The sequence below is a fragment of the Ralstonia sp. A12 genome (assembly GCF_000801955.1).
Taxonomy (GTDB): Bacteria; Pseudomonadota; Gammaproteobacteria; order Burkholderiales; family Burkholderiaceae; genus Ralstonia.
Map to the genome: position 1 here is coordinate 1 of NZ_JSZO01000006.1, position 57671 is coordinate 57671.

The window sequence follows — 57671 nt, forward strand, 5'->3', positions numbered from 1 at the left end:
CAAAAAAGCTGACAAGCCCGGAGCGCCGCGACCCCAGGGCCATATCGCGAGTACAGAGCCTTCGTTGGTAAGCTCAAATGCTGCTCACCATGCAGCACGGGCGCGATGCAGAGCCGCTACGCGGTCCAATTGCTCAAGAAGGTCTCGCGGGGCGGCCACACCCGTCGCAATTGCCGCCGCCTGAAGTAACTGGGCTAGCTGCTGCGGAGGGTTTCCGTCGTCATGAATCGCCTCATTCAGTAGGCCAACGGACATGCGAGGTGAGAGTAGTAGCGCGGGCGTTCTAATGTGCTCCCGCCACATTGTTGAGAACGCCTTCGCCAACGATGCTAGTGCTCCATCGAAACACACTACGCTCGACATCTTCGGCAACCATGCCAGAGCGATAGCTTGACAAGTCGCAGTCACTCTTGGCTTGCGGTGCTTCTCCAAAAGAAGCCGGAAAACTGCACCCAACCGGTCAATTGAAGGCACATTGACATCATTGAAGATCCCTGGAGCGTTACTTGCATTGACGGAAACGACACGCAAGGCAGTCCGCACGTCTTCAATCAAATAGGAGCTATAGGCTCGCACCTCGAAATCTCCAATCCAATCATCTGCAAGTGCATCCATTGAACCGCCAGAGAGCGCGCGGAGGAGTAGTGCCAGGGAAAATGCCGGCGCCATACCCATCGGAGCAGATCGATCAGCGTCTTCAATTTCGGCGTCGTAGAGCGACGCCGGATCCAAGGAACTCCTCTCTTGAGCCCGCCTTCGCCAAAAATACTCGTTTAGGCGATAGACGCAGCTAGACAAGCCTTCCAATTGGCCACTCGCAACTACTTCGTCACATCGAAGCGACCAGAACTGATAGCCAGCAGCTACCACTCTGGAGTCGCCTAGCAGTGAACGTAGGCGATCAATGCCGCTGATATTGACATTGAGAAGCGAGGCGATCTCCACCAAGAAGGCGGTCGCCATATCTGAAGGGAGTTTCGGCAGTTCAGCGATTTGCTTGTCTCGGCCTGGATTGCTGCATTGTCCAAGGATAGGTTCGTGAGCAGGCTCCGCTCCAAATTTTCCACGAAGTTGCTCCAGCATCCAGAGGAGCACATGACCACCAAGCTTCTTGGCTGCAAAAAGATCAAACTGCTTACTCGGATCGAAGTCTTGTTCAAAGGCTGACAGTCCTTCGAGTAGAAGCGAGATGACCCACGTCCTAGCTCCATCTTTGAAAGCACAGTACGCAGCATCAAATAAAGCACCTCCTGCTGTTGCGGGCATTGAGCTCTCGCTCGCGCTTCGAGCCGCGCTTTCAAACCACTCGGAAGCAGAGCCAAAGTCTCGAAGCGTGCCAGCCGCGATTCCAGCTTTGCGAAGAGTTAAAGGATCACGTACGAGCCGGTCTCCGTTGGAAGATATCCGCCATAGAGAGTCTTTCCACAGGTCCAAAGACTGCTTGAATTGTTGTCGACCAAAATAGACTGCTGCCTCCTGAGCAATCAACACGGGAGATTCCCCGAATTGCCCAGCCGCTTCACGCAGGCACGTGATGGCCTCCACGTTGCGAGACAGGTGGTCCTCGTATAGGATCGAAAGCACTCGGGCCACAGCGCCACCCATCGACGCTGCGCCCCACTCCTTCGCGCGGCGCAGCATTCGACGCATGGTTTGCTCAATAAGCTGCCAACGTGGCATCTCCCGATTGATCTCACTCCTCCAAGGCCCCTCAACGAAGAAATTGCTGTTGCAGAACAAAGGGATAGCAAATGCCTTCAACATGCGCTCGCGGGCCGCTGGCACTGATGATTCGAGCGCGTCTAGTAGGTCCCGTAGTAGGTCAATACTGTCGCAGCGAACAAAGTTGAAACCGAATAGCACCGCGATCCAATCTGCATCTTTTACCTCGCCGTAGGGACAAAGGTCAGCGCACAACTGCTTGTCGAAGGGCGCCTTGGTGAGCACGCCCTCTAAGCGATGCAACTCTTCGAGGGCGTGAATCAAGTTGTGTGCCCCAAAGGATTGTTCGGTCGAGTCGGCAATCGATATTGCCCACATGAACTGGATCACATCCCGCTGTTCTGTGTCCTCAATCCGACCGATTGCATCCTTCCACTCCATAGCCAAAGCCGGAAGCAGCGAAGGCTGTTGCTTCTTGGCTATTCGGAATTGCATCAATCTCAGAAGCGCAATGCTGCGCGCACTGAATCGCCCTACCCCCTTGTCATCATCGCGCCCAACAAACACCATGGGTAAGAGAAGCTCCGCCGCGGCACCTTCCAAGATCCGCCTTTCGGCTGAGAAGGAAACCATAAGCATGGCCAAACGCGCGTCGTCGCCACTTTCCCATGCGTGCATAAATAGCGGGAATGCTTTGTCTACTGAGACAGAATGCTCTCCCGTGATTGCGTCAAAGATGCAGGCATGTACGCGTGCCACCTTGGTCGAGGTCCACGCTTTCGTTGCCTGCTGAAAGAGCAATGCGGTGATTCTGTACTCCTTCGACCTGTGGCTTTCGACCCAGCGACCAACCAAGCGATCAAGAGCGTCCCCTGCTGCAGGTAGCCCCAAAAGAGACTCTCCCATCGATACGATTACTTGTCGGCCCAGAGGACAAAAAGCCAAGCTAAGGGAATAAAGCAGTTCGAGGTCTTGCTGTTGAAGCGTCCGTGCCGCCGTGTGTCGAGCGAAGGTACGTGCCTCCTCGATACTTGTTGGTGCATTGTTGAGCATGGTGCTCGGTGAATCTATCCAACCTGTAGCTTGCAGTTCCAACCCGAGAAGGTGGACCAGCTTGGGGTGACCGCCACCGCTTCGCGCAAGAATCGCTGATGCAAACTGTGGAGCCTTTTCGTCAGGGCAGCCTAGGTCGGACAGAAACTCTACTACCTCTTCGCGCGCAAGGTCAGGGACAGGGCAGATATGGATGCGATTTGTCCGCAACCTAGGATCGATCGCCTCAGGATTCACACCCTTCGCTGTAAGAATCAGAAAGCGCGACTGTCGAGCACACTCTTCGATCAACACGCAGAACCGCGCCCAAATAGCTTGGGCAATGCTGTTGGCGACTGGAAAATCGTCAACAATCACAGCTCCTTTCGAGGGTACCGTACGAATTGACACAAGTAGTTGATCTAGGGCTGAGGGCAAGGATGCGTCGCTCAAGGCGGATAAATCAACCCAGCACGCGACGCCGCCAAGCTCTTTTCCGATTAGACTGGCCACCGTTGTCTTTCCACGTCCCTCAGATCCGACGACCAAGATTGGGCTACCCTGCTTGACACTCGTTTCGACGAGTGAGCGACGCGGCAAATGAAATGGAGGTAGTGATGGCTCTACACCAAGCGTTGCCGATCCAAACTCAATGGCGCTGGGATACCCCAGGCCATGGCCACCGCAGGCGGCTAGCGCCTGCGCCAGAAGGGCACTTAGCCCTCGTCTTGCTGGCAACATGACGCTAGTTTTAGCTTCGAAAACCTTGATGAGGTCAGCCCGCGTCAAGCTGCGGAGTACTGGGTCTCTTTCTTTGATGATCTTCGTGCAATGATTCAGCAGACCATCGACAGCCTTGCGAGATTCATTTGAATCGATGTCGCGCTCGTCGCCGAACTCTATGGCCATCCGCTCTACAGCAAGCTGTACGGCCTCGGTAGAGGGTTCATTTGTCGCCCAAACGATGCGTTGAAATAGCTTCGACCGGAGTTGTCCCGCCTCGCCTAATTCAAGAAATCGCAGCAAACTGGGGGTACGCAATGTCGTGCCCAGATAGCGGGCGAGCCGCAAAGCGGCCTCGTCGTCCCCATCGGCAGCGATTCTCCAAAGGTCAATACCTCTGAGGCCATTAAAGGGATTGCCTTGCTCTGATCCGATATCGCCACGCGTGACAAACCGCATTTTTAGGGATGGGCGGTCACGGTTCCGTTCGATGTGCAACCAGAAGTTCTCAATGGCGTCGCGAACATCTTTGGAGCCGAGCGTAATATTTTTCCCGGAGTTCTTAACCTGAAACGTTTCAGCATCATCTCCATCCCCCATAAGGTCGAAGTCTTCGGCCCCCTCGAGATAGAGTACTTGGCCCGCCTCGAGACACATCCAGGCCTCGACGGAACGCCAAACTTGGTAGTCGTATCCCCGAAGCGCATCGATCGCTTGTCTGCGGATATCAGCTGCAAGCGGGGCTGAAGAGGTCTGTCTCTGAGTTGGATTCACGGATAGTTTTCCGGGCAAGGCCCCTCCAAGTCATAGTAAATACCCAAATTACATGGAGGCAAGGCGACATCAAGGGCAAAGGATATCTACAAATCTGATCACTGGATTAACTGCATTAGTGAGAATATGCCATGCCCTCTTTTTCTCCGCCTTTGGTTGGCAGGGGTACGCTAGGCATGCATTTGAGAAAAAACTTGAGCGCAGGCGCCCTTCCATGCGCTCTTGTCGCGAAACCGTTTGGACACGCTTGGCAACTGGCGCTCACTGGATCGAGAGCAATCGATCTTCGTATTGGATACTCGTGACATTGATCATCCCCACACATTCCAACAGCGATCCCCCGAGAAACCACATGGAGCGGCGCGCTGCCTTGCTTGTGTTGGTCCTCGAACCGCAGAAGCGTTTCTATCCGTGACTAGGTCGGCACGGCCTATAGGGGTTGCGAGTTGAAAACCTCAAGGAAAAACGCGCCGAGGTCACCCCCGGCGCGTTTTTCTTTGATCACTACAGCAAACGGGATCAACCCACGCTGCCGCCAGCCTCCTGCTGGCGGGGCATCAACACCAACGGCGCAGGTACCCAACGGTCCAGCCCCTTGAACAGCAAGACCAGAACACTCGACCCAGCAAGCACCGCCGCTGTGTTCGCCAGCGCAGCCGGATAGCCGATCTTCGCCACATTCAAGAACGGATAGGGATACCACCCACTCAAAGCGCCGTGCACGAAGGTGTACGCAAGCCATGCCGCCGGCCAGATGAGCGACAGCGCGACGGTCGACCACCCGATGCGGGGCCGGGGGCCAAACAGCAGCCAGCCGACCAGCGCCATCCATGGCGAGACGTAGTGAAAGCCGTTTGACGCCAGAAGCGCCAAGCCCGTTGCCTTCGAGATCGGCGCCAGCACGATGTGATACACCAGCCCCGTCGTCGCGATGCCGAGCAAACCATCCAGCCTGAGTACGCGCCACCATTTGCCATCTCGCGCAGGGTCCATCACGAGAGAGATGGCAGCCGCCGCAACCAGGAGGTTGCTTTGGATGGTGAAGTAGCTGAACAACCGGACAAGCCGCGTGGCAAGCGAGACCTGGCTGCCCACACCGCTGACGGTCACGCTGAGCTGCACGATCAGTGCAACGACAATGACGGCGGCCAACACGGCGTGCCATGCCCGTGCCGGCCGCATCGGTGATGCGCTGATCAACTCAGCCATGCATCACGCCATCCACTTGCGTGCATTGCGGAACATGCGCATCCACGGGCTGCTGCCGTCGCCGGCGGTTTCCCAGTCCTTCGGGTGCCAGCTCATCTGCACCGCACGGAACACGCGCTCCGGATGCGGCATCAGCGCGGTGAAGCGGCCGTCGTGCGTCGTCACCGAAGCAATGCCCTGCGGCGAGCCGTTCGGGTTCAGCGGGTACGTCTGCGTGACTTCGCCACGGTTGTCGACGTAGCGCAGGCCGACGGCCACCTTGTCGATGTCGCCTTGCTGCGAGAAATCGGCATAGCCCTCGCCGTGCGCGACGACGATGGGGATGCGGCTGCCTTCCATGCCCGCGTAGAAGATCGACGGAGACGCTTCCACCTGCACGGTCACCAGGCGGCCTTCGTACTGCTCCGACTGGTTGCGCGTGAACTTCGGCCATGCGCCCGCGCCCGGGATGATCGGGGCGAGGTTTGCCATCATCTGGCAGCCGTTGCACACGCCCAGCGCGATGGAATCGGTGCGGTTGAAGAACGCCGCAAACTGCTCGGCCAGCATGCCGTTGAAGAGGATCGTCTTCGCCCAGCCTTCGCCCGCGCCCAGCACGTCGCCGTAGCTGAAACCGCCGCAGGCGACGAAGCCCTTGAAGCCGGCCAGCGTGGTGCGGCCGGCCAGCAGGTCGCTCATATGGACGTCGTAGGTGTCGAAGCCGGCCTTGTCCATCGCGTAGGCCATTTCGATCTGCGAGTTCACGCCCTGCTCGCGCAGGATGGCCATGCGCGGGCGCGCGCCCGTGGCAATGAACGGCGCGGCCACGTCTTCCGCAATGTCGAACGTGAGCTTGGGCGAGATGCCCGGGTCTGCAGCGTCGAGGATGCGGTCGAATTCGCTCCGCGTGCACTCGGGGTTGTCGCGCAGACCAGCGATGCGCGAGGAAACGTCCGTCCAGGTGCGTTGCAGTTCGATGCGGGAGGCGCTGAAGACCTTCTTGGCGTCGCGCCAGATTTCGATATGGTCGTTGGCGTTCGGCGCGCCGATCACATGGCTGCAGCCGGCCAGGCCGTGCTCGCGCAGCACCGCAAAGACAGCGTCGCGCTGGGCCAGCGGCACCTGGATAACGGCGCCGAGTTCTTCGGAGAACAGTGCACGCAAAGTCAGATCAGCGCGACGGCCGGAGACTTGCTGCGCCCAGTTCTTGGCGTCGCCATGGTCCGCGCCGTGTTCGTCGAGCGTGAGCATGTCAACGTTGATCGACACGCCGCAATGGCCGGCAAAGGCCATTTCGCTGACGGTCGCCCACAGGCCGCCGTCGGAGCGGTCGTGGTAGGCGAGCAGCGAACCACTGGCGTTCAGTTGCTGGATCGCGGCGAAGAAGCGCTTGAGGTCTTCCGCGTCGTCCACGTCGGGCACGCTGTTGCCGATCTGCTGCGTGACCTGCGCCAGGATGCTGCCGCCCATGCGGTTCTTGCCACGGCCCAAGTCAATCAAAATCAGCGTGGTATCAGCTGGCGCGTTGGTCGATTCGACTTGCTTGAGCTGCGGGGTCAGCGTCTTGCGCACGTCCGTCACCGGCGCGAAGGCCGAGACGATGAGCGACACCGGCGCCACGACTTCCTTCGCTGCGCCCTCATCTTCCCACTTGGTGCGCATCGACAAGGAGTCCTTGCCCACCGGAATGCTGATGCCCAGTGCCGGGCACAGGTCCATGCCGACAGCCTTGACGGTGTCGTACAAACGGGCGTCTTCACCGTTCACGCCGCAGGCGGCCATCCAGTTGGCCGACAGCTTGAGTTGCGTGAGCGATTCGATCGGCGCAGCGGCGATGTTGGTGATGGATTCGCCGATCGCCATGCGGCCCGATGCCGGTGCATTGATGACGGCCAGCGGGGTGCGCTCGCCCATCGTCATCGCTTCGCCGGTGTAGCCCTTGTAGTCGAGCGTGGTGACGGCCACGTCAGCCACCGGTACCTGCCACGGGCCGACCATCTGGTCGCGCGTGTTCAGGCCGCCGACGGTGCGGTCACCGATGGTGATCAGGAACGACTTGCTGGCCACCGTCGGATGACGCAGCACGTCGCGTGCGACGACTTCCAGGTCCAGGCCGGTGACATCCACTTCCGGCAGTTCCTGCGCCACGCGGCGCACGTCGCGGTGCATGCGCGGCGGCTTACCGAGCAGCACGTCCATCGGCATGTTGACCGGGAAGTGGTCGGCGCCATCCACCGGAGCATCGCTGTCGACCACCTGCAGTTGCTGCTCGTCGGTAGCAAAACCGACCACCGAGAACGGCGCACGCTCGCGCTCACACATGGCCTGGAAGCGCGGGAAATCGCCCGGGGCGATGGCCAGCGTGTAGCGCTCTTGTGACTCGTTGCACCAGATTTCGGCCGGGCTCAGGCCCGACTCTTCGAGGTGCACCTGACGCAGGTCGAAGCGTGCACCCTTCTCAGCGCCGTCGACGATTTCCGGGAAGGCGTTGGAGATGCCGCCCGCGCCCACGTCGTGGATCGACAGGATCGGGTTGTCTTCGCCCAGTGCCCAGCAGGCGTTGATGACTTCCTGCGCGCGGCGCTGCATTTCGGGGTTGCCGCGCTGGACGGAATCGAAGTCCAGGTCAGCGGTGTTGGTGCCGGTTGCCATCGAGCTGGCAGCGCCGCCGCCCATGCCGATGCGCATGCCGGGGCCGCCCAGCTGGATCAGCAGCGTGCCGGCCGGCAGGCCGTGCTTGTGCGTGTGGCCGGCGTCGATGTTGCCGATGCCGCCGGCAATCATGATCGGCTTGTGATAGCCGCGCACGGTGCCGCCCACGTTTTGCTCGTAGACGCGGAAGTAGCCGCCCAGGTTGGGCCGGCCGAATTCGTTGTTGAACGCAGCGCCGCCGATCGGGCCTTCGATCATGATCTGCAGCGGCGAGGCAATGCGCTCGGGCTTGCCGATCGGGCCAGCGGCGGCTTCATCCGGATTGCGGTGTGCCACGGGCTGGGCCGTATCGCGGGCGTTTTCCCACGATTGCACAGCTTCGGGCAACAGCAGGTTCGACACGGTGAAGCCGGTCAGGCCAGCCTTGGGCTTGGCGCCACGGCCAGTCGCGCCTTCGTCGCGGATCTCCCCGCCCGCGCCGGTCGATGCGCCCGGGAACGGCGAGATGGCCGTCGGGTGGTTGTGTGTTTCCACCTTCATCAGCGTGTGCGTGAGCGCTTCGCGGCGGCCGTATTGCGGCACGCCCGTCACGGCTTCGGTGCCGGCGTGCGGGAACCAGCGCTCGGCCATGCCGCCTTCCATCACGGCAGCGTTGTCCGAGTACGCGACGATCGTGCCCTGCGGCGCGAGTTGATGCGTGTTGCGGATCATCGCGAAGAGCGATTTGTCCTGCGCCTCGCCGTCGATGGTCCAGTCGGCGTTGAAGATCTTGTGGCGGCAGTGCTCGCTGTTGGCCTGCGCGAACATCATCAGCTCGACGTCGGTCGGGTTGCGTTCGAGCTTGCGGTAGGCGTCGACCAGGTAGTCGATTTCGTCGTCGGACAGGGCCAGGCCCATTTCGACGTTGGCGGCTTGCAGGGCACGGTTGCCGGCGGCGGCATCGCCACTGCCCAGATCGACGAAGCGCAGTGCCTTGGCAGGCAGCACGTCGAACAGGCCGTAACCCGCTTCGCGCGAGTCGATCACGGCTTCGGTCATGCGATCGTGCAGGTGCTCAGCCACGGCGGCGCGGGTGGCGTCGTCCAGGTGCTTGCTGTTACCTGTCAAGGCGCGGATGAGACCCTTCTTGCACGTGACGGTGAATTCCACGCCGCGCTCGATGCGGTGGATCTGCGGCAGCGCGCAGTGGCGAGCGATTTCCGTCGCCTTGCTGGCCCACGGCGAGATCGTGCCGAAGCGCGGAATGACCACGAAGCGATCGCCCTCAACCTCAGCCGGCGCGGGCGAACCATAGGTCAGCAGCGCTTGCACACGGGCGGATTCATCGGCCGACAGCGGCGTGTCGGCGGCCACGAAATGCAGGTACTGGGCACTGACGGCTTCGATATCAGGATCGATGCGCTTGAGGGTGGAAAGCAGGCGTTGCTGGCGGAAGGCGGACAGCGCGAGAGCGCCGGGAAAGCACGAGAAATGCGCCATGGTGGGCAAGGCAGGCAGTAGCTGAAAGGAGGGTTCCCCGGCGTGCGCGGGAAAACCGCCATTGTACCTTGCCCTGCCCCTATTACCGACCCTCAAATCGGCCTGAAATGCCCTTGCCGTGGCCGGAACTGGCCGAAAAGACCAGTTTTACAGCGATGTGGCCGAGCGGGCGGCCTGCTCGTACAGGCCTGTGAGCACACGCAGCAGGCGCGCCAGTTCGCCAATTTCGGCGTTTTCCTCGCCGCTGGGCGAAATATTGCTGGTCAGGCACTGCTCGCGGATCTCGCGGTAGCGGGCGCAGGCCTTTTCGCCAGCCGCGGTGGTGGTGTAGGTGACTTCCTTGCCGCTACGCGTACCCTCCACCAGCTCCATCCCCTGCAGCTTCTTGAGGGAATACGTCACGAGGTGGGTGTCTTCCACGTTGAGCACGAAGCAGATGTCGGCCAGCCGCTTGGCACGACCACGATGGTTGACGTGGTGCACCACCAGCACATCGAGGAAAGTCAGGTCGCGCACGCCGGCAGCAGCCATGCAGCGCACGCACCAGCGGTTGTAGGCGTTGTAGGCCGTGTTGAGCGCAAATTCGAACTCCGACAGCTCCGGGCTGCGCGCCGACACCAGATGCGACGAAGAGACGATCGGCCCACCGGCACGTTCCCCTCTCTCGGCTTCGTTGGCGGCAGCTTGCGGCAGATCAGCTTTCGGGGTGGTCGGCGATTTAGACATGCGGGACATGCGCAACTCGGGTGCGAAAAGGGGCGGAATCGGTCTGAAACGCGGGCTATTGTAAGAGAATAGATCGTCATGTCTGTTCCGGCGCGTCCACAGTCCCGCAGTCACCATGTCCGCACATCCCACCTGGCGTGAAATCCTCATCAATGGCGCGCTGGCCGCGCACCACGGCGCCGACCTGCTTTTCGGCACCTCAGGTATTCGCGCGCTGGAAGCCTCCGCTTACCGCTCACTCGATCCGTTCACGCTGATGGCACGCGCCGGCGAGGCTGCCGCTGACTGGCTCCAGACCCGTGCCCCGCACGGGCATTTGCTGTTTGTTGCCGGCCCAGGCAACAACGGCGGCGATGCGCTCGTCGCGGCAACGGTGCTGCACCTGGCGGGGCACGCCGTCACCGTGTGGCTGGCCGCCGACCCGGCCAAGCTGCCCGACGATGCCCACCGCGCCTGGACCGAAGCGCGCGCAGCCAACGTGCCGATCGAACTTTTGCATACCACTGCCTCCGTACCGGCCACGACCACTGCCATCATCGATGGGCTGTTCGGCATTGGGTTGGCGCGGCCACTGGCCGGGCTGCATGCGGCGCTGGTCGACACGCTCAATACCAGCAGGCTGCCGGTCTATGCACTCGATATTCCCTCCGGGCTGAACGGCGACACGGGCCAGCCGCCCGCGCCGGAATCGCCTGTGGTGCAGGCACGGGCCACGCTCACCTTCCTCGCCGTCAAACCGGGCTTGCTGACCGGCGGCGGTCGCGATGCTGCCGGCGATATTGCACTGGCCGATCTGCAGGCCGCGCAGCCGGCGTACGACGGCGTGATCGAAGCGGAAGCGCTCATCAATACGCCCGCACGCTGGCTCGCTCATCTACCGCGCCGCAAGCACGATGGGCACAAGGGGTCGTATGGCAGCGTAGCGATCGTCGGCGGTGCGCATGGCATGGTGGGGGCGCCGCTGCTGACCGCGCGCGGTGCGCTGTACCTGGGCGCGGGTAAGGTGCATGTGGTATCGCTGGCGGCGGATGCGCCGCGCGTGGACCCCGCCCAGCCCGAACTGATGTTGCATACGTGGGGCACGCTTGACCTGGGTGGCATGCAAGCGCTGGCCGTGGGCCCGGGTATGAGTGCGTCCAAGGATGCCGAAGCCGCGCTCGACCACCTGCTGGATCGAATGCTGTCGTCGCGCATCCCCACCGTGTTCGACGCCGATGCGCTGAACCTGTTTGCCAAGGTGCCCGCACTGCTCGCCCATCTGACGCAACTGGCGCAAAGCGGCGTGCCCGTCGTGCTCACGCCGCATCCGCTTGAAGCAGCGCGCCTGCTGCAGGTGGATGCGCAGACCGTTCAACGTGACCGTCTGGCCGCAGCCAAGGCACTCGTCAACCGAACCGGGGCTGCTGTCGTACTCAAGGGCTCAGGCACTGTGATTGCTGCACCGGGCATGACGCCCGCTATCAACCCAACGGGCAATGGCGGTCTGGCCTCCGGCGGGACGGGCGACGTGCTGACCGGCATGGTGAGCGCGCTGCTTGCGCAAGGCGTGCCCGCCCGCGAGGCGGCGCTTTCCGCCGTCTGGCTGCACGGCCGTGCTGCGGACGATCTAGTCTCCTCGGGCGAGGGCCCGATCGGCCTGCATGCGAGTGAACTGTGCGCCCCGGCGCGGCGCGCACTCAACGCACTGCTGGCGTCGGACGCGCGCGGATAGAAAGACGTCATGTTGCGCCGTTATACTGCGCATTCGCTTTTGCTACTCAATGTCATACCGCATGCCCACAGCCCTTCCCGCCTGGCACTCCCTGACGCAACATGCCCAAACCATCCGCGCCGCGCATATGCGCGACTGGTTTGCTGCGCCGGACGCCGAGGAACGGGTGCGCGCCTTCACACTGGAAGCCGCGGGCCTGATGGTCGACTACTCAAAAAACCGCATTACCTCCGACACGCTCGCCCTGTTGCTGCAACTGGCCGAGGAAGCAGGCGTGCTTACGCTGCGCAGCGCCATGCTGCGCGGCGACCGCATCAACAACACCGAGCACCGTTCCGTCCTGCATGTCGCCCTGCGCGGCGGCGCTGAAGACGACTATCGCGCTGACGGCGAACCCGTCATGCCTGAGGTGCTGCGCGTGCGCGCCCAGATGCACGACTTTGCCAACCGTGTGCACAGCGGGGCCTGGACCGGCCACTCCGGCCAGCGCATCACGGATATCGTCAACATCGGCATTGGCGGCTCGGACCTCGGGCCGCGCATGGTGTGCCGCGCGCTCGACCATCTGGCGGTGCCGCAAGTGCGCGTGCATTTCGTCTCCAACGTTGACGGCACCGATCTGGCCGAGACGCTCGACCACCTGAACCCCGACACCACGCTTGCCATCGTCTGCTCCAAGACGTTCACCACGCTGGAGACCATGGCCAATGCGCACAGCATGCGCCGCTGGTTTGTCGAGCATGGCGTGGCGGAGGATCAGCTCAAGCACCACTTCGTCGCGGTCTCCACCAACCGTGAGGCTGTCGTCCAGTTCGGTATCGACCCTGACAACATGTTCACGTTCTGGGATTGGGTCGGCGGACGCTTCTCGCTGTGGTCTGCGGTGGGTCTGTCCATCGTGCTGGCGATTGGGCCGGAGCAGTTTGAGGCCATGCTCGATGGCGCGCGCACGATGGACCAGCACTTCGCTACAGCTGCGCCACGAGAGAACCTGCCTCTCATCCTCGGGATGCTGTCAGTGTGGTATCGCGGCTTCTTCAACGCAGCAAGCGCCTGCACAGTGCCTTATTGCGCGCCGCTGGAACTGCTGACCGATTTCATGCAGCAGTTGGAGATGGAGAGCAACGGCAAGTCGGTGCAACGCACGGGGGCCGCCGTCGATACCGATACCGGCCCCATCGTCTGGGGCACGGCCGGCACCAATGGCCAGCATGCGTACTTCCAGCTGATCCACCAGGGCTCGCAGATTGTGCCGGTGGATTTCATCACCACGCTGGAACCGGTGCGCAGCCTGCCGGGCCATCACGCCAAGCTGCTCGCCAACTGCTTTGCGCAGGGCGAAGCGCTATTGCGCGGCCGCACTGCAGATGAAGTGCGCGCGGGCGGCGTGACCGACGAAGCGCTGGTGCCGCACATGGTGTTTGAAGGCAACCGCCCCAGCACGACCATCCTGATGGAGCGGCTCGATGCCGCATCATTCGGCGCGCTGATCGCCTGCGCTGAACACCGCACCTTCGTGCAGGGCGCCGTGTGGAACATCAACTCGTTCGACCAGTGGGGCGTGGAGTTGGGCAAGAAACTCGCCAAGCCCATCCAGGCGGAGCTGGAAGGCGTGCCGGCCTCGGTGGCGCATGATGCATCCACGGCAGCATTGATCCGCCGCGCCAAGACAGCGCTCTAACCGATCAGAGTTCGGTGACGGTTTCGTCGCCGACCAGATGGCCAGCCTCGATCGTGAGAATGCGATTGCAGCGCGCGGCCACCGAGCGGTCATGGGTAACCAGTACCAGTGTGGAACCAGCGCTCTGGTTCAGCTCGAACATCAGCGCAATGACAGCCTCGCCGGTGGCGGTATCCAGGCTACCGGTCGGCTCATCTGCAAAGAGGATATCTGGTTCGGTGACGAACGCACGTGCCAACGCTACACGTTGCTGCTCGCCGCCCGACAAAGTCTTCGGATAGTGCGACAGACGTGCACCCAGACCAACGCGGTCCAGCAGCGTTGTGGCGCGACGGCGCATCTCCGTGGCATTCACATCGCCTTGCAGCTCAAGTGGCAGCATCACGTTCTCGAGCGCGGTCAGGTGCGGCAGCAACTGGAACGACTGGAATACAAAGCCCACGTGACTACCGCGAACTGCGGCTCGACCATCCTCATCCAGCCCGAACAAATCGTGGCCCAACAGCTTGACCTTACCGGAGCTCGGCAGGTCCAGGCCCGCCAGCAACCCAAGTAGCGTTGACTTGCCTGAGCCCGATGCGCCGACGATGGCCAACGTCTCACCCGCTTCCACACGAAAGCCAACATCGCTCAAAATAGGCAACTCACCGGTGGCATCGCGCACGGTCTTGTGCAGCGAATCGACTTCAATCACCCAGGTAGCGGAAGACGACATGATTGGACAAGTAGGTAGTAGAAGGCGCAGTGCGAAAGCGCTGGTAGTGGCACTCGGTTGCGCAGTGTTTGGCATGCTTCCGCTCTCACAGATGGCAGCAGCGCAAGGCGCGCCTGCAGCGCATCGCGTGGTCGTGCTAGGCGACAGCCTGTCTGCGGGATATGGCCTGGCGCAAGGCACCGGCTGGGTTGCGCTGCTCGACAAGCGACTCAAAGAGCGGAAGCCCGATTATAGCGTCGCCAACGCAAGCATCAGCGGCGACACCACGGCCGGCGGCCGTTCGCGCCTGCCCGCTGTGCTGGCGCGTGAGAAGCCTTCCGTTGTGATCGTTGAGCTTGGTGGCAACGACGCCCTGCGCGGCTTGTCGCTTGCCTCCAGCGAGGCCAACCTGAAGGCGATGATCGATGCGTCGCAAGCCTCGGGCGCGAAGGTGCTGCTGGTCGGCATGCGTATCCCACCCAACTATGGGCCTGATTACAGCGACCGGTTCTTCGCCATGTACGGCAAGCTGGCGCAGCAGTACAAGCTGCCGCTCGTTCCCTTCCTGCTGGAAGGCGTGGCGCAGCGCCCCGATTGGTTTCAGGAAGACCGCATTCACCCGATCGCGGCAGCCCAACCGACGATGCTCGACAACGTCTGGCCCAAGCTGGAACCACTGCTGAAGGCGCGGGTCGGAGGGTAACGGCCCGCCACGTCAGCTCGCAGAATAGTTAAGCGCACCGGGCCGCATCTCGCACGGGGGAAACACCATGAAGCTTCTGAGAAGCGCATTGCGCACAGCTCGGGACAACAAGCGGTTCCTGGTCGGCATGTCGTTGCTATTCGCATTCCGCGCCTGTATTGCCGACTGGGCTGTCGTGCCCAGCGGATCGATGAATCCGACACTCATCGAAGGTGACTACATCCTCATGAACCGGCTGGCCTACGGCGTGCGCGTACCGGCCACCACCGTCTGGCTCAAGCGCGGCGACGAACCCAAGCGCGGCGATGTCGTTGTGTTCTCCTCACCGGAAGATGGCACGAAACTGGTCAAGCGCCTGATCGGCCTGCCTGGTGATGTCATCGAGATGCGCGGCGAAGCGCTGTTCATCAACCACCAGCGCATCGCCTATACACCGTTGCCAGACATCGCACCCGGCGCTTTGCCGCAATCCACCGCAGCACTGCCGCACGAGCTTTGGTCCGAGACCCTTCCTGGGCGCGAGCACGCTGTGATGGTTCTGCCCGGTGTGGCAGCGTTGCGCAGCTTCGGCCCCATCACAGTGCCGGCGGATCACTACCTGATGCTCGGCGACAACCGCGACAACAGCCATGACTCGCGTTACTTTGGCCTGGTCTCACGCAAGAACCTCATCGCTCGTGCCTCGCATGTCGCGCTGTCGTTCGATCCCGAGCGCTGGTATATGCCGCGCCTGGCGCGCATCGGCAAGCCGCTCGACTGAGTTGCCTGGCCGGCAAAGAAAAAGCCCCTCATTGAGGGGCTTTTTTTGTCAGGCTTGCGATGATGCGCCGAGCTTATTCATCTGAGCTGGATGGCTTGGCAGCGTCGACCACACCGCTGTTGATCTTCACCTTCGCACGGGCCTTCAATGCCTCGTAGTAGGCGTTGAAGTCAGCCTGACCAGCAGCTTGCGCCAGTTGCTGCGCATCAGCGGCACGGCGAGCTTCATCCACATTGGCCGGCGGCAGCACCTTGTTGATGCGATACAGCGCATAGCCCTGCGCACCCAGATCGACACCAATGGTGGTCGGCAGCGTAGTGGCATCAGCACGCAGGATGGCCGTGAGTGCTGTCGGCGGCGTGCCCTGAGCCTGCTGACGCGACACAGTCTGCGCGGCGCTGAAACCGTCGGCGCTGTTGCTCTGTTTGACAGCAGCCAGCTTCTCTTCACCAGCCTTCTTGGCCAGCGCAGCCGCTTGTTCAGCAATTACCTTGGCCTTGACCTGCTCACGCACATCAGCCAGCTTCTTGACCGTCGCCGGACGATACTCAGCCGCACGCGCTGCCACGAGCGTGGTCGGGCCAACCTGGATGGCTGCCGTGTTGCGATGGTTCTTGATGACGTCGTCGGCAAACAGTGCCTTGAGCACCTTTTCATTGCCGATCGGGCTGCTCGCCAGCGCCGGGGTCGGTGTGCGGGTCACGTTGTCGGCCGTTTGCACTTGCAGCTTGAGCTTGTCGGCCACCGGCTTCAGGCTGTCGGACTGGTCTTCGACTGCATTGGAAAACGCGTCGGCCAACTCGGTGTACTTCTTGTTGGCCAGTTGCGTACGCACTTCGCGCTCCAGCTCCGGCTTGACGGCTTCCAGCGGCTGCACACCGCCACCCTTCACTTCCTCAAGCTTGATGATGTGGAAACCGAAATCGCTCTGCACCACGTCGCTGATGTCACCCGGCTGCTTGAGCGCAAACAGCGCGTTCTCGAACGGCGGGACGGTCGCGCCTTTACCCAGGAAGCCCAACTCACCGCCTTGTGCGGCCGAGCCCGGATCGCCCGAGTACTTCTTGGCCAGTTCAGCGAAGCTCGCGGGGTTCTTGCGCACTTCGGCCAGGACTTCCTCTGCCTTCTTCTTGGCAGCATCCTTATCAGCAGCCTTAGCGTTGTCCGGCAGCTTGATCAGGATGTGCGCAGCGCGGCGTTCTTCCTGCGTCTTGAAGCGCGCGGCGTTCTGATCGTAGTACTCCTTGATCTGCTCAGGCGTAACCGGAATCTGCTTCATCATGTCTTCGCCCGAGAACACCACGTACTCGGCCTTGACTTGCTCCGGCACCGAAAACTCTTGCTGATGCGCGTCGTAATAAGCCTGGATGGCCTTGTCGTCGACGTTGACCTTGGCAGCGTAGTCGGCCGGCTTGAACAACAGGGCCTGCACTTCGCGCTGTTGGTCACGCACCTGGATCAGGTGGTCCACCAGCGACTTCGGCACAAAGGCCGTCGACACGATCGACTGCGGAAGCTGCTGCTGCGCAAGCTCAAAGCGCAGGTTGCCTTCCAACTGCTCAGGCGTCATGTTCTGCGCAGCCAGCAGTTGCACGTAGGCTTGCTCGTCGAACGAGCCATCCGGCTTGCGCAGTGCGGCTACGGCCGGGATCTGCAAAATGGTGTCGCGGATCTTCTCGTTCGAGACGTTCAGGTTGGCATGCGCGACTTCATTGGAAAGCACGCGCTGCTGAATGATGCCGTCCAGCACATCGCGACGCATCTGTGGGCCTTCGAACTGACGTGGGTCGTACTGCGCGCCCAGCATCTGGCGCAAACGGTCGGTCTGCTCGCGCACGCGGTTGTCGACCTCTGCAGTCGTAATGACCTTGCCGTCTACCTTGGCTGCATCGTGCGAGCTGTCCATGAAGCTCGAATAGCTTTGCACGCCAAAAAACACGAACGATGGGAACACCAGAATCAGCAGCACCAGAAACATCAAGCGCCGATGCGTACGTACGAATTCAAGCATGCTGGACCGGGGTGAATAGAAGATGGGAAATCCGGCGATTCTATCAGGTGCCGCCAACATTCCGGACATTCGCAGCACAGTGTTCAGACATGCGCCTGCAACACTGCCGCCGCAGAAAAGACAAAGGCCCGAACAAGTCGGGCCTTTGCTGTGTTCTGGCGGAGCGGACGGGACTCGAACCCGCGACCCCCGGCGTGACAGGCCGGTATTCTAACCGACTGAACTACCGCTCCAGATTGGGTCGGACTGCACGATGCGCGAAGCGGCACTGCGAACGATGGTGGGTGCTGAGAGGCTCGAACTCCCGACCCGCGCCTTGTAAGGGCGCTGCTCTACCAACTGAGCTAAGCACCCGTCCGCAATACCGGCACAAGCCGGACTGTCCGGCACTCACATTCGTTGTCACCCGAATGTTGTGAGCACCAAAGCCCGCTAGTTTAGCGCATCTTTCAGCGCTTTGCCAGGTTTGAATTTCGCAACCTTGCCACCCTCGATTGTGATGGTGGCTCCGGTGCGTGGATTGCGCCCGTTGCGCGAAGATCGCTTGCCGACCAGGAACGTGCCGAAGCCGACCAGCGTAACCGATCCGCCGTCGCACAGCGCATCTTTGATGCCGCCGATCAGCGCGTCGATGGCGCGCCCGGCTGCAGCTTTTGACATGTCGGTCTGTGCCGCCACATGGTCGATGAGATCCGTCTTGTTCATCGCGCCACCTCCCCGAACACCCGCTTAGTGTGGATTTATTAAAGTGGCCGCCAATCGACGTGTCAAGGCGAAGAGCCCAACGCCAAACACGCCGACTGCATCGCACGCAATCCAAAGAAAAAGAGCCCGAACAATGTCGGGCCCTTCTTCAACTCAGGCAAGCTGAGGCATCAGTGATGCACCATCTCCTGCGCCTTGCCGTCGTCAGTCTTGGTGGCTTCGGGCGCCGGCTTGGCTTCCTCTTCCGGCAGCGGTTCGGGCTTGCGCACCAGCGCGAGTTCCAACACCTTGTCGATCCAGCGCACCGGCTGGATCTCGATGCTGTTCTTCACGTTGTCCGGAATGTCCGTCAGATCCTTGACGTTCTCTTCCGGGATCAGCACCAGCTTGATGCCACCACGGTGCGCGGCCAGCAACTTTTCCTTCAGCCCACCAATCGGCAGCACTTCACCGCGCAGCGTGATCTCACCGGTCATCGCCACATCAGCACGCACCGGAATACCGGTCAGCACCGACACCAGCGCCGTCGTCATCGCAATACCCGCCGACGGACCGTCCTTGGGCGTTGCGCCTTCAGGCACGTGGATGTGAATGTCACGCTTCTCGAACATCTCATCCTTGATACCCAGACGTGCGGAGCGCGAACGCACCACCGAACGTGCAGCCTCGACCGATTCCTTCATCACGTCGCCCAGCGAACCGGTGCGGGTGATATTGCCCTTGCCCGGCATCAGCGCGGCTTCGATGGTCAGCAGATCGCCGCCCACTTCCGTCCACGCCAGACCTGTGACTTGACCAACCTGGTCTTCCTTGCCGGCGAGACCAAAGTCGAATCGACGCACGCCGAGGAATTTGTCCAGGTTGTCCGAATCCACCTTCACGGACGTGCTGGCTTCCTTCTTCAGCAGCAGTTGCTTGACGACCTTACGGCAGATCTTCGAGACCTCGCGCTCCAGCGAACGCACACCGGCTTCCCGCGTGTAGTAGCGGATGATGTCGCGCAGCGCGCCTTCAGCCACCTCGATCTCGCCTTCCTTCAGACCATTGTTCTTGACCTGCTTGGGCAGCAGGTAGCGGCGGGCGATGTTGACCTTTTCATCTTCCGTGTAGCCCGACAGGCGGATCACTTCCATCCGGTCCAGCAGCGGCGCCGGGATGTTCAGCGAGTTCGACGTCGCCACGAACATCACGTCCGACAGGTCAAAGTCCACTTCGATGTAGTGGTCCTGGAACGTGTGGTTCTGTTCCGGGTCCAGCACTTCGAGCAGCGCCGACGACGGGTCACCGCGGAAATCCGCGCCCATCTTGTCGATCTCGTCGAGCAAGAACAGCGGGTTGCGCACGCCAACCTTGGTCAGGCTCTGCAGGATCTTGCCCGGCATCGACCCGATATAGGTACGGCGGTGACCACGGATCTCGGCCTCGTCACGCACACCACCCAGTGCCATGCGCACGAACTTGCGGTTCGTTGCACGCGCCACCGACTGCCCAAGCGAAGTCTTACCCACACCCGGCGGCCCGACGAGGCACAGGATCGGCGCCTTCAGCTTGTCGACACGCTGCTGTACCGCGAGGTACTCGAGAATGCGCTCCTTGACCTTTTCCAGACCATAGTGGTCGGTGTCCAGCACCTGTTCAGCGTTCGACAAGTCATTGTTGACCTTGCTCTTCTTGCGCCACGGCAGGCCTACGAGCGTGTCAATGTAGTTGCGCACGACCGTTGCCTCGGCCGACATCGGCGACATCAGCTTGAGCTTCTTGAACTCGGAGTCAGCCTTCTTCTTGGCTTCCTTGGGCATGCGAGCGGCTTTGATCTTCTTGTCCAACTCTTCAAGATCAGCACCTTCTTCACCTTCGCCCAATTCCTTCTGGATGGCCTTGACCTGCTCGTTCAGGTAATACTCGCGCTGGCTCTTCTCCATCTGGCGCTTAACGCGGCCGCGGATGCGCTTTTCCACCTGCAGGATGTCGATCTCACCTTCCAGCTGCGACAGCAGGCTCTCCAGACGTTCAGTCACATTGAACATCTCGAGAATCTTCTGCTTCTGCTCGAGCTTGATCGGCAGATGCGCGGCGATGGTGTCAGCCAGACGACCCGGCTCATCGATGCCCGACAGCGAGGTCAGGATCTCCGGCGGGATCTTCTTGTTCAGCTTCACGTACTGGTCGAACTGCGACACGATGGCGCGACGCAGCGCCTCGGTCTCAGCCGATTCAGTCGGCTCCGGGCCGACGGGCACCGCCTCGCAGAAGAAGTGCGATTCGTCGTCGGTCACGGTCAGAATATTCGCGCGTTGCGTGCCCTCGACCAGCACCTTCACGGTGCCGTCCGGCAGCTTCAGCATTTGCAGGATGTTGGCGATACAACCGACCTCGTAGAGGTCCTTGTCGGTCGGCTCATCCTTGGCGGCGGTTTTTTGCGCCACGAGCATGATGCTCTTGCCCGCTTCCATCGCGGCTTCCAGCGCCTTGATGGACTTGGGGCGCCCCACGAACAGCGGAATCACCATGTGCGGAAACACCACCACGTCGCGCAACGGCAACAGCGGCAGGCGAATCTGCTCAGCGGGTAAAAGTTGGGTTCCGGACATTATTTTCCCCAGAAAGTCATGTAAGGGCTAAATTGGGCGCAGTGGCGGTTTTACAAGGCCGCCGCTGCAAGTCGCGTGCCGACCCGGTTTCCCGAAGCAAAAAAGCCGCTCGCATGCGAACGGCTTCCTGCGTGGGACGCATACGGCGCATCCCGGCCGGGCATTCGCGTCAGTTGGAACCTGCAACCTTGGGTTGCTCTTCGTAAATCAGCAAGGGCTTGCCGTCACCGGAGATCGTACTTTCATCGATCACCACCTTCTGCACACCCTTGTGGTTAGGGAGGTCATACATCACATCCATCAAAGCGTGCTCGACGATGGAACGCAGACCGCGCGCCCCCGTCTTGCGCTTGATCGCCTTGCGGGCGATTGCCGTCAGCGCGCTCGGACGGATTTCCAGCTCCACCCCTTCCATAGCCAGCAGTTTTTGGTACTGCTTGACGATTGCATTCTTAGGCTCGACCAAGATCTCCATCAAGGCGGCCTCATCGAGCTTGGCCAGCGTTGCCACCACGGGCAGACGGCCAATCAGCTCGGGAATTAGACCGAACTTGATCAGATCCTCCGGCTCTACCTGCGGCAGCACTTCGTTGACATCGCGCTCTTCCTTACTCTGCACTTCCGCGCCGAAACCGATCCCGGTCTTATCGGAGCGCTGCCGGATGATCTTTTCCAGACCATCAAATGCGCCACCGCAAATGAACAGGATGTTGGTGGTATCGACCTGCAGGAAATCCTGATTCGGATGTTTACGGCCACCTTGCGGCGGCACCGAAGCCATGGTCCCTTCGACCAACTTGAGCAGTGCCTGCTGCACACCTTCCCCAGAAACGTCTCGGGTGATGGACGGGTTGTCTGACTTGCGCGAAATCTTGTCGATTTCGTCGATGTAGACGATGCCGCGCTGCGCCTTGTCCACTTCGTAATTGCAATTCTGCAGCAGCTTTTGGATGATGTTTTCGACATCCTCGCCTACGTAACCGGCTTCGGTCAGCGTGGTGGCATCGGCGATGACGAACGGCACGTTCAGCAAACGTGCCAGCGTTTGTGCAAGCAGGGTCTTGCCCGAGCCAGTCGGCCCGATGAGCAGAATGTTGCTCTTGGACAGCTCGACATCATCTTTCTTGCCGAGGTGCTTCAAACGCTTGTAATGGTTGTAGACCGCGACCGCCAGAATCTTCTTGGCCTGCTCCTGACCAATCACATATTGGTCGAGGCTTTGACGAATTTCATGTGGCGTGGGCAGATCGGACTTGACCGCAAGACCACCTTCCTTCTCGGAGATGGCGGCTTCGTCCCGGATGATTTCATTGCACAGGTCGATACATTCATCGCAGATGAAGACCGAGGGGCCGGCAATCAGTTTCTTGACCTCATGCTGACTCTTGCCGCAGAACGAGCAGTACAGCAGCTTTTCGCCAGTCGAGCCTTTCTTGTCCGCCATAACGATAACCAGTAGTTCCTGGCAGCATCATACGCCAAATTATCTGGCGACGACCCGCAGGTGTTGCACAAAGCAAAAACGAGGCGCGAAGCCTCGTTTTTGACACCGCTTGATACAGCCGGCGCGGCTTATCTGGTGTGCCGCAAGACGCACCGAGAGCCGCGTTTGTCCACGACTCAACGCTTGCTGATGACCTGGTCGATCAGACCATATTCCTTGGCCTGCTCGCTGCTCATGAAGTTGTCGCGATCCGTGTCGCGGGCGATCTTGTCGACCGGCTGACCGGTCGCCTCCGAAAGCACCGTATTCAGGCGCTCACGCAGGTACAGGATTTCGCGAGCCTGGATCTCGATATCCGAGGCCTGGCCGCGCGCGCCGCCCAGCGGTTGGTGGATCATGATGCGCGAATTCGGCAGCGCCAAGCGCTTACCCTTCGCACCAGCTGCCAGCAGGAACGCGCCCATGCTGGCTGCCATGCCCATGCACAGCGTCGACACATCCGGCTTGATGAACTGCATCGTGTCGTACATCGCCAGACCGGACGAGACAGAGCCCCCCGGCGAGTTGATGTACAGCGAGATGTCCTTGTCCGGATTCTCACTTTCCAAGAACAACAGTTGTGCCACCACGAGGTTGGCAGTCTGGTCGTTGACCTCGCCCACCATGAAGATCACTCGCTCTTTAAGCAGGCGCGAGTAGATGTCGTAGGCGCGTTCGCCGCGGCCCGACTGCTCGACCACCATCGGCACCAGACCGAGCCCCTGCGTTTCGAGCGCGGAAGCCTGGGTGCGGGCAAGTTGGTCGATCAGTTCATTGCGGATCATGCGGTTCTCCGGTGCGTGGATCGATCGAATCAGCCTTGCGCCGGGGTGGCGGTCAGCTCTTCGAACGACACAGCCTTGTCAGTAACCTTGGCCTTGTCGCACACAAAATTTACCACGTTGTTTTCGAGCACGTAGGCTTCCATTTCGGCCAGGCGCTGTTGGTCACCGTAGTACCAGCGGATGACTTCCTTCGGATCTTCGTAGCTCTTGGCGAACTCTTCGATCTCAGCCTTGATCTGCTCCGGCTTGGCTTCCAGGCTGTGCGCCTTCACGACTTCCGCCAGCACCAGACCCAGCTTCACGCGGCGCTCAGCTTGTTGCGTGAACATCTCTGCCGGGATCGGCATGTTCTTGGCGTTTGGCATGCCGCGCTGTTCCAGATCGCGACGGGCCATTTCAACCAGGCGTTCTTGATCTTGTTCGACCAGCGACTTCGGCACGTCCAGCTCTGCCACCTTCAGCAGCGCTTCCATGACTTGATCCTTGAGCAACGCGTGCGTGCGGCGCTTGACTTCACGCTCGAGGTTTTCGCGGATGTCGGCGCGCATCTTGTCGAGGTTGCCGTCGGCGATGCCCAGCGATTGCGCGAAGGCTTCGTTGACTTCCGGCAGGTGTGCCCACTCGACTTGCTTGAGCGTAACGGTGAATTCAGCCGTCTTACCGGCCACGTCCTTACCGTGGTAGTCCTCAGGGAAGGCCAGCGGGAACACCTTCGATTCGCCTTGCTTCAGGCCCAGCGTGGCTTGCTCGAACTCGGGCAGCATGCGGCCCTCACCCAGCACGAAGCTGAAACCTTCAGCCTTGCCACCAGCGAATTCCACGCCGTCGATCGTGCCGACGAAGTCGACCGTCACGCGGTCGCCATTTTGTGCAACAGCTGCGCCGCCGTCACCGTGCTCGCCGGCTTCGCCGCGCGTGTGGTAGTGCACGCGTTGCTTGCGCAGGATGTCCAGCGTCTTGTCGATTTCAGCGTCGGTGATCTCGGTCTTGGTGCGGGTCAGTTCCGCGCTGGCCAGATCGCCCAGCTTGACTTCCGGATACACCTCGAAGGTGGCGTCAAATGCGACTTGGTCGTCTGCCACGCCTTCGGTCTTCAGCTCGAAGCGCGGTTGGCCGGCAACCTTCACGCCTTGCTCGTTGGTGATGTCGAAGAACTGGCGTGCAGCCTTGTCGTAGCGCACTTCGAATTCGACTTGTTGGCCGTATTGCTTCTCGACCATCTTCATCGGGACCTTGCCCGGGCGGAAGCCAGACATCTTGACGGTCTTGGACAGACGCGCCAGACGGCTTTGCTTCTCTTGCTCCACTTCGGCCTTCGGGACAGCCAGGGTCACTTTGCGATCAAGCTTGCCGAGGTTTTCGATAGTCGACATGGTCGTAATTCCAGATTCAGATGAAAGTTGCGTCGAACGGCGCAGCGCCAGCAGCAGCCGTGGTTCAGAGTTCTTGGTCTTGCCGGGCTTGGCTCAAATGCGGCGCGAGGGCCGCTCAGATAAATAACACTTCTGCGGCACAACGGGCGCGTTCGGGCTGGCAAACGCAAAACGCATATTATGGCATGGAACGCTCGCCAGCCCTGATTTTTTGGGTCGAAACGCGCCCAAAACCCTTCAAGCGGCGCGTCAGTCCTGCGTATCGACAGCCTCGGTTTTAGGGAGTCCGGCACCCTGCTCTCGCTTGCCTCCATGCCGCAATGCGCGCAAGACGAAGCGCCCCGGGTCAAGCGCCGCTGCCAGATCGACCTCCAGCGGCAACGGACCACCATCGATCTGCGCGGCGAGCAGCTCCGCGCCCAAGACCGACCATGTGAGGCCGCGCGAGCCATATGCAAGTGCGGCATACAGCCCGGGCAAACGAGGAAGTTCCGCATGCGGCCCACGTAGACGGAAGCCCGGCGCCATGGCTGCCGCCTCATCGACCACCGCGCCGATCAGCGGCAAGCGATTGGCCGACACGCACCGCACCCCGACATACCCATGCAGTTGCGATGGACTCAACTGCGACAGCGCCCGTGATTGCTGCGGCTGCATGCCCGTCAGCCGCGCCAGGTTGGCGGCGTGATCGTCGATGCGCTCGGCCAGATCGGATTCGCCTGGCTGGAACGATGAGCCGATGCGCACAGACTGTGCGTCCGGTGCGGCTGGGAGCAGGTAGCCATCACCGCACACCACAGTCTTGGGCCAGGCGACATCCTGCTCAAGGCTGGCGACGGGCACATCTGTCAGTTGGCCGCGAACTGGTTTGAGCAACGCAGACGCTAGTGGCGCCAGCCGGGCTGCATCCAAGCTGTTGGCAAGGATGACGACCGGCGCGCCAGCAATCACGCCCCCCTGAGCGTCAAGCGCTTGCCATTGGCCGTCCGCTTTACGCAACGATTCGACACGGGTGTTCCAACGCGCCTCGATCGCGCTGGCGGCTGCGGCGAGGGTGGCCCGGCAAACATCGGGCGGCGCCACCCAGCCGGCCTGCTCGAACCACCACCCGCCTTGCGGCACGCACGCACCGACGCGTTGGGTGGCTTGGTCGGCACTCAACCAATCGATGTAGCTGGCGGGGTACCCGAGCGCCTGCACGACGCGTTGCTGCTCGGCGGCATCGTCCTCGTTTTCAGCGAGTTGAAGCACGCCGGTTGGCTGGAAGCCAGTCACAAAACCGGCGCGGTCGAGCGCATCCCAATGCCGGCGCGCGAGCAGATTGCCGGCACGCGACAGGCGCGACAGCACGCTGTCATCAATGGACACATGCGGATGCATGGCCGCCGCACGATGCGCGGATGTGCCGCGCGCGGGGCCATCATTCGCATCAATAAGGGTGATACGCCAGCCCCGCGCGGCAAGCCGTTCCGCAACGGAACAGCCCGCCAGCCCAGCGCCAAGGACGATGGCATGGCGCTCAGACCAGACCGGCGCCTCAGCCGGGCCGCGCCGCGTACGCCAGTGCGTTGGAAACTGCGCGACCGTCATGTCGCGCTTGGTACCGAAGCCCGGTGCCTTGCGTGCGTCGAAACCAGCCTCCTGCAAACCGCGTCGCACAAAGCCTGCTGCCGTGTACGTCGCCAACGTGGCGCCGGCGCGGGCGACGCGTGCGAGTTGCTTGAACACGCGTGGCTGCCAGAGGTCTGGGTTCTTGGCGGGCGAGAAACCATCCAGATAGAACGCGTCCGCCGCGCAGGACAGTTGCGGCAGTACCTCCATCGCATCGCCAAAGAGCAGCGTGAGCGTGACGCAGCCTTCATCCAACACGAGGCGATGCACGCCGGGCACCGGCACCGGCCACGACTGGCGCAGCGTTTCGGCCAATGGTGCCAGCGCACCGTCTTTCGGATGCACGACGGACAAGCCTGCGCGATCGAACGGATGCTTTTCGAGGGAAACGAAATCGAGCCGCGCGCAACGTTGCGGATCATCACGCCAGGCTGCCCACGTCGCCAGAAAATTCAGGCCCTGACCGAAGCCGGTCTCGACGATGGTGAAGGTGTCTTTGCCTTGCCACGCACTGGGCAACCCGTTGCCACCCAAGAAGACGTGTTGCGCCTGTGCGAGACCGCCTTCCGTGCTGTGATAGACGTCGTCGTATTGCGCGGAGAACGGCGTACCGTCCGGCGTGAGCTGAGGCGTGGCGAGAACGAGGCCGCGTGGCATGAAACACCCTGGGAAGAAGCAGCGGATTGTACCGCCGCCCTCCCCGCGCACCTTGATCTGGCGCAGGCGCCGGCAGCTACACGTCGGCGACGGGCAATGTGCCCATCACGCGGCGGTACCACGCGTGGAAATGCCGCATGCCGTCTTCGAGTGGCGATTGGTACGGGCCGGTTTCCGACACGCCGCGCTCCATCAGCGCACGGCGCCCGGCGTCCATGCGCTCGCCGATCTCGTCGTCTTCGATGCAGGTTTCCATGTAGGCGGCGCGCTGTGCCTCGACGAACTCGCGCTCGAACGCGGCGATCTCTTCCGGATAGTAGAACTCGACCACGTTGACGGTGTCCTGCGGCCCCTTCGGATACAGCGTGGAGAGCACCAGCACGTGCGGATACAGCTCGATCATGTGGGTCGGGAAGTACGTGACCCAGATGGCGCCGAAATCAGGCGATGTGCCGGAGCGGTAGTCGAGCAGCCGATCGTGCCATGCGCCATACACATCCGAGCCCGGCTGGCTGAGCGCTTGATTGATGCCGACACGCTGCATGCTGTACCAGTCGGCAAACTCCCATTCGAGGTTGTCGCACGTGACGAAGTGGCCAAGGCCAGGGTGGAATGGTGCGACGTGATAGTCCTCCAGGTAGACCTCGATGAAGGTCTTCCAGTTGTAGTTGCACTGGTGGACCTCCACGTGGTCGAGCACGTAGCCGCCGAAGTCGAACTCGGGGCGCGCGAACAGCGGCGCCATGTCGCGCGCGGGATCACGTGGGCCTTCGAACAGTAAGCCGTGGCAGTTGCGCAGCGTGAAGCGCTGCAGGTTCTTGCATGGGGTGCTCGTGAACTGCGGTGCGCCGATCAGCTCGCCGCGGTCGGTGTATGTCCAGCGATGCAGCGGGCAAACGATGTTGCCACCCGCTGCGCGCAGGTTGCCGGTGGCGTTGGCGGGGCCGGTCACGTTGCCCGTTTCGCCGCCAAGAATGAGTGCCTGCCGATGGCGGCAGACGTTGGACATCAACTCGACGCCTCCGGCGTTGCGCATCAACACGCGACCGCCACCCTCCTGGGCAAGGCGGCGCCAGTCGCCCTGTTCCGGCACGGCTTTCTCGTTGCCGACATAGCGGGCAGATTGCTTGAAGATGGTTTCCAGTTCGCACGCGAACAGGGCGTCGTCAAAGTACGCGGCGACGGGCAATTGGGTGTGCGCCGGCATCACGTGAGCCAGGCGTCCGACATCAGTCATCGGGGTCTCCAACACGGTGTGGCGGGTGATTCAGCATTCGCGCTGAAACGGCGTCCGCCCCATCAGGCATCGGGGGAGAAGCGCGCTACGACGCCTCAGCCAGCAAGCAGGCGATGCGCGCATCGAGCGAGAGCTTCGGGCAGGTGCTGCATTTCTCACCGTCGCGACGACGGAAGTAGTGGCAGCAGACCTTGCGGTCAAGCGCAAGTGCGGGCGTGCCGTCGCGTGCGCGGTAAGCGAAGAAGCCGCAACCGCCAGCAATACCGAGACTGGCCAGCCAGGCCTCTCCCATGGCAATCACGTCTGCGTCGGATAACGACGTGTGGGCGCGCACGGCCATCAATGCGCCGAGCACACACTCGGCCTGCAGACGATCTGCGGCGCGATCGTGCAGCACAACCAGCGGCTTGAGCGCCCGGCGAACCGCGTTGCAGAAAGCTTGCATCTCGGCAGCCGCGGCTTCCGTCCGCTCGACAAACGAGCCGTCAACGGGCGCATGCACTGGCAAATGGAAACCACTGGGAAAACCGGTCTTCACTGGCTGTGCGAGACCTGCCAGTTGGGGCACTGCGCCCTCCAGATGCACGGCAATCACGCACAGATAGATCGGTTGCCAGATCGCCAGGCCCCAACAGCGCAGCGCAAGGTAAAGCGCGCCCGCCTCGGGGTAGGCCTGCGCCCAGTGATCACGCAGTGCGTGCAGCGCAGCGTCGCTTCCGAGGCACAGCGCATCGGCCGGTGGCACGCCACCTTGCTCGCCGCGCAGGCTGGGGATGACGCTTTGCGCCAGCCGTAGCGTGCGGGCAAGCCCCGGATTCAGGGCCGACGATGGACGCCAGGCTTGCACCAAGGCGAAGCCCGGCTCCACAGCGTCTTTACTGAGGGCGCACGTGCTGTCTGTCATGCAGCCGCTTCTGCCGCCTCGGTCTGCACAACTTGTTCCGCACGACGGAACTTGGCGATGGGGTTCACCAGATTGCCGGCGATCTTCAGGCTCGATGCCGGGTCCGCCAGGTTCACCATCTGCACGTTGTTGCCGAGCTGCAGACGGTTCAAGCAAGAGTGCTGGAACTCCGGTACGAACATGTCGTAATGCGCGTACTTGGCGGCATGTTCTGGGTGCGTGTCCTGATAGTCGATCACGCAGTCAGCAACGGCGCCCCAGAACTGGTCTTCGGTGCAGCAGCCGTTTTCCACCAGCACGTGGTTGATGTGGCGCAGCACACCGTCGAACACGTCGATAAAGATGCCAAGCAGCTTGAAGTTGTCCGGCACCTCCACCGCCAGGCGCTGTACGCGCTCGGGCAGCCATTCGCGCGCCTTGATGTCGAGGATGGCGCATTCCTCGGCAATGTCTTTCATGATGGCGCGCACGGGCACGTAGTTGTCCATCACGAGGATGAGGTTCTCGCCGTGCGGCATGAAACTCAGCTCGTAGGCGTAGAAACAATGCAGCAGCGGCGTCAGGTAGGCCTGCAGGTATTGGCGAATCCAGGTAAGTGCCGGCAGACCCGAGCGGCGGATCAGCTCGGGCATCAGCGCGTGGCCGTCGCGGTCGACGTGCAGCAGTGCCGCCATCGTCATCAAACGCTCGCCCGGCTGGAGCAGCGGCAGCGGATTCTCGCGCCACAGTGCGGAGAACTGCTTCTTGTACGGCGTATCCACCGGGATGGCCGCCTCATAGTAGAAGTTGCGGAAGCCGATGGCCGCCACTTCCTGCAGGATGGTGAAACCGTTCTCGCGCAGGAAAGCGTCGTCGGATACCAGCCCCTTGATGAACTCGTTGATGGCCGGCGTGCCCGACATGTAGTACGGCGACAACCCGCGCATGAAACCCATGTTCAGGATCGACAGTGATGTCTTGACGTAGCGCTTGGTGCGATCACTCGTGTTGAAGAACGTGCGGATGGATTGCTGGGCGATGTAGTGGTCGGCGCTGTAGTCAAGGCAGATGATCTTGCGTTGGGCCACGTAGCCCGCAAACGCGATGGAAAGCTTGTTGAACCACTGCCACGGGTGCGCGGGCATGAAGTGGTAGTCGGCCGGATCGACGCCCTTGGCGGCCACCTGGCGCGTGAAGTCATCCAGAGTGTTTTGCCCGAGCTCCTCGGCAAGCATTTGCGCGTAGTCGAGCGTGGACAGCGTCGACGGCGTGGCGTGGTCTTTGTGCACGGCCAGCCAGATCACGCGGATGTCGGAGCCGGCTTCAGGCGCATAGGCTTGGTAGTCGACAGAGGTAAAGCCCAGCCGCCCATTGTTGGCGACGAAGCCAGGGTGCCCTTCAATCATCGCGACTTCGATGGTCTGAAAGTCAGTGGCCTCGGCCAGTTGCGCGCTGCTGGGTGCGCCGGCCTTCATGCGCTTGAAGGCGCTGCCGAACAGCGTGCTGCTGATCTCGTCAAGGTAGATGGGGAGCAGCTCGTCGCGGATGCCAAGGCGCTGGCGACATTCGATGATGAATTGCAATGCGTCGAGCGGTTGCTCAGCGCCATCGACCAGACGGCGCATCGATTCCGGCTTGATAAACCAATGACGCAGCGCGAGTTGTTGCGCTTCAAACTGGTAGAAAACCTTGCCGTCATCGGAGAACACCTGGTACAGCGCGAAACCGTCGGCCGCGGCATGCAAGTGCTCAGGCTCCAGGATGAGCTCGTGCGCGTATTCGGCAATCGCCTTGCGCAGCAGCAGGCGGTTGGCCTGCGCCCAAACTTCGGGCGTGAGATGCGCAGCGGCCTGGGCCGGGTGCTGGGAGAGCTGGTTGTGAATGGTGACGTTCATGAGAAATCCTTGGTCTTAGGCAATGGTGGTGGTGGCCTGTTCAAAATCCTGCCGGGTGCAGAAAGCGAGGCTGGCGATCTTTTCGGTAAAGGCGACGTTGCGGTCGTAGATGAAACCGGCGGCGCGGTTGATGGCGTGGATGCGTGTGTTGTTGGCGTCAGGCTCGACCACGATGCGTGCCGCACCCAGGTGCTCGAACATGAAGCGCATCAGGGCGAAGAACACGGTGCGCGTGTAGCCGGCAATACGCACATCCGCTGGCCCGATGAAGATATGCATACCGAGGTCACCGGGCTGCACGTCGTAGAACGTGCGGATGCGGTCGTGCGCGGGGTCGTAGCACTCGGCAAGGAAAGCCGGGCGGCCGTCTTTCCACACGAGATACGCGGTGGCATAGCCAGAGCCCATCAAGTCCTGGTAGACCTGACCGACCTCGACTTCCGTCTTGTCGCGCATGAGCCAAAACGATGCGCGCTCCGGTTGGAACCAGCGGTGCAGTGTCGGGATCTCTTCCGGAATGCGCAGCAGGTGGAAGGTGAAGCCCTCGGCATCGGTGTACGGCGCGCTTGCCGCGTCAGCACGGCGGTGGATGGTGTGGGCATCAATTGGCATGGGCTGACGCCTCCAGATTGGCGCGTGCGTCTGCCCTGCCCCCTTCGTCCACGTTGTCCGCGTGGCTGGCGCTGGGCACGTTCAGGATCAGCCGGTCGAGCAACGCCGTCAGCACAAAGCCACCAGCCGCCAGCAGGAACGGCAGATGCAGCCCGTAACGATTGACAATCGCCCCCGCTGCAAACGAAGACAGCAGCACCCCCATGTTCTGGAAGAAATTGGTGATGCTGTAATCGTGCGCGTAGCGCTGCGGTGTCGACAGCCGGAACAGGTTCACCTCCAGCTTCACAATGATCTGGAACAGCGCCCAGCCGTACAGCACGCGCCCGAGCACGATCAACATTGGGTTGGGCGCCGCATGCAGCAGCAGGCCCACCATGCCAAGCAGCAGATTGCCCACCGTGTGATCCGGCAACTGACCGCCGCGCGCACGAATGCGCGCATGCAGGCGCAACGCCGCGATGGCGACCACACCCGGAATGGCAAACGCCATGCCAGAAACGAACTCGCTGTCGAGCCCCGACACCTGCTGCCAGTACACCGAGAAAAACGGGCGGATCAGATACGCGCTGAAGTCGAACACCAGCATCACCAGCGCTAGGCGCAGGATCGGCAGGCGGTCGCGCCAGCCGGTGCGTGGCACCTTGGCCGCTTCCGCGGCGGCGGCCTCGGCATGCTCGCCCGAGTTGACGCGCACGATCTTGCCGCTGCGGATCAGGTAGAAGCACACGCCCATCTGGAAGAAATCGCCCGCAGCCATGGCGACGATACTGGCGCGCGGCCCCCACGTCTGCAGCACGAGGCCGCCCACCACCGCACCAAAGATGGCGCCAAAGTGCACCACCACCGAGAGGATGCCCACCGTAGCGGCGTGCTGCTCCTTGGGCGTGAGCCGCATCATGTACGGATACATCAGCAGGTAGCTGCTCTTGCACATGAACATCAGCATCGACAGCACCCAGTACGTCACCACATCAGGGGCCCAGTCGCTCAGCAGGCTGAAGGTGCCCGCTGCAAACTGCGTGTAGACCAGCAAATACAGCGGCTCGATGCGTTTGGCCACGCGCGCCCAGATTGGCAGCGTGCACATCACGGCAATCGAGATGGCCGCCACATAGGCGCCCACATGCACGGGGCTGTCCAGTCCATAGCGCGACGCAAAGAACTGCGGATAGAACGGAATCAGGATCGCATCGCTGATGACGGCAAACACCGTCATCAGGATGATGGTGTTGCGCAGCGTCATGTGGTCACCTCGACGGCCTCTTCCGCAGCGTCTTCGACGCTCTCGTTGACGGCCCTTTCGGCAACCAGCGGAATGAACTCCGGCGTCGCCGGAATCGCGAAATCCTGGATGGCGACGCGTGGTTCGATCTTGTAGTGCTCGACGCCGGTCAGCTCGCGGATGATGTACGAGTTGCGATAGCAGCTCATGCCGATGTCCTGATTGGTCACGCCGTGCGTGTGCAGGCCCGCGTTCTGCACATAGATCTCGTTGCCGTTGACGTCTGCCGCGTAGTTGCGGGCGAGCTGGTAACGGCCCTTTGCATCCCAGCGCAGCCGGTGGCGGATGCCGTCGAGAAACGCCGGGACGTTCTGCTCATAGCCGGTGGCGAACACGAGCCCCTCTGTGCGGTGGGCATAACGCGCACCGCTGTCGACCTGCTGAAACTCGATCTCGTAGGTGCCCGTAGCGGCGTCGTGGCGGCAGGCTTGCAGCTCGCAATTGGTGATCAGGTGCGTGCGCAGTTCACCCACCTTGCGCTTGTCGTCGAGCAGGTCGTAGATCTGGTTGATCAGGCTGGCGTTCACGCCCTTGTACAGGCTGTCCTGCGTGCGGACGATGTCGTCCTTGCGGCCGTCGGGCAGGCTGTAGAAGTGGTCGATGTAGTCCGGCGAGAACATCTCCAATGTCAGCTTGGTGGTCTCCATCTGGAAGAAGCGCGGCGAACGCGTGATCCAGACCAGGCGGTAGTCATGCTTGTCACTTTCCTTGAGCAGGTCGTAATAGACCTCCGCCGCGCTCTGCCCGCTGCCGACGATGGTGATGGAGCGTTTCTCGCGCAACGACTCGCGCACGTCGATGTAGTCAGCGGTATGCAGGTAGCGATGACCATCGCGCCGCACGCACGCTGGGAACGACGGCGATGACCCCACCCCAAGCACCAGCTTGCGCGCACGCACCTCAAACGGCTCGCACGCTGCGCCACGGAAGCCGGTGACGACGTAGCAGCCACGCTGCGCGTCGTACGCCAGCGCCTGCACGTCGTGGTGGAAGCGCGCACTGGTGAGCTGCGCGACGACCCACTTGCAGTAGCGGTTGTATTCCGCCCGGCTCAGATAGAAGTTCTCGCGGAAGTAATACGAATAGATCTTGCCTTCCTGCTTGCAGTAATTCAGATAGCTGAAACGGCTTTTCGGGTCCGCCAAACTGACGAGATCCGCCAGGAATGGATTCTGCAATGTGGTGTTATCAATCAGCATGCCAGGATGCCAGTTGAATTCCGGTGAACGTTCCAGAAATACGCCATCCAGATCATCAATCGGCTCAGCCAGACACGCCAGGCTTAAATTAAATGGACCTAACCCAATGGCAATAAAGTCATGAATATCTGATTCCATCACGTTTGAACCTCCTGATTTACAAAAGCGATGACAAAAAGACTCCAGCCGGCGAACACGCGATCGCGCGCGCACGCCTCCCGTCGGCTGGCGACATCAGGCCGCGCCTAGGCTGGGTGAATTCAGGTGGGGTTTTGATCACGGCCGATGCGTGCCGGCCGCTGAGGGATCATGGAATATCGCAAATGCGATATCGAGACAGATTTTGAACCGCCCAGCGACTGCAAAAAAGAGCCGCTGGGCAACAAGCTAAGTCACAATACTACACGGAGATTATGATGCTTGCGTTAAGAAATATAAATTACCACTGATACGAAATGGTTGCCATCACATTGCGCGCATCACCCCAATAACAGTAGTTACTGTTCATGCAAGATGCCACATACGTTTTGTTAAAGATATTCTTAGCCGACAATTGCAGCTTTGCGCCTTTGAGCGATGGGTCCCAGCGTGCGAGGTCGATGCGCAGCATCAGGTCGACCAGCGTGTACGGCGGCACCTTGAAGCTGTTGGCGTTGTCGCCGTAGCTCGTGCCAACGTAGCGCACACCCACACCCCCCGTGTAGCCGGGCATGAAGGTCCAATCTCCCCACACCGACGCCATATGACGCGGCGCCTGGTACGGCGTGTTGCCCGTGAACCCCTCGGCCGATTCGACGAACTTCATGTCCGTGAAGGTGTAGTTGGCTAGCACCGAGACGGTGTCCGTCACCTGTGAGCGCGCCTCCAGCTCCAGCCCGCGCGTACGAATCTTGCCGGTGGGCACGTAATAGATCTGGCTGACCGGCTTACTGGCGACGTTGTCCTGCTCCAGGTTGAACACGGCAGCCGACAACATCGTGCTCGAACCCTTCGGCTGATAGCGCACACCCGCCTCGAACTGTTTGGCCGTTGCGGGCTGCAGCAGGTTGCCACGTTGATCTGCGCGCAGGCTTGGGTTGAAGCCATCGGCATAACTGAAATACGGCGCGATACCGTTGTCGAACAGGTAGACCACGCCCGCGCGCTTGGTGAACTTCGAGCCGCTCCACTCCGAAGGCGTGCCCGTGCCATACAGGTTGGATGCCTTGGCGTGGTCTTCACGCACACCCAGCGTAAAGCGCCAGCGGTCAATAGCGATCTGGTCCTGCAGGTACACACCGGTCTGCTCAAGCCAGCGGTCGATCGGCGCCGCAGAAACGCCCGTCAGGCCCGGATTGCCATAGACCGGATTAAACGCATTGATCGGGTCGGCACTGCCGGATTCCCAGAAGCCATCGACGTGGCGCTTCTGGTAGTCCAGGCCGACCAGCATCGTGTGCTTGACGGAGCCGGTCGTGAACTTGCCTTCGAGCTGGTTATCGACCGTATAGGCGTGCGTGGCCTCCTTGGCACCGGCGTAGTAGCGCGTCAGGTTGTTCGCGTCGGCCCAGCCGAAGCCGTAGATCTGGCGCATACGTACGTCGCCGAATATGTAGCGGAAGTTCTGGCGCACCGTCCATTGGTCATTGAACGCGTGCTCGAACTGGTAGCCCACCATGCGCTCGGTACGGCGGAATTTTTCGACCGTCGGGTCGCCATCGAAGAAGTAGCGCGAGATCGTGCGGCCGTTGCGTGGGAAGAGGCTGCCCTCCGCCGGCACGCCACTGTTGAAACTACCTTCCGGATCGTGCTGCAGATAGGCCTGCAGCAACAGGTGCGTGTTGGGCGTGAAGTTGATGGCCAGCGACGGTGCGATGGCAAAGCGCTGCTCACGCACGTGCTGGAACTGCGAGTCCATGCCACGCGCCAGACCGGTCACACGAAAGGCCATCACGCCGTTCTGGTCCACCGGCCCGGAGATATCGAACGCCCCCTCAACACGATTGCGGTTGCCCACCGTGAACTCGACTTCGTGATACGGCTGGAACAGCGGCTTTTTGCTGACGAGTGAGACGACCCCACCCGGCGAAGCACGCCCAAACAGAACCGAGCCAGGCCCCTTGAGTACATCAATACGTTGCAGGAAGTACGGATCGATCTGGAACGAGCTATAGCTGCCTTGATCCCCCTGCAGGCTCAGGCCGTCGAGCAGCGCGTTGTTGACGCTGGCGTCGTTGAAGCCGCGCAGCGCGACGTAGTCATACCGGTTGGCTGCCCCGACCAGCCCCGTAAACGCACCCGACGTATAGTTGAGCGCCTCCGACAAGCCGCGTGGCCGCTGGTCTTCAAGCTGCTGCTGCGTGATCACGGAGATCGATTGCGGCGTCTCGATGATCGGCGTATCAGTCTTGGTGCCTGCCGAGCTTTGCTTGGCAACGAAGCCCTTGCCGGGGCTCTGAGCGGTCTCGCCTCGGCCGACCACCGTGGCGGTGGGCAGCGTGGCGCTGACCTCGCTGGTAGTACTCTGCGCTATCACATGCGTTGGCAGTGCGGCCCCCAGCAGCACTGCGCAAGTCAGCCGTGCAGCGAGCGCCATGGGGCGCAGCGTCGTACGGCAAGTCGTTTCAGATGGAAAAACCGTTGTTGTGTTGGTGTGCTTTGGCATGGTGTGTTGGAAGATGCGTGTGGTTTCCACACCCATCGACGATCCACACTGCAAAAGCGGAACCGGCTTCGGAACTTTTTTCGATCAGGGCATCGCGCACGTCGCGCAACGCTCAACCGCCTGCACGAGGTACTTGCGCACCATGCGTGTCGACTTGCCAAGCTGCTCGGCAATGCACGCATGCGATTGCCCTTCGACATAGCGCAGGCGAACCGCCTCGCGCGCGCTGGGTGACTGCGTCTCCAGCATCGCACTGGTGTGCTGCAGCGTCTGGGCCTGGGCCATGTGCTGCTCGGGCGATGGCGCATGACCAAACTGTTCGCATCGCAGCGTCAGCTCATCCAGGCAGGCACATTCGACACGCCGCCGGCGCGCACGATCGATCATCAGGTGCTTGGCGGTAGTCGTCAGATAAGCACGCGGCTCGCGTACCTCACGCAACGCATCGGGCAAAGCCAGTACGCGCATGAAGGTGTCGTGCAGCACATCCGCCGCCTCTTCCGGACACGCAAGCTTCTTGCGCAGCCACGCGAACAGCCAATCGCTGTGGCAAACGTAAAGCGAATCAATACGCGTCTCGATGTCGTGCAGCGGATTGGGCTGAACGGCCGGCATGCGGGCTCCCGGAAATGGACCGGACGCGCACGCCTACATGGTCAGATAGCGCCCATACAAATGAGAATCATTCTCATTTTATGAGTCGAGCAACCCTGTTTGCAAACGGGGATTCAAAAGGGAGTGCTAAGAATGGGCGCCCTGCGGCAAGACGCCCTTAAGCCGCATCGTCGGTAGAGCGATGCCGCCACGCCATCAGGGCAATGGCCAGCGCAGCCACCGAAAGACCGATCGCCAGCCCGGTCAGCCGGCCGGCGCGCCGTGCTTCATCGGCCTGCTCGCGCGCCTCGATGGCCTGGCGCACGGTTTCCCAGAAGGCCTCGCGGTGCTCGTTCTCGTCAAAGATGGACATGGCACGCTTCCCTGTTGTCTGCGTATGGCTTGCCTTGTCATCGTAGGGAACGTGCGGCAGGCGCGCCACCGCACGTTTCGCGTAGGAAGCCGCGCTCAGACTGCTGCGACAGGCTTGCCGACGGGTGCGGCAGGTGCGCGAGGGGCATCGGCGTCACCCTGCCCCAAGTCCATTGCGTCGGCGCGCTCAGCAGTGGAGAGTTCATCGGCGCGATACCCCGTGCGGTTGAGCAGCACCAGCGTGCACGCCAATGACACCAGCGCATACAGCGCTGACGACACCGCCACGCCTACGATGTTGCCCGTGCTGTTGAGCATCCACTGCGCGAACACCGGCGTGCCACCGCCCACCACTAGCGAACACAACTGATACGCCAGCGAGAGCCCCGTATAGCGGATGCGCGTCGGGAACACGCGCGCCAGGATGCCGCCGATGGCGCCGTAGAACATGGAATGCGGAATCGTCGCCAGGCACATGCCGAGCAGCGCAATCCAGTACACCTTGGTCTCGATGGCATAGAACATCACCGGCATGAGCAGGAACTCGGGCAGCACCATCAGGCAGATCGCGCGGCGCATGTCCATGCGCGAGACCAGCCACGCGCCCAGAGGCTGCGTGATGAACTGCACTACCAGCGCAATCGCAATGATGCCGAGGAAGGTGTCCTGCGCGTAGCCGAGTTCCTTCGTAGCCCACGCCAACGCGAAGTTGCTCTTCAGGTAGGTCACGTGAATGAGCGGCAGCGTGCCGGCACCCAGCAGCACCAGGCCCCAGTGGTCACGCACCACATCCTTGAGCGGCAGCTTGACGGTCTTCTTCTGCGCCAGCACGCGCTTCATGTCATCGGATTCTTCCAGCTTCAGGCGGATGACCATGCCCACGATCACCAGCAGCGCCGACAGCAGGAACGGCACGCGCCAGCCCCACAGCATGAACTGCGGTGTCGGCAACGCGCTCAACACGAAGAACACCACCGTCGCCAGCAGGTTGCCCGTGGGCGAGCCCTGCTGCGCAAACGCGGAGTACAGGATGCTCTTGCGCTTGGGTGCGCTCTCGCTGGCGATCAGCACCGCACCGCCCCACTCGCCGCCCACGGCCACGCCCTGAATCACACGCAGCACCACGAGCCCCACCGGTGCCCACATGCCGATCTGCGCATAGGTGGGCAACAGGCCAATGCCCATCGTAGCCAACCCCATCAGGATGAGCGTGATGATCAGCGTGGTCTTGCGGCCGATCTTGTCGCCCAGGTGGCCGAAGATGATCCCACCGATGGGCCGCGCAGCAAAACCGGCCCACAGCGTCACGAACGACAGCAAGGTGGCAACGCCTGGGTCCAGCGTCTTCGAGAAAAACACCTTGCCGAAGACGAGCGCGGCGGCAAGCCCGTAGATGTAGAAGTCGTACCACTCGATGGTGGTGCCGATGAACGCGGCAACCGCAGCGCGACGCGGCTGCAGGTTCGCGGTCTGGGGCGCGGGCTGGTGAGGCATGTTGGTCTCCTTGGTGGTACTGCCGGTTTGGCGCGGCCTCTGTCGGGCCGTCTGCCTTGTTGCGGTGAATCCGCTTCAGTTCATTTCATTTCAGAACGCCGGCCTCGAACAAGCGCTGCCGGGTGTCTGCGTCAATGCCGAGCGAGGCCAGCACGGCATCGGTATCGGCACCCAGCGCAGGCGGCGCATTGCGATACGTGGCCGGCGTGCGCGACAGCTTGATCGGCGATCCCGTACCGCGGTACTCGCCCAGCTCGACCACCATCTGCCGATGCAGCGTATGCGGGTGGCGCGCCACCACGTCGACGCTCTGCACGGGCCCGCACGGCACGCCGCCGCGGATCAGGTCTTGCGCAAGCGTCTCGCAATCAAAGCGCGCCAGTTGCGCCTCCAGCGCCTGCTTGAGCTCCGGGCGATGCGCGCAACGGCTGCGGTTGTCGGCAAAGCGCGCGTCTTCAGCCAACGCTGGCACGCCGATATGCGCACACAGCTTGGCGAACTGGCGGTCATTGCCCACGGCCAGGAAGATCGGCGCGGTGCCAGTCTGGTAGCTGTCGTACGGCGTGATGTTCGGGTGCGCATTGCCACTGCGCTGCGGCACCTTGCCCGAGCCGAAGTAATTGGGCAGATGCGGATGCAGCAGTGACACGCCGCAGTCGTACAGTGCAATGTCGATCGATTGCCCGCGCCCGCTCTTCTCGCGCTCGGCCAGTGCCAACAGAATGCCGGCCAGTGCGTTGAGCCCCGTCACCATATCGACGATCGGCAGACCAACGCGCATCGGGCCGCCATCGCGTTCGCCATTGACGCTCATCAGGCCGGCCATGGCCTGGATCGCAGCGTCATAGCCGGGTAACCCGCCCAACGGGCCGTCCGGGCCGAAGCCTGAGACTGCGCAGTGGATCAAGCGCGGAAAACGCGGTTGCAGATCGCGTTCGAAATCCATGCCCCAGCGCGCCAACGTGCCAGGCTTGAAGTTCTCGACCAGCACATCGGCGTCTTCCAGCAATTGCCAGAGCACGGCGCGGCCCTCGTCGCACGACAGGTCGACGGAGATGCCGAGCTTGTTGCGGTTGACGCCGTTGAAGTACCACGCGGTGTCGCTCTCATCGAACGGCGGGCCCCAGGTGCGGGTCTCGTCGCCGACAGGTGGCTCCAGTTTGATGACCTGTGCGCCGTGATCGGCCAGGGCCTGTGTGCAGTACGGCCCGCCGAGCACGCGGCTCAGGTCGATGACCTTCAGACCGTGCAATGCCCCGTCCACCGCACTCATTGCACGCCTCCGTCCGGCAGCGCCTGCATGGCGAGCGCGAACGACACCTCGCGCTGTTTGACGAGCGCATCGAACAGCAATGCATCGTCGCTCTCGGGCAAGGCCAGCGGATCGGCGGGCAGCAACTTGTGACGCAGCACCAGATACGCCAGCGCCAAGCGGCGATGATCCGGCGCAAGACGCACGCCCTCCACTGCCATGAAGATCGCCGTGGTGATGTGATACAGCGCGGAGCCCGCCTGACGCACGAGCTGGTCGCTGCCCTCTTCCGCCACCTTGGCGATCGTGTGGCACACGCGGTCGAGCGTGGCGCGCAGCAGCGCATCGCTTTGCGTCGGCAGCGTGACGCCATCGAGCAGACCCGACAGATACGCACGCAGCGGTTCCAGCGCGCCTTCACGCTTCACGGCACGGGCGATGTCGAGCGCGACGATGTTGCTCGTGCCTTCCCAGATCGAACCGAGATGGGAATCGCGCACGAGGCGCGCGTCGCTCCACTCTTCGATGTAGCCGGTGCCGCCGCGCACTTCCATCGCATCGCCGGTCACGCGGCGCGCATCGCGGCAGGCGCGGAACTTGATGAGTGGCGTCAAGATGCGCACGCACTTCGCGGCCTGCGCATCACCCGCATCGGCCAGCGGCAGCAGCTGCGCAATCTGCATGAACATTGAACGCGCCTGCTCGGTGGGCAGCAGCATCTTCAGGAGCTGGCGCTGCATGAGCGGCATGTCGATCAGCTTGCGGCCGAAGGCTTCGCGGTTGCGCGCGATGTGCAGCGCTTCGGTGGTTGCGCGACGCATCAGCCCAGCGGCGCGCACACCGTTCGACAGGCGCGACATGTTGATCATGTCGGCCATCTGATGGAAGCCACGGCCGATCTCGCCAATCAGGTAGGCGGTGGCGCCTTCGAGAACAATCTCGCCGCTGGCCATCGAGCGCGTGCCGAGCTTGTCCTTCAGGCGGACGATGCGGTAGTGGTTGCGCGAGCCATCTCGCAACGTCTTGGGCAGAAGGAACAGCGCCAGACCGTTGATACCCGGCGGCGCGCCATCCGGGCGGGCCAGCACCATGGCAAGGTCGGCATCGGCGTTGGAGCAGAACCATTTGTCGCCGTACAGACGCCACGTTTGGGTGCCGTCGGGTGCGGTTTCCCGCGCGGCACGCGTGGCGATGCGGGCAACGTCCGAGCCGGCGGCCTGTTCGGTCATGAACATCGCGCCCTGGTACAGCACGTCAAAGTCACGCGACGCCAGCATCGGCAGATAGCGCGCCACCAACCCCGGATCGCCAAACTTGCGCAGTGTGCGCGTAAGCGAATCCGTCATGCTGACCGGGCAGCACAGGCCAAACTCGGCCTGCACAAAGAGATACGTGAGCGCATATTTGACCAGCGGCGGCGGCGCGTTGCCCACATGGCTCATTGATGCAAGACCAAGTTCGGCATAGGCCACACGCTCGAGCGCTACATAGTCGGGATGCTTGTCGATGCTCTGCAGCGCCTCGCCGCGGCGGGTACGGTGGCGCAGTTGCGGCGGGTTGTGGTCAGCGTTGATGGCCCAGGCGTCGAGTTCGTCCGAAGCCCGCAGGCCGAGCGACTTGAGCTGCGGTTCCAGCGCGCGGTACTGCGCATCACCCAGATACAGCCGCAGCAGCCGCGCGAGATCCGGATCGACGTGGAAGAAATTGATACCCCGGCTGTCGGGGATGTTCTGGTGGCCAATCAATGGCTCGCGGGCGATGTCGTTCATGCGGATGGCCTCGCTGTCTCCTGTGTTGTCCGGCCAGCATAGGAACGCCATCGATAATCGTCCAATACAGCTTTTATCCTGTACGATAAACAACTCTTATCGTTGAGCGAGACCGCCATGGACCTGAAACAGCTGCGCTATTTCGTTGCCGTGGCGGAAGAACTGCACTTTGGGCGCGCGGCACAGCGGTTGTTCATCTCGCAGCCGGCGCTCAGCTTCGACATCCGCAAGTTCGAGGAGCAGCTAGGCGTGCAACTGCTCGCACGCACCAACAAAAGCGTGGCGCTCACCAACGCCGGGCAAGTGCTGCTGGACGAGGCCCGCAAGCTGCTGCAGCAAGCCGCGGAGGTTGAACGCATCACACAGCGCTCCGCACACGGGTTGGCCGGGCGGCTGCGTGTGGGCTTCGTCAATTCGATGCTGTATCGCGGCCTGCCCCGTGCGGTGGAACGCTTTGAGGCCGATCACCCGGCGGTGGAGATCATCCTGCGCGAGATGAACACCGGCGAGCAGGTCCAGGCCATCCAGCGCCAGCAGATCGACCTGGGCTGCGCCTACTGGGGCACCTTCCCTGCAGACGTCGTTTCCACGCCGATCTTCTCCGAGCCCTTCGTCGCCTGCCTGCCCGCCGGCCACGCGCTGGCCCGCCGCAAGAGCCTGGAACTGGATGCGCTGGCACAGGAGCCGTTCATCCTCTTTCCGCGCACCGTATCGCCGCACTATCACGACCTGATCATCGCGCTGTGCGTGGATGCCGGCTTCAGCCCCGTCATCCGCCACGAGACGCGGCTGTGGCAAACCGTGGTGACGATGGTGGGGTTCGGCATGGGTGTGGCACTCGTGCCCAAGACGCTGCAACACGCTGGTGATGCGCGCGTCAGCTTCGTGCCGCTGGCCGGCAGAAAAAAAGAATCGCCCGTGCTGTCACTGCGGCGCACGGGCGATGCGGAGCCGGTAGCGAGCCGCTTTCTCGAATACCTCGAAGCAGCCGCGCGAGAGAACGTAAAGCCCTGAACGCTCAGGGTTGGCCGGTCAGCTTGAACTTCGTCAGGCACACGTGCTTGGCCAGCTTCTCCTTGCCGATCACCACGGCGTCGGTCTTGCCGTACGGATCGCCGGTCTCGACGTCGAGCTCATCCTTGTAGCTGCCCTTCACGTACTTTGTGTCGCACTGGTCATACTTGTTGCAGACCTGAAGCTTGGTGCAGATGGTCTGCCCATCGCGCTCGTAGATGTAATACGTGGCGCCGGAGTATGGCGGGCGCGGGTAGTTTTCAGTGCGAACGGTGACGTCTGCGGCGTGGATGGCGCCAGATGCGAGCGCAAGCATGAGCGCTGCGAATGCCTTGTGCATGGATGGGTCCCCTTGCTGGTTGGGCGATGCGTGCGAAGCGCATTGTGCTGGAGTTTCTCGCCCAGGCAAATGCCCAACAAGCGCTACGACATCACAGCGCTTTACTCAGGAACACCCGGCTGGTACCGGGTGGGTCGCATGGCACATCGCCAAACCGCACCCATCCATTGCGCTCGTAGAACGCCGGCGCCTGGAAGCTGATCGTGTAGAGCACTGCAGAGCGGCAACCACGGCGCCGCCCCTCTTCCTCGAACCTGCGTAGCACCTCCGTACCAATACCCTTGCCGCGCAATGTCTCCGGCAAATGGAACAGGTCGAGAAATAGCAGACCCAGTGACGTCCGCCCACTCGCACCACCAACGATCTCGCCGCTCTGTGGATCACGCACCAGCACGGCCAGCGGTTGCCGGTCGCCATAGCCAACATGGGCATCGTTGAAGTGGTTCAGGCCGTCGCCGATGATCTTGATCGCCTGGTCGTCAGCCTTGTCTGTGACGATGATGTCTGGAGCTTGCATACGCGGTTCTACTGGGTCCGTGGTGGCAGGATCGCGCTGCCCGACTCCGTCATCGGCCGCATGTGCGGCATCATGTTGGTGTTCAGGTGGTACATCACCCAGAGCGAGCCGCTGAGTGTAATGACCACCAGCACGAGCGTAAACATCAGCGACAGCATGTTCCAGCCGCCCTCGGACTTCGCGTTCATGTGCAGGAAGTAGATCATGTGCACCACGATCTGCACCGCACCGATCAGCAGGATCGCCACAGCCGTGGTCGATGATTTATCGAACACGTTGCCCATCACCAGCCAGAACGGAATCGCCGTCAGGAAGACAGACAGCACGAACCCTGTCAGGTAGCCACCCAGCGTGGCGTGCGGCCCGGCCTCGTCCTCGTGATGGTGGCCGTGGTCGTGGCCATCGCCGTGGCCATGCATCGTTTGGTCGTGCGTGCTCATCGCAGCGTTCCCATCAGGTAGACGAAGGTGAAGACGCCGATCCAGACGACGTCCAGAAAGTGCCAAAACATCGACAGGCACATCAGCCGGCGCTTGTTGGCGGCAATCAGTCCGTGCTGCGACACCTGCAGCATCAGCACGATCAGCCAGATCAGGCCGAACGTCACGTGCAGCCCGTGCGTGCCGACCAGCGAAAAGAACGAGGTCAGGAACGCGCTACGCTGCGGCCCCGCCCCCTCGTGAATCAGGTGCGCGAACTCATAAAGCTCCACCGCCAGGAACGCCGCGCCGAACAGCCATGTGATGACCAGCCAGATCTGCATGGGCGCGACCTTGCTCTGCTGCATCTGCAGCATCGCAAAGCCATACGTGATGGAAGACAGCAGCAGGAATGACGTGTTCAGCGCCACCAGCGGCAGTTCGAACAGCTCCGCCCCGGTCGGCCCGCCCGCGTATTCGCGGCCCAGCACGCCATAGGCGGCGAACAGGCACGCGAAGATCAGGCAGTCGCTCATCAGGTAGATCCAAAACCCGAGCAGCGTGCCGTTGGGCACGTGATGTTCTTCAGTCAGGTGGAACTGGTAGCCACCCGGCGGGATGCCATCCGCGTTGATGGTGCCGCTCGCATGCAGGGGTGCGGTCGTATCAGCCATGGCCTGCCATCAGTTGAGTGCGCGATGCTTCGGTGCGGATCACATCTTCCGCCGGGATGTAGTAGTCGCGCTTGTAGTTGAAGGTGTGGATGATTGCCGAGAGGATCGTGGCCGCGAACGACGCCGCGGCCAACCACCAGATGTGCCAGATCAGCGCAAAGCCGCACAGCGTGGACAGGCCCGCCAGCAGGATGCCCGCAGCTGTGCCCTTCGGCATGTGGATCGGAATGAAGCCTTCCTGCGGGCGCTGGTAGCCGTATTGCTTCATCTGCCACCAGGCATCGGAATCGTGCACGAGCGGCGTGAACGCGAAGTTGTACTGCGGCGGCGGTGACGAGGTCGACCACTCCAGCGTACGGCCATTCCACGGGTCGCCGGTCGTGTCGCGCAATTCCTCACGGCGCATGAAGCTGACCACGAGCTGGATCAGGAAGCACGCAATGCCGATGGCGATCAGCAACGCGCCAAATGCAGCGAGCTGGAACCAGATCTGCAACGACGGATCGTCGAAATGGCTCATGCGGCGGGTCACACCGCGCATGCCCAGCCAGTACAGCGGCATGAACGCGAAGTAGAAGCCGATGAACCAGAACCAGAACGAGGCCTTGCCCCACGACGACACCAGCCGGTAACCGAACGCCTTGGGGAACCAGTACGAAATACCCGCCATGAGCCCAAACAGCACGCCACCGATGATCACGTTGTGGAAGTGGGCAATCAGGAACAGGCTGTTGTGCAACGAGAAATCTGCCGGCGGCACCGCCAGCAGCACACCGGTCATGCCGCCAATGGCAAACGTGACCATGAACCCAACCGTCCACAGCATCGGCGGCTCGAAGCGGATCTTGCCGTGGTACATCGTGAACAGCCAGTTGAAGATCTTCGCCCCAGTCGGGATCGAGATGATCATCGTCGTGATCCCGAAGAACGAATTGACGCTGGCACCCGACCCCATCGTGAAGAAGTGGTGCAACCAGACCAGATACGACAGCACCGTGATCACGACCGTCGCATAGACCATCGACGCATACCCGAACAACCGCTTGCGCGAGAACGTGGCCACCACTTCCGAGAACACACCAAACACCGGCAGCACCAGGATGTAGACCTCGGGGTGGCCCCAGATCCAGATCAGGTTCACGTACATCATCGCGCTGCCGCCCTGATCGATCGTGAAGAAATTGGTGCCGGCATAGCGGTCCAGGGCCAGCAGCGTGAGCGCCGCCGTCAACACCGGAAAGGCGGCAACGATCAGTGCGTTGGTGCACAGCGCCGTCCACGTGAAGATCGGCATGCGCATCAGCGTCATGCCCGGCGCGCGCATCTTGACGATGGTCACGAGCAGGTTGATGCCCGATAACACCGTACCGACCCCTGCCACCTGTAGTGCCCAGATGTAGTAATCCACCCCGACATCGGGGCTCGCCAGGATGCCCGACAACGGCGGATACGCCAGCCAGCCGGTGCGCGCGAACTCGCCCACAAACAACGACATCATCACCAGGATGGCACCGCCCGTGGTCATCCAAAAACTGAAGTTGTTGAGGAACGGAAACGCCACGTCGCGCGCGCCGATCTGCAGCGGCATGACAAAGTTCATCAGGCCGGTGACCAGCGGCATGGCCACGAAGAAGATCATGATCACACCGTGCGCGGTGAAGATCTGGTCGTAGTGATGCGGCGGCAGGAAGCCAGCATTGTCGCCAAACGCCACCGCCTGCTGCATCCGCATCATCACGGCATCTGCAAAGCCGCGCAGCAGCATCACGATGCCCAGCACGATGTACATGATGCCGATCTTCTTATGGTCGATGCTGGTGAACCACTCACGCCACAGGTAGCCCCAGACGCGGAAGTACGTCAGTGCGCCCACCACCACCAGGCCGCCAATGGCAACGACCGCGAAGGTGGCGAGCAGGATCGGCTCGTGATACGGAATGGCCTCCCACGATAGACGGCCAAAGATCATGTTGGCGAGTTCGGAGCGCTCGGGCATGGTTGTCACCTGGGCCTGTGTTGATCAATGGTGGCCGATCAAGATTGGCGAAAAACGTCAAAGGGGCGCAGGGTCGTGCGCTACTGCAACAGCCGTCGGTTGTCGTTCAAGGCGACATCCGGTGCAAAGATTGGCATGGCATCTGCCGTGTTACTCGCAGTGCAGATTTCCGCTGTCGGATCAAACCGGCCCGCGTTGCCACTGCGGTTACGCGCCATGGTGTCCCCCCGGCACCCCTGGCCATCCACGCAGCGATTCAGGATCAGGTCGTAAAGGTTCGGCGCCACGCTGGCATAGCGTTGTACCGGCTCGCTTTCGCTGGGCTTGGCCAGCGTCCGGTAGGCGTCCTTCGACAGCGGCGTGCCCGAGGACTTGACCTGCTGGACCCAGTGATCGAAATCCTCATTGGACAGGCCGTGGAACTTGAACCGCATGTGCGAGAAGCCCGCGCCGCTGTAGTTCGATGAAAACCCGTCATACACGCCAAGCTGGTTGATGACTGCGTGCAGCTTGGTTTCCATGCCCGGCATCGCGTAGACCATGCCCGCCAGAGACGGCACGAAGAACGCATTCATGACCGAGGTTGCCGTGATCCGGAACGCGATCGGACGATCCACCGGTGCCGCCAGTTCGTTGACAGTAGCAATGCCCTGCTCGGGATAGAGGAACAGCCACTTCCAGTCCAGCGCTACCACTTCCACGATGAGCGGCTTGGTGTCCGCAGCAACCGGGCGGCCTTCATCCAGCCGTGTCAGCGGCCGGTACGGATCGAGTTGATGGGTGCTGACCCAGGTGACTGCACCCAGCGTGATGATGATCAACAGCGGCGCGGCCCAGATTGCCAGTTCCAGCACCGTGGAATGGTCCCACTCCGGGTTGTAGGGGGCGTTCTTGGCGCTTTCCCGATATCGCCAAGCAAACAGCAGCGTGAGAAAGATCACGGGCACGATGATCAGCAACATGAGGCATGTGGCGATGATGATCAGGTCCCGCTGTCGCACTGCCATATCGCCAGCCGGCGACAACAGCACGGCGTTGCTGCATCCCGCAAGACTCACCAAGGCGGTGATTGCGGCACTTCTCAAAAGCGACTTTCCCGTTACCTGAAGGGACGTCACCGCTGTATCGAAGCGTGGCATGGTCTCGGAAGTGGCGTCTGGTTAACGTCGCGCTGGGACGGCCCAGCGAACTTTCGATTTGCCGTTGCAGTTTAGGCGCCTATTCTGGTCATTGCCGGACTTTAAGTGCTGTACGACATCCCTCCTGCTCTCGACGGAGACTCCACGATGGCCAGCCTGACCCATCAACATCGCGCGTCGCCAACTGCACCGCCCGCGCCAGGGCATCATGAAGTGGCACCCGCGGAGATCGCCACAGGCGTGGTGATCGGGCGCGCGTCGGAGTACTTCGACTTCTTCGTGTACGGCATCGCCTCGGTGCTCGTTTTCCCTACCGTCTACTTTCCGTTTGCCGGTGAACTGGCCGGGCTGCTGTTCAGCTTTACCGTCTTTTCTTTCGCCTTCATCGGGCGCCCATTCGGCACCGCACTGTTCATGCGCATCCAGCGCCGATGGGGGCGCAGCACCAAGCTGACCGCGTCATTGTTTCTGCTGGGCACGGCCACGGTGGGCATCGCATTCCTGCCGCCGTACGCGTCGATTGGTCATTCGGCGATTTATCTGCTGGCGCTCTTCCGCTTCATGCAGGGCATCGCGTTTGGCGGTTCGTGGGATGGCCTGCCATCGCTGCTGGCGTTGAATGCACCCGAGAACAAGCGCGGCTGGTACGCGATGCTGGGGCAACTGGGCGCGCCCACCGGTTTCATCATTGCGGGCGCGCTGTTCCTGTTCCTCTACTCCAGCCTGACCTTCCAGGAATTCATCGACTGGGGCTGGCGCTATCCGTTCTACGTCGCCTTTGCCATCAACGTGGTGGCGCTGTTTGCGCGGCTGCGGCTGGTCGTCACGCACGAATACACGCAACTGCTGGAGGAAGGCGAGCTGGAACCAATTAGCACCCTGCAGATGGTCAACGCCCAGGGTTTCAACATCTTCCTGGGGGCCTTTGCGGCGCTGGCCAGCTACGCGTTGTTCCACCTGGTTACGGTGTTCCCGCTGTCATGGGTGTCGTTGCGCAAGACACAGAGTGTGTCTGCGGTGCTGACCGTTCAGATCATCGGCGCCGTGATCGCGTTCGTGAGCACGCTGGTTTCGGGCTTGATCGCAGACCGCATCGGCCGGCGTACCACCCTGGCGGTCATGGCCGTGCTGATTGGCATCTTCAGTCTGGCCGCACCGTGGCTGCTCGACGGCGGTGCCGTGGGGCAGGACATCTTTATCCTGGTGGGCTTCGGTCTGCTGGGGCTGTCGTATGGCCAGGCGGCTGGCGTGGTGACATCGAATTTCGAGACCCGGTTCCGCTATACCGGCGCCGCCCTGACCACCGACTTCGGCTGGCTGTTTGGCGCAGCATTCGCGCCGCTGGTGGCGCTGGGGCTATCGTCGCTGTTCGGGCTCGGAGCCGTCAGCGTGTATCTGTTGTCAGGTGTGGTGGGTACGCTGGTGGCGCTGCGGGTCAACCAAGCGCTGGGGACGCCCGACGCGTAAGCGCTGAAGAGAACCTCGGGACGAGGTAAGTGGTGCGAGGGAGGGGACTCGAACCCCTACACCATTGCTGGCGTCAGGACCTAAACCTGGTGCGTCTACCAATTTCGCCACCCTCGCTGGATGGATCGCGGCGCCCGTTGAGGGGCGCCGGAAAGGAAGCCCGCGATTATATCGCAGTCGTTCGGGGGTTTCCATCCCCCGCCCTAATCGGCATGGAGGAGGGGTTCGAGTCCCCTCCCTCGCCCCCGTCAGGCAGTCGGTGCAGTCGCCTCAGCTTCGGGCCGCTTGACGCGGAACCACGCCGCATACAGCGCCGGTAGGAACAGCAGCGTCAGCACCGTCGCGATAATCAGGCCGCCCATGATGGCTGCAGCCATCGGGCCCCAGAACACGCTGCGCGACAGCGGAATCATCGCCAGCACCGCCGCAGCCGCCGTCAGGATGATGGGGCGGAAGCGCCGCACGGCCGCCTCGACAATGGCCGTCCAGGTGGGCACACCAGCCGCCACGTCCTGCTCGATCTGGTCCACCAGAATGACCGAGTTACGGATGATCATCCCGATCAGCGCGGTGATGCCGAGCTGCGCCACGAAGCCCATCGGCGCGCGCAGCAGCAACAGCGTGGCCGCCGCACCGATCAACCCCAGCGGGCCGGTCAGGAACACCATCACCGAGCGCGAGAAGCTGTGCAGCTGGAGCATCAGCAACAGGAAGATGATGAAGATACACAGCGGCATCTGCGCGGCGATGGATGCACCCGCGTTGGCGCTCTCCTCTTCCGCGCCGGCAATCTTGATCTGGTAGTCCGGCGGCAGGTCCGCGCGAATCTTGTCGAGCAGCGGATTGATCTGCGCCGTCACGGTCGGGCCCTGCACGCCGTCCACCACATCCGACTGCACGGTGATTCCGTAGTCGCGGTTCTCGCGCCAGATCACACCGGGCTCCCACGCAAAGCCCACACGGGCCACCTGCGTAAGCGGCACCACGCGACCGCTGGCCGTCGGCACCTGCACCTTCTGCAACGCGTCGAGCGTGTTGCGCTCGTCTTCCTGCGGACGCATGACGATGTCGAGCAGCTTGTCGCCGTCACGGTACTGGGCGATGGGCGCGCCGGACATCACCGTCTGCGTCACCTGCGAGATCGAGCCCGTCGACACGCCCAGCGCGCGCGCCTTGTCCTGGTCGATGTCCAGGCGCAGCACCTTGACGTTCTCGTTCCAGTTGTCGTTCACGCCCACCGTGTTCGGGTTGGCGGTCATGATGGCCTTGACCTGGTCAGCAATCTTGCGCACGCCACCGATGTCCGGACCCATCACACGGAACTGCACCGGATACGGCACCGGCGGCCCGTTCGGCAGCAGCTTCACGCGGCCGCGCAGATGCGGGAATTGCGATTTCAGCAACCCGATGACGCGCTGCCGAACGCCTTCTCGCGTCTCCAGCGAAGTCGGCATCACGATGGCCTGGGCAACATTGGTCTGCGGCAGGATCTGGTCCAGCGGAAGATAGAAGCGCGGCGCGCCGGAGCCGATGAACAGCGTCACGCTGTCGACGTTCTGTTCCTTGCGCATCAGCGCCTCGAAGCGCTTGGCCTCGGCTTCGGTCTGGTTGAAGCTGCTGCCTTCGGGCAGCCACAACTCCACCATCAGCTCGGGCCGGCTGGAATCGGGGAAGAACTGCTTCTCGATGTATTTGAACCCGAACACGCCCAGGCCGAACGTCACCAGCGTGATAACGATCACCGTCTTGCGGTACTCCACGCACCAGTTCACCCAGCCGCGGAAGCGGGTGTAGAACGGCGTGTCGAACAGCTCGTGATGGCCGCCGTCGCCCACGTGCGATTTGGTGCGCAACAGCAGGAAACCGAGATACGGCACAAACACCACCGCCGCAAACCACGACAACACCAGCGCCAGCGCCGTCACCGCAAAAATGCCGAAGGTGTACTCACCCACTGTCGAGCGCGCCAGCCCCACCGGCAAGAAGCCTGTAGCGGTGATGAGCGTGCCAGTCAGCATCGGCATGGCGGTGGAGCTGTACGCAAAGGTGGCGGCTTCCATCTTGGAGAAGCCCTCTTCCAGCTTGCGCACCATCATCTCGACCGCGATGATCGCGTCGTCCACCAGCAGGCCCAGCGCGATGATCAGCGCGCCCAATGAAATCTTGTGCAGGCCGATGTCGAAGATGTTCATGAACAGGAACGTCACCGCCAGCACCAGCGGGATCGTCAGGCCCACTACCAGACCGGGCCACACGTCGATGCGCAGCTTCGGCTTGGTATGCAGACCGAGCGACAGGAAGCTCACCGCCAGCACGATCACCACGGCCTCGATCAGCACGTGCACGAACTCCCCCACCGAGTTCTGCACCGACTTTGGCTGGTTCTGCACCTGCTCCATCTCGATGCCCATCGGCAGCTTGGCGTGGATCTTGTCGACCGTCGCGCGCAGGTCCTTGCCGAGCTGGATGATGTCGCCGCCCTTGGTCATCGAGATGCCCAGGCCGATGACTTCCTTGCCGTTGTAGCGCATCTTGGCGTGCGGCGGATCAATGTAGCCGTGCTTGACGGAAGCGATGTCGCCAAGGCGAATGTTGGTCGTGCCGCCAGGGCCACGCAGCGTCAGGTTCTCCAGATCACGGATGTCCGAGAACTGGCCCGACAGGCGAATCTGCACGTTGTCACTAGGCGTTACCAGCACGCCGCTGGGGCCGATGTTGTTCTGCTGGCCGATCTGCGTGGCGATGCTGTTGATGTCCAGCCCCATCTGCGCCAGCTTGGCCTGCTGAAACTCGATGTAGATCTTCTCGTCCTGATCGCCCAGCAGCTCAACCTTGGCGACATTGGGCACGCGCAGCAGTTGCTGCCGGATGGAATCAGCGTAGTCGTTGAGCTGGCGGTAGGTGAAGCCATCGGCGGACAGCGCGTAGATCGAGCCATACACATCGCCGAAGTCATCATTGAAGAACGGCCCGCGCACACCCTGCGGCAACGTTGGCGCGATGTCTCCCACCTTCTTGCGCACTGTGTACCAGAGCTGTTGAGTGTCCTTGGCGGGCGACGTGTCGGCCAACTGGAACGTGACCAGCGTCTCGCCCGGCTTGGAGTAGCTGCGGATCTTCCAGGCGTACGGCACTTCCTGCAGCGCCTTTTCGATCTTGTCGGTCACCTGACGCGACATCTGCTCGGCCGTGGCGCCGGGCCAGAAGGCCTGCACCACCATCGCGCGGAAGGTGAAGGGCGGGTCTTCATCCTGCCCCAGCTTGGAATACGCAAAGATGCCGCCAAGCAGCAAAGCCACCAGCAGGAAGCGGGTCAGTGGCTGGTGTTCGAGCGCCCAGCGTGACAGATTGAAACGGGAATGTTCCATGCGCGCAAAGGTTGGCGTGTTTGGGCAGAAGCCGGCTGTGGTTTACCGGCGCGGAGTGATGGCGGACTGGGCCGACGGCTGATCCGCCGGGGCCATCGGCATCACTTTCTGACCGGCCTTGAGCAGATGCACGCCAGCGGTCACGATAGTCTGGCCGGGCGCAAGGCCGCTGGTAACCAGCAGCACGTTGTCGCGCGGCTCGCCCACCGTCACCGGCACAGGCTTGACCGTTTGCGATGCGGCGTCATACAGCCACACCACGTTCTTGCCCTGCTCCTGCAGCAGCGCACTGATCGGCACGCGCACGCCCATGCCGCCGCTGTCTGCACCCCCGCCGGGGCGCACGAACCGAGCCACGGCCGTCATGCCCAACTTCAGCTCAGGCGGCGGGTTCGGTACCGAAATCTTCACGGTGTACGTGCGTGTGAGCGGGTCGGCAGCCGGCGCAATCTCGCGCACCTTGCCAGGAATGCTGCGTGACTGATCCGCCCACAACTTGACGCTCACGTCGGGCGATTTGCGCAGCGTGTCCACTTGGTCTTCGGGAATGCCGACCACGACTTCCTTCTCGGCCGTCTGCGCCACGCGCACAACGGGCTGGCCGGCGGATACCACCTGCCCGACTTCGGCATCGACGCCCGTCACTACGCCATCGGCATCCGCTTCGAGCGTGGCATAGGCGGCCTGGTTGGCTTGATTGCGATAGCCTGCCGTGGCTTGCTCGTAGCGGGCCTGAGCGCCGTCATAGTTGGCTTGATGGCGTTGCTGCTCGGCGGCGCTGATGAAGCCTTTGGCGAACAGTTCGGAATAACGTTTGAGGTCGGCGGCGGCCAGATCGCGGTCGGTCTTTGCGCCAGACAACTGGGCCTGAGCCGATTGCTGCGCCAGCGCCAGATCCGTCGGGTCGAGGCGCGCCAGGACTTGGCCCTTCTTTACCGTGGCGCCTACGTCGACCAGCCGCGCGGTGATCTTGCCCGGCACACGAAAGCCGAGGCGCGACTCAATGCGCGGGCGCACGTCGCCGGAGAACTCTGCTGTGCCTGCGCCCTGCTCGGTTGTCACTGTCATCGTGCGCACGGGGCGAACCTCGGGCGCTTTGGGCTGCTCTTTGCTACAGCCAGCCAGCAGCGCCGCGCCGGTCAGCAAGACCGTCGATACGGCCAGAGACCAAGAGCGCCCTCGCAACAGCGTAAGCGTGTCGGAGGAACTGGTGGAGTCGGAATGCGGGTACGACGGATACATCGCAGGCACGGCGGGCATGACACGCTCTCAGTAAATAACTGACCGGTCAGTAATATACCCACGGCAATGCGCAGGGTCAACGACACGGCGTGGTCTGATTGACTTTTGTTGCTGGGCGTCCTGCGGCGGCCTTCGATATGCTGCACTGCAACGCCATGTAGAATGGCCGCCCTGCTTGAATTGTCCACTGCGTCCCCACAGCGCACCCACCGCGACGACCCCTTCCGTGACCCCCGACGATTACTGCGCCGACAAGGCCGCCCCGCCCGGCAGCGATCTGTACTACAGCGTATTGTTTCTGACGCCCGAGCGCCGTCGCGCGACCATCGCACTGGAAGCCGTACGCCGTGAACTGGAAGACGCCGTGCGCGATGCCACCGACCCGACCGTTGTGCAGTCGAAGCTGCAATGGTGGCGCCAAGAGCTCGCGAGGCTATTTGACGGCCGCCCCGATCACCCCGCCACCAAGGCACTGCAACCGCATCTATCCGCCTATGACATTGGCGCGGTGCACTTGGGCGAACTGCTGGCCGGCGTAGAAGCCGATGCCATGCAAAACCGTTATCTGGACTGGCCCAACCTGCGCCGGCACGGCGATCAGGTGGCGGGCGTGGCGGGCCGATTGGCTGCACGCATTGCCGGCCACACGCATGCGCGCACACTGGAGTTCGCGCGGCTGTTGTCACTGGCCGAACAACTGGTCCACTTCATCCGCAACCTGGGTGAGGACGTACGCCACAACCGCGTCTACGTCCCCGTGGATGAACTGCAGCGCTTCAATGTGCCCGCAGCCGATCTGTTCAACCGCCGTTATGCAGACGGCTTCAAGCCGCTGATGACGTTCCAGGCCGAACGTGCCCGCACGACCTACAAAGAGGCGCTGGCCGCCTTGCCGGCCGAAGACCGCCGCGCCCAGCGCTCAGCGCTGATCCGCGGCGTGCTGGCCATGCGGCTGCTCGACGAAGTGGAGGCCGACGGCTTCCAGGTGCTCACGCAGCGCACCGACCTCACACCGCTGCGCAAGCTTTGGCTGGCGTGGAAGACACAGATTCGCAGTTGATCAGGTCTTGATGAGATCCAGCGGTGCAAACCGGCCGGCAAGCACCTGCTGCGAATCCATGCCCCACCAACGCTCCAGCACCGTCGCGTAGAGCGAGCGGAAATCGACCGACGGGTCGAGATTGCCGCCGCCGTCCAAGCGTTCCAGCACCGGCCCCTGCCCGGCCAGCCCCCCCTTCACACGACCACCCGCCACGAAATGCGCGGCTGCCGTGCCATGGTCCGTGCCGTTGTTCAGGTTCTCGCGCGGGCGGCGGCCGAACTCGGAATACGTGACGATCAACGTGTCATTCCAGCGGCCCAGTTCCGTGAGCGCGCTCTTGAGCGAGGCAATGCCCTCACCCAACTGCTTCAACAGGTTCGCCTGCGTGCCTTGCTGGTTGGTATGCGTATCGAAGCTGCCCAGTGACAGGCACACCACGGCCACATCGGCGCCGCCATGCCCGGGCGCAGCCACCACCTGCATCGCAGCCTTGATCGAATTGCCGAAGCCGCCGTCCGGAAAGTGCGTCTGGAACGCAAACTTGCCCGCCTTCGGACGCAACCCGTCGGCAGCCTTGACGATGTCTGCCTCGACCTTCAGCACGTGCTCAAGCGTGGCATTGCCCATGGCATGAGACGGCATCGCCAGCTTGGCCTCGTTGAGGAAGGCGTCGGGATTGGCAAGCGCCACCGCGCGAGAGCCGCCGTCGAGCGGGCCGAGATCCGCCGTACCGATGATCACGCCATCCGCACCGAACGATGCCGGCACCGGCCGCGCAGCAAACGCACGCGTCAGCCAGCCCTCGCGCAGGTATTGATCCGAGCGCGAAGCCGTGTCCCAGATCTCGATCGAACGGAAGTGCGAGAGATTCGGCTGCGGATACGACAGCCCCTGCACCACCGACAGCTCACCCGCCTGCCACAGCGGCATCATCGCCTGCAGAGACGGATGCAGGCCATAACGGTCATCCAGTTGCAGCACCTGCTCACGCTTGATGGCAATGCGCGGGCGCAGCGCGTAATACTGCGCGCTGGTGTACGGCACGACGGTGTTCAGGCCATCGTTGCCGCCCTTGAGCTCAATGAGGATCAGCAGATTGCCGTAGCCCTTACGTTTGTCCTGCCCCTGCGCAAAGACAACGCCTGGGATGCCAGATGCGGCCCCACCAATGCCAAGCATGGCGCCAGCCTTCAGAAAGTCGCGACGTTCCATGATGTGTGCTCCTGCAGAGATGGCGTTACTTCAATTGGTAGGCGGGGTCCATCATCAGCGTGCGCAGGTAAGCGGTACCAGCCAGCTTGACGGGAATGGGCGCGGTGGGCTCGATCGGTAGCACAGCGCGCTGGATCGAAATGCGAGGCCCAAGCTGCGGCGGGTCATCCCCATCCGCCCCGAACTGCGCCAGCCATTTGGCGGAGTTGAATGACACCATGGTCTGCGACTGCGCCAGTTTGAAGCGGCCTTCCTGGCCCATGCCCTTGAGCGCCTGTCCCAGACCCTGCACTGTGCCGCCTTCCTTCAGATCCGCACGCATGGCGGCCACCATCATGCCGGGCTTCTGCTCGGGCTTTTGTTGTCCGGCCTGCTGCGACGGCGCCTTCATCTCGGTCGAACGGAACAGCTGATCGAGAAACTGCTTGCGCCCCAGCAGCGTGGTCGAGTTGATCCACGCATCGCCGCCGGGCCAACCCTTCACGTTGGGCGGGGCCAGCAGGTTCTGCCCAAGCTGCGCAGACTTGATCGCGAACGGCGTCGGGTCGGAGTACTGCACGTTAAATTGCTTGAGCGTGCCGACAATCATTTCCACCGGCGATTTCACCAGCGTCGCGCGCGTCTGCGGCGCCCAGAACGCCTGCGTCATGAACAACTCCCGCAGGGCAACTTTGATGTCGTAACCACTTGAGCGGAATGCGTCGGCTACGCGCTGCACCTGCGCCGCATCCGGGTCAGGCGAAACAAACTCGCGCCACAGCTTGGTGACGATGAACGTGGCCGTCTCGGGGCGAGACAGCAGGATGTCGAGCATCTGGTCGCCGTCGTAGTCGCCGCTCTGGCCAAACACCGTCTTCACACCGGTGTCGTGAATCTGCGGACGCCAGATATACGAAAAATCGTGCTCGCGGTCGATGCTCCAACCCGTGTAGGCGCGCGCGGCTTCCTTGATGTCCTGCTCGGTGTAATGGCCTTCGCCCAGCGTGAAGAGCTCCATCACCTCG

At 62.2% G+C, this 57671-nt stretch carries 41 protein-coding genes and 3 tRNA genes (1 of these 44 running past the window's edge); 7 read left to right on the forward strand and 37 right to left on the reverse strand.

The features are described 5' to 3' along the window. Window positions 1-84 precede the first annotated feature (84 nt). The 4 genes from PI87_RS09070 to PI87_RS09085 all read right to left on the reverse strand — a co-directional run bounded on the left by PI87_RS09070 (window position 85) and on the right by PI87_RS09085 (window position 10236). Window positions 85-4191 (reverse strand): hypothetical protein, encoded by a 4107-nt coding sequence (locus PI87_RS09070; RefSeq protein ID WP_157003104.1) that lies wholly within the window; start codon window positions 4189-4191, stop codon window positions 85-87. Between the two features lie 519 nt (window positions 4192-4710). Continuing rightward, entirely contained in the window at window positions 4711-5400 is a 690-nt protein-coding gene (locus tag PI87_RS09075; protein WP_198139538.1) for a Pr6Pr family membrane protein, read from the reverse strand. Between the two features lie 3 nt (window positions 5401-5403). After that, window positions 5404-9510 (reverse strand): phosphoribosylformylglycinamidine synthase, encoded by a 4107-nt coding sequence (purL, locus tag PI87_RS09080; RefSeq protein WP_039597402.1) that lies wholly within the window; start codon window positions 9508-9510, stop codon window positions 5404-5406. A 147-nt stretch (window positions 9511-9657) separates the two neighbouring features. Further along, window positions 9658-10236 carry a winged helix DNA-binding protein gene (locus tag PI87_RS09085; RefSeq protein ID WP_039597403.1) on the reverse strand — a complete coding sequence of 193 codons (579 nt, stop codon included), beginning with the start codon at window positions 10234-10236 and terminating at the stop codon, window positions 9658-9660. A gap of 115 nt (window positions 10237-10351) precedes the next feature. Here PI87_RS09085 and PI87_RS09090 point away from each other — a divergent pair, with 115 nt between their 5' ends. Continuing rightward, entirely contained in the window at window positions 10352-11947 is a 1596-nt protein-coding gene (locus PI87_RS09090; RefSeq protein WP_039597404.1) for an NAD(P)H-hydrate dehydratase, read from the forward strand. Window positions 11948-12008: 61 nt separating this feature from the next. After that, the gene (gene pgi, locus PI87_RS09095; RefSeq protein ID WP_039597568.1) at window positions 12009-13628 is read left to right on the forward strand and encodes a glucose-6-phosphate isomerase; all 1620 of its coding nucleotides are present in this window, start codon (window positions 12009-12011) and stop codon (window positions 13626-13628) included. A 4-nt stretch (window positions 13629-13632) separates the two neighbouring features. Here the strand turns inward: pgi and PI87_RS09100 are convergent, their stop codons facing one another. Then, window positions 13633-14343: an ABC transporter ATP-binding protein gene (locus tag PI87_RS09100; RefSeq protein WP_039597405.1), complete on the reverse strand. Its 711-nt coding sequence runs from the start codon at window positions 14341-14343 to the stop codon at window positions 13633-13635. 73 nt (window positions 14344-14416) lie between these two features. Between PI87_RS09100 and PI87_RS09105 the strand changes: the two genes are divergently transcribed. After that, entirely contained in the window at window positions 14417-15025 is a 609-nt protein-coding gene (locus tag PI87_RS09105) for an arylesterase (RefSeq protein ID WP_039597406.1), read from the forward strand. A 67-nt stretch (window positions 15026-15092) separates the two neighbouring features. Then, entirely contained in the window at window positions 15093-15785 is a 693-nt protein-coding gene (gene lepB / locus PI87_RS09110) for a signal peptidase I (RefSeq protein WP_039597407.1), read from the forward strand. A 73-nt stretch (window positions 15786-15858) separates the two neighbouring features. Here lepB and PI87_RS09115 read toward each other — a convergent pair whose 3' ends face one another. The 21 genes from PI87_RS09115 to PI87_RS09215 form a co-directional block, all read right to left on the reverse strand. Continuing rightward, window positions 15859-17796 (reverse strand): SurA N-terminal domain-containing protein, encoded by a 1938-nt coding sequence (locus tag PI87_RS09115; RefSeq protein WP_039597408.1) that lies wholly within the window; start codon window positions 17794-17796, stop codon window positions 15859-15861. Between the two features lie 156 nt (window positions 17797-17952). Beyond that, window positions 17953-18029: transfer RNA gene (locus PI87_RS09120), tRNA-Asp, on the reverse strand. Between the two features lie 45 nt (window positions 18030-18074). Beyond that, window positions 18075-18150: transfer RNA gene (locus tag PI87_RS09125), tRNA-Val, on the reverse strand. Between the two features lie 78 nt (window positions 18151-18228). Continuing rightward, window positions 18229-18501, reverse strand: coding sequence for an HU family DNA-binding protein (locus tag PI87_RS09130; protein WP_021194571.1), 273 nt, complete (start codon window positions 18499-18501; stop codon window positions 18229-18231). Between the two features lie 170 nt (window positions 18502-18671). Then, window positions 18672-21092: an endopeptidase La gene (lon, locus tag PI87_RS09135; protein WP_039597409.1), complete on the reverse strand. Its 2421-nt coding sequence runs from the start codon at window positions 21090-21092 to the stop codon at window positions 18672-18674. A gap of 169 nt (window positions 21093-21261) precedes the next feature. Continuing rightward, window positions 21262-22536 carry an ATP-dependent Clp protease ATP-binding subunit ClpX gene (gene clpX / locus PI87_RS09140; protein ID WP_039597410.1) on the reverse strand — a complete coding sequence of 425 codons (1275 nt, stop codon included), beginning with the start codon at window positions 22534-22536 and terminating at the stop codon, window positions 21262-21264. 176 nt (window positions 22537-22712) lie between these two features. Then, window positions 22713-23360 carry an ATP-dependent Clp endopeptidase proteolytic subunit ClpP gene (clpP, locus tag PI87_RS09145; protein ID WP_021194574.1) on the reverse strand — a complete coding sequence of 216 codons (648 nt, stop codon included), beginning with the start codon at window positions 23358-23360 and terminating at the stop codon, window positions 22713-22715. Between the two features lie 29 nt (window positions 23361-23389). Further along, window positions 23390-24733, reverse strand: coding sequence for a trigger factor (gene tig, locus PI87_RS09150; protein WP_039597411.1), 1344 nt, complete (start codon window positions 24731-24733; stop codon window positions 23390-23392). A gap of 249 nt (window positions 24734-24982) precedes the next feature. Next, window positions 24983-27001 (reverse strand): bifunctional tRNA (5-methylaminomethyl-2-thiouridine)(34)-methyltransferase MnmD/FAD-dependent 5-carboxymethylaminomethyl-2-thiouridine(34) oxidoreductase MnmC, encoded by a 2019-nt coding sequence (gene mnmC, locus PI87_RS09155; RefSeq protein WP_039597412.1) that lies wholly within the window; start codon window positions 26999-27001, stop codon window positions 24983-24985. Window positions 27002-27077: 76 nt separating this feature from the next. After that, window positions 27078-28238, reverse strand: coding sequence for an aromatic ring-hydroxylating oxygenase subunit alpha (locus PI87_RS09160; protein WP_039597413.1), 1161 nt, complete (start codon window positions 28236-28238; stop codon window positions 27078-27080). An 85-nt stretch (window positions 28239-28323) separates the two neighbouring features. Continuing rightward, a complete protein-coding gene (locus PI87_RS09165) occupies window positions 28324-29142 on the reverse strand; it encodes a siderophore ferric iron reductase (RefSeq protein ID WP_039597414.1) in 819 nt (272 codons plus the stop codon). Then, on the reverse strand, window positions 29139-31016 hold the full coding sequence (locus tag PI87_RS09170) for an IucA/IucC family protein (RefSeq protein ID WP_039597415.1): 1878 nt from the start codon (window positions 31014-31016) through the stop codon (window positions 29139-29141). Before PI87_RS09170 ends, PI87_RS09165 begins: the two co-directional genes overlap by 4 nt. 15 nt (window positions 31017-31031) lie before the next feature. After that, window positions 31032-31628 carry a GNAT family N-acetyltransferase gene (locus tag PI87_RS09175; RefSeq protein WP_039597416.1) on the reverse strand — a complete coding sequence of 199 codons (597 nt, stop codon included), beginning with the start codon at window positions 31626-31628 and terminating at the stop codon, window positions 31032-31034. Next, a complete protein-coding gene (locus tag PI87_RS09180) occupies window positions 31618-32874 on the reverse strand; it encodes an MFS transporter (RefSeq protein WP_052321464.1) in 1257 nt (418 codons plus the stop codon). Before PI87_RS09180 ends, PI87_RS09175 begins: the two co-directional genes overlap by 11 nt. Next, window positions 32871-34250, reverse strand: a complete 1380-nt coding sequence (locus tag PI87_RS09185; protein ID WP_084209921.1) for a lysine N(6)-hydroxylase/L-ornithine N(5)-oxygenase family protein — start codon at window positions 34248-34250, stop codon at window positions 32871-32873. Before PI87_RS09185 ends, PI87_RS09180 begins: the two co-directional genes overlap by 4 nt. 301 nt (window positions 34251-34551) lie before the next feature. After that, complete coding sequence (locus tag PI87_RS09190; RefSeq protein WP_232313966.1) at window positions 34552-36687, reverse strand: TonB-dependent siderophore receptor; 2136 nt, start codon at window positions 36685-36687, stop codon at window positions 34552-34554. A gap of 153 nt (window positions 36688-36840) precedes the next feature. Then, complete coding sequence (locus PI87_RS09195; protein ID WP_039597417.1) at window positions 36841-37371, reverse strand: sigma-70 family RNA polymerase sigma factor; 531 nt, start codon at window positions 37369-37371, stop codon at window positions 36841-36843. 157 nt (window positions 37372-37528) lie between these two features. After that, the gene (locus tag PI87_RS09200; protein WP_039597572.1) at window positions 37529-37723 is read right to left on the reverse strand and encodes a hypothetical protein; all 195 of its coding nucleotides are present in this window, start codon (window positions 37721-37723) and stop codon (window positions 37529-37531) included. A 95-nt stretch (window positions 37724-37818) separates the two neighbouring features. Beyond that, a complete protein-coding gene (locus PI87_RS09205; RefSeq protein ID WP_039597418.1) occupies window positions 37819-39216 on the reverse strand; it encodes an MFS transporter in 1398 nt (465 codons plus the stop codon). Between the two features lie 85 nt (window positions 39217-39301). Next, window positions 39302-40489, reverse strand: coding sequence for a CaiB/BaiF CoA transferase family protein (locus tag PI87_RS09210; protein ID WP_039597419.1), 1188 nt, complete (start codon window positions 40487-40489; stop codon window positions 39302-39304). Further along, entirely contained in the window at window positions 40486-42237 is a 1752-nt protein-coding gene (locus PI87_RS09215) for an acyl-CoA dehydrogenase family protein (protein WP_039597420.1), read from the reverse strand. The genes PI87_RS09210 and PI87_RS09215 overlap by 4 nt, the downstream gene beginning before the upstream one ends. Before the next feature lie 117 nt (window positions 42238-42354). On the opposite strand from PI87_RS09215, the gene PI87_RS09220 reads away from it, so the two are divergent. Next, complete coding sequence (locus tag PI87_RS09220) at window positions 42355-43251, forward strand: LysR family transcriptional regulator (RefSeq protein WP_039597421.1); 897 nt, start codon at window positions 42355-42357, stop codon at window positions 43249-43251. 4 nt (window positions 43252-43255) lie between these two features. Here the strand turns inward: PI87_RS09220 and PI87_RS09225 are convergent, their stop codons facing one another. The 6 genes from PI87_RS09225 to cyoA form a co-directional block, all read right to left on the reverse strand. Next, window positions 43256-43591, reverse strand: a complete 336-nt coding sequence (locus PI87_RS09225; RefSeq protein WP_039597422.1) for a hypothetical protein — start codon at window positions 43589-43591, stop codon at window positions 43256-43258. Window positions 43592-43682: 91 nt separating this feature from the next. Beyond that, entirely contained in the window at window positions 43683-44108 is a 426-nt protein-coding gene (locus tag PI87_RS09230; RefSeq protein WP_039597423.1) for a GNAT family N-acetyltransferase, read from the reverse strand. Between the two features lie 8 nt (window positions 44109-44116). After that, on the reverse strand, window positions 44117-44548 hold the full coding sequence (gene cyoD, locus PI87_RS09235) for a cytochrome o ubiquinol oxidase subunit IV (RefSeq protein WP_039597424.1): 432 nt from the start codon (window positions 44546-44548) through the stop codon (window positions 44117-44119). After that, complete coding sequence (gene cyoC / locus PI87_RS09240; RefSeq protein ID WP_039597425.1) at window positions 44545-45201, reverse strand: cytochrome o ubiquinol oxidase subunit III; 657 nt, start codon at window positions 45199-45201, stop codon at window positions 44545-44547. Before cyoC ends, cyoD begins: the two co-directional genes overlap by 4 nt. After that, window positions 45194-47197, reverse strand: coding sequence for a cytochrome o ubiquinol oxidase subunit I (gene cyoB, locus PI87_RS09245; protein ID WP_039597426.1), 2004 nt, complete (start codon window positions 47195-47197; stop codon window positions 45194-45196). Before cyoB ends, cyoC begins: the two co-directional genes overlap by 8 nt. Window positions 47198-47277: 80 nt before the next feature. Next, window positions 47278-48336, reverse strand: coding sequence for a ubiquinol oxidase subunit II (gene cyoA / locus PI87_RS09250; RefSeq protein ID WP_039597427.1), 1059 nt, complete (start codon window positions 48334-48336; stop codon window positions 47278-47280). Between the two features lie 147 nt (window positions 48337-48483). On the opposite strand from cyoA, the gene PI87_RS09255 reads away from it, so the two are divergent. After that, window positions 48484-49803: an MFS transporter gene (locus PI87_RS09255; RefSeq protein WP_039597428.1), complete on the forward strand. Its 1320-nt coding sequence runs from the start codon at window positions 48484-48486 to the stop codon at window positions 49801-49803. A gap of 30 nt (window positions 49804-49833) precedes the next feature. On the opposite strand, the gene PI87_RS09260 is transcribed toward PI87_RS09255, so the two are convergent. The 3 genes from PI87_RS09260 to PI87_RS09270 all read right to left on the reverse strand — a co-directional run bounded on the left by PI87_RS09260 (window position 49834) and on the right by PI87_RS09270 (window position 54431). Then, a tRNA-Leu gene (locus PI87_RS09260) sits at window positions 49834-49920 on the reverse strand. Window positions 49921-50051: 131 nt separating this feature from the next. After that, on the reverse strand, window positions 50052-53171 hold the full coding sequence (locus tag PI87_RS09265) for an efflux RND transporter permease subunit (RefSeq protein WP_039597429.1): 3120 nt from the start codon (window positions 53169-53171) through the stop codon (window positions 50052-50054). A 42-nt stretch (window positions 53172-53213) separates the two neighbouring features. Beyond that, window positions 53214-54431 carry an efflux RND transporter periplasmic adaptor subunit gene (locus PI87_RS09270; RefSeq protein ID WP_442965462.1) on the reverse strand — a complete coding sequence of 406 codons (1218 nt, stop codon included), beginning with the start codon at window positions 54429-54431 and terminating at the stop codon, window positions 53214-53216. 208 nt (window positions 54432-54639) lie between these two features. On the opposite strand from PI87_RS09270, the gene hpnD reads away from it, so the two are divergent. Next, a complete protein-coding gene (gene hpnD / locus PI87_RS09275) occupies window positions 54640-55473 on the forward strand; it encodes a presqualene diphosphate synthase HpnD (protein WP_039597430.1) in 834 nt (277 codons plus the stop codon). Here the strand turns inward: hpnD and PI87_RS09280 are convergent, their stop codons facing one another. Continuing rightward, the gene (locus PI87_RS09280) at window positions 55474-56667 is read right to left on the reverse strand and encodes a DUF1501 domain-containing protein (protein ID WP_039597431.1); all 1194 of its coding nucleotides are present in this window, start codon (window positions 56665-56667) and stop codon (window positions 55474-55476) included. A gap of 25 nt (window positions 56668-56692) precedes the next feature. Further along, window positions 56693-57671: the 3' portion of a DUF1800 domain-containing protein gene (locus PI87_RS09285; RefSeq protein ID WP_039597432.1), read on the reverse strand. Its footprint extends 650 nt past the window's final position; the window shows 979 of its 1629 coding nt (coding positions 651-1629); the start codon falls outside the window, past its right edge; its stop codon occupies window positions 56693-56695.

Coding starts and splice junctions, on each gene's coding strand:
- PI87_RS09085 (WP_039597403.1), bottom strand. CDS start 10,236: ATGTCTAAATCGCCGACCACCCCGAAAGCTGATCTGCCGCAAGCTGCC.
- PI87_RS09170 (WP_039597415.1), bottom strand. CDS start 31,016: ATGAACGTCACCATTCACAACCAGCTCTCCCAGCACCCGGCCCAGGCC.
- PI87_RS09220 (WP_039597421.1), top strand. CDS start 42,355: ATGGACCTGAAACAGCTGCGCTATTTCGTTGCCGTGGCGGAAGAACTG.
- PI87_RS09270 (WP_442965462.1), bottom strand. CDS start 54,431: ATGCCCGCCGTGCCTGCGATGTATCCGTCGTACCCGCATTCCGACTCC.
- PI87_RS09230 (WP_039597423.1), bottom strand. CDS start 44,108: ATGCAAGCTCCAGACATCATCGTCACAGACAAGGCTGACGACCAGGCG.
- PI87_RS09165 (WP_039597414.1), bottom strand. CDS start 29,142: ATGACAGACAGCACGTGCGCCCTCAGTAAAGACGCTGTGGAGCCGGGC.
- PI87_RS09180 (WP_052321464.1), bottom strand. CDS start 32,874: ATGACGCTGCGCAACACCATCATCCTGATGACGGTGTTTGCCGTCATC.
- PI87_RS09105 (WP_039597406.1), top strand. CDS start 14,417: ATGCTTCCGCTCTCACAGATGGCAGCAGCGCAAGGCGCGCCTGCAGCG.
- PI87_RS09190 (WP_232313966.1), bottom strand. CDS start 36,687: ATGGCGCTCGCTGCACGGCTGACTTGCGCAGTGCTGCTGGGGGCCGCA.
- PI87_RS09115 (WP_039597408.1), bottom strand. CDS start 17,796: ATGCTTGAATTCGTACGTACGCATCGGCGCTTGATGTTTCTGGTGCTG.
- PI87_RS09280 (WP_039597431.1), bottom strand. CDS start 56,667: ATGGAACGTCGCGACTTTCTGAAGGCTGGCGCCATGCTTGGCATTGGT.
- PI87_RS09200 (WP_039597572.1), bottom strand. CDS start 37,723: ATGTCCATCTTTGACGAGAACGAGCACCGCGAGGCCTTCTGGGAAACC.
- cyoB (WP_039597426.1), bottom strand. CDS start 47,197: ATGCCCGAGCGCTCCGAACTCGCCAACATGATCTTTGGCCGTCTATCG.
- PI87_RS09265 (WP_039597429.1), bottom strand. CDS start 53,171: ATGGAACATTCCCGTTTCAATCTGTCACGCTGGGCGCTCGAACACCAG.
- tig (WP_039597411.1), bottom strand. CDS start 24,733: ATGTCGACTATCGAAAACCTCGGCAAGCTTGATCGCAAAGTGACCCTG.
- purL (WP_039597402.1), bottom strand. CDS start 9,510: ATGGCGCATTTCTCGTGCTTTCCCGGCGCTCTCGCGCTGTCCGCCTTC.
- PI87_RS09195 (WP_039597417.1), bottom strand. CDS start 37,371: ATGCCGGCCGTTCAGCCCAATCCGCTGCACGACATCGAGACGCGTATT.
- clpX (WP_039597410.1), bottom strand. CDS start 22,536: ATGGCGGACAAGAAAGGCTCGACTGGCGAAAAGCTGCTGTACTGCTCG.
- PI87_RS09090 (WP_039597404.1), top strand. CDS start 10,352: ATGTCCGCACATCCCACCTGGCGTGAAATCCTCATCAATGGCGCGCTG.
- pgi (WP_039597568.1), top strand. CDS start 12,009: ATGCCCACAGCCCTTCCCGCCTGGCACTCCCTGACGCAACATGCCCAA.
- PI87_RS09160 (WP_039597413.1), bottom strand. CDS start 28,238: ATGACTGATGTCGGACGCCTGGCTCACGTGATGCCGGCGCACACCCAA.
- PI87_RS09255 (WP_039597428.1), top strand. CDS start 48,484: ATGGCCAGCCTGACCCATCAACATCGCGCGTCGCCAACTGCACCGCCC.
- PI87_RS09175 (WP_039597416.1), bottom strand. CDS start 31,628: ATGCCAATTGATGCCCACACCATCCACCGCCGTGCTGACGCGGCAAGC.
- mnmC (WP_039597412.1), bottom strand. CDS start 27,001: ATGCCACGCGGCCTCGTTCTCGCCACGCCTCAGCTCACGCCGGACGGT.
- PI87_RS09185 (WP_084209921.1), bottom strand. CDS start 34,250: ATGGAATCAGATATTCATGACTTTATTGCCATTGGGTTAGGTCCATTT.
- PI87_RS09075 (WP_198139538.1), bottom strand. CDS start 5,400: ATGGCTGAGTTGATCAGCGCATCACCGATGCGGCCGGCACGGGCATGG.
- cyoD (WP_039597424.1), bottom strand. CDS start 44,548: ATGAGCACGCACGACCAAACGATGCATGGCCACGGCGATGGCCACGAC.
- cyoC (WP_039597425.1), bottom strand. CDS start 45,201: ATGGCTGATACGACCGCACCCCTGCATGCGAGCGGCACCATCAACGCG.
- PI87_RS09225 (WP_039597422.1), bottom strand. CDS start 43,591: ATGCACAAGGCATTCGCAGCGCTCATGCTTGCGCTCGCATCTGGCGCC.
- cyoA (WP_039597427.1), bottom strand. CDS start 48,336: ATGCCACGCTTCGATACAGCGGTGACGTCCCTTCAGGTAACGGGAAAG.
- clpP (WP_021194574.1), bottom strand. CDS start 23,360: ATGATCCGCAATGAACTGATCGACCAACTTGCCCGCACCCAGGCTTCC.
- lepB (WP_039597407.1), top strand. CDS start 15,093: ATGAAGCTTCTGAGAAGCGCATTGCGCACAGCTCGGGACAACAAGCGG.
- PI87_RS09130 (WP_021194571.1), bottom strand. CDS start 18,501: ATGAACAAGACGGATCTCATCGACCATGTGGCGGCACAGACCGACATG.
- PI87_RS09210 (WP_039597419.1), bottom strand. CDS start 40,489: ATGAGTGCGGTGGACGGGGCATTGCACGGTCTGAAGGTCATCGACCTG.
- PI87_RS09215 (WP_039597420.1), bottom strand. CDS start 42,237: ATGAACGACATCGCCCGCGAGCCATTGATTGGCCACCAGAACATCCCC.
- lon (WP_039597409.1), bottom strand. CDS start 21,092: ATGTCCGGAACCCAACTTTTACCCGCTGAGCAGATTCGCCTGCCGCTG.
- PI87_RS09100 (WP_039597405.1), bottom strand. CDS start 14,343: ATGTCGTCTTCCGCTACCTGGGTGATTGAAGTCGATTCGCTGCACAAG.
- PI87_RS09205 (WP_039597418.1), bottom strand. CDS start 39,216: ATGCCTCACCAGCCCGCGCCCCAGACCGCGAACCTGCAGCCGCGTCGC.